The 50,184-nt window shown below is 56.3% G+C and carries 37 protein-coding genes and 4 pseudogenes (1 of these 41 cut by a window edge); 17 read left to right on the top strand and 24 right to left on the bottom strand.

The genetic code is table 11. The annotated features are described in order from the left end of the window. Nucleotides 1–217 precede the first annotated feature (217 nt). The 5 genes from HGB41_RS21430 to HGB41_RS21410 all read right to left on the bottom strand — a co-directional run bounded on the left by HGB41_RS21430 (nucleotide 218) and on the right by HGB41_RS21410 (nucleotide 6,738). On the bottom strand, nucleotides 218–1,714 hold the full coding sequence (locus HGB41_RS21430; RefSeq protein ID WP_171088312.1) for a recombinase family protein: 1,497 nt from the start codon (nucleotides 1,712–1,714) through the stop codon (nucleotides 218–220). After that, entirely contained in the window at nucleotides 1,708–3,237 is a 1,530-nt protein-coding gene (locus tag HGB41_RS21425; protein WP_171088311.1) for a recombinase family protein, read from the bottom strand. Before HGB41_RS21425 ends, HGB41_RS21430 begins: the two co-directional genes overlap by 7 nt. Before the next feature lie 691 nt (nucleotides 3,238–3,928). After that, nucleotides 3,929–4,375 (bottom strand): hypothetical protein, encoded by a 447-nt coding sequence (locus HGB41_RS21420; RefSeq protein ID WP_171088308.1) that lies wholly within the window; start codon nucleotides 4,373–4,375, stop codon nucleotides 3,929–3,931. A 12-nt stretch (nucleotides 4,376–4,387) separates the two neighbouring features. Then, nucleotides 4,388–5,041, bottom strand: coding sequence for a hypothetical protein (locus HGB41_RS21415; protein ID WP_171088305.1), 654 nt, complete (start codon nucleotides 5,039–5,041; stop codon nucleotides 4,388–4,390). Between the two features lie 11 nt (nucleotides 5,042–5,052). Further along, nucleotides 5,053–6,738, bottom strand: coding sequence for a hypothetical protein (locus tag HGB41_RS21410; RefSeq protein WP_171088303.1), 1,686 nt, complete (start codon nucleotides 6,736–6,738; stop codon nucleotides 5,053–5,055). 886 nt (nucleotides 6,739–7,624) lie between these two features. Here HGB41_RS21410 and HGB41_RS21405 point away from each other — a divergent pair. Continuing rightward, on the top strand, nucleotides 7,625–8,068 hold the full coding sequence (locus tag HGB41_RS21405) for a hypothetical protein (RefSeq protein ID WP_171088301.1): 444 nt from the start codon (nucleotides 7,625–7,627) through the stop codon (nucleotides 8,066–8,068). A gap of 182 nt (nucleotides 8,069–8,250) precedes the next feature. Here the strand turns inward: HGB41_RS21405 and HGB41_RS21400 are convergent, their stop codons facing one another. From HGB41_RS21400 to HGB41_RS21375, 6 genes are all read right to left on the bottom strand, one after another. Further along, complete coding sequence (locus HGB41_RS21400) at nucleotides 8,251–10,566, bottom strand: hypothetical protein (RefSeq protein ID WP_171088300.1); 2,316 nt, start codon at nucleotides 10,564–10,566, stop codon at nucleotides 8,251–8,253. A 1-nt stretch (nucleotide 10,567) separates the two neighbouring features. After that, nucleotides 10,568–11,830: an esterase/lipase family protein gene (locus HGB41_RS21395; RefSeq protein WP_171088298.1), complete on the bottom strand. Its 1,263-nt coding sequence runs from the start codon at nucleotides 11,828–11,830 to the stop codon at nucleotides 10,568–10,570. A gap of 349 nt (nucleotides 11,831–12,179) precedes the next feature. Then, a complete protein-coding gene (locus HGB41_RS21390; RefSeq protein WP_171088296.1) occupies nucleotides 12,180–12,575 on the bottom strand; it encodes a hypothetical protein in 396 nt (131 codons plus the stop codon). Nucleotides 12,576–12,850: 275 nt separating this feature from the next. Next, the gene (locus tag HGB41_RS21385; protein WP_171088294.1) at nucleotides 12,851–13,681 is read right to left on the bottom strand and encodes a hypothetical protein; all 831 of its coding nucleotides are present in this window, start codon (nucleotides 13,679–13,681) and stop codon (nucleotides 12,851–12,853) included. 1,037 nt (nucleotides 13,682–14,718) lie between these two features. Beyond that, on the bottom strand, nucleotides 14,719–15,060 hold the full coding sequence (locus HGB41_RS21380; protein WP_171088292.1) for a hypothetical protein: 342 nt from the start codon (nucleotides 15,058–15,060) through the stop codon (nucleotides 14,719–14,721). 184 nt (nucleotides 15,061–15,244) lie between these two features. Then, on the bottom strand, nucleotides 15,245–16,678 hold the full coding sequence (locus HGB41_RS21375) for a hypothetical protein (protein ID WP_171088290.1): 1,434 nt from the start codon (nucleotides 16,676–16,678) through the stop codon (nucleotides 15,245–15,247). 675 nt (nucleotides 16,679–17,353) lie between these two features. Here HGB41_RS21375 and HGB41_RS21370 point away from each other — a divergent pair. After that, the gene (locus HGB41_RS21370; protein ID WP_171088288.1) at nucleotides 17,354–17,647 is read left to right on the top strand and encodes a type II toxin-antitoxin system RelE/ParE family toxin; all 294 of its coding nucleotides are present in this window, start codon (nucleotides 17,354–17,356) and stop codon (nucleotides 17,645–17,647) included. 45 nt (nucleotides 17,648–17,692) lie between these two features. Beyond that, nucleotides 17,693–18,049 carry an addiction module antidote protein gene (locus tag HGB41_RS21365; RefSeq protein ID WP_171088286.1) on the top strand — a complete coding sequence of 119 codons (357 nt, stop codon included), beginning with the start codon at nucleotides 17,693–17,695 and terminating at the stop codon, nucleotides 18,047–18,049. A 481-nt stretch (nucleotides 18,050–18,530) separates the two neighbouring features. Here the strand turns inward: HGB41_RS21365 and HGB41_RS21360 are convergent, their stop codons facing one another. Both HGB41_RS21360 and HGB41_RS21355 read right to left on the bottom strand, forming a co-directional pair. After that, nucleotides 18,531–18,767 carry a hypothetical protein gene (locus HGB41_RS21360; protein WP_171088284.1) on the bottom strand — a complete coding sequence of 79 codons (237 nt, stop codon included), beginning with the start codon at nucleotides 18,765–18,767 and terminating at the stop codon, nucleotides 18,531–18,533. Between the two features lie 28 nt (nucleotides 18,768–18,795). Then, nucleotides 18,796–19,284, bottom strand: coding sequence for a hypothetical protein (locus HGB41_RS21355; RefSeq protein ID WP_171088283.1), 489 nt, complete (start codon nucleotides 19,282–19,284; stop codon nucleotides 18,796–18,798). Between the two features lie 461 nt (nucleotides 19,285–19,745). On the opposite strand from HGB41_RS21355, the gene HGB41_RS21350 reads away from it, so the two are divergent. Continuing rightward, nucleotides 19,746–21,998: a hypothetical protein gene (locus tag HGB41_RS21350; RefSeq protein ID WP_171088281.1), complete on the top strand. Its 2,253-nt coding sequence runs from the start codon at nucleotides 19,746–19,748 to the stop codon at nucleotides 21,996–21,998. 320 nt (nucleotides 21,999–22,318) lie between these two features. On the opposite strand, the gene HGB41_RS21345 is transcribed toward HGB41_RS21350, so the two are convergent. After that, nucleotides 22,319–23,020 (bottom strand): hypothetical protein, encoded by a 702-nt coding sequence (locus tag HGB41_RS21345; protein WP_171088068.1) that lies wholly within the window; start codon nucleotides 23,018–23,020, stop codon nucleotides 22,319–22,321. Nucleotides 23,021–23,269: 249 nt separating this feature from the next. Continuing rightward, the gene (locus HGB41_RS21340; RefSeq protein ID WP_171088279.1) at nucleotides 23,270–23,695 is read right to left on the bottom strand and encodes a hypothetical protein; all 426 of its coding nucleotides are present in this window, start codon (nucleotides 23,693–23,695) and stop codon (nucleotides 23,270–23,272) included. Between the two features lie 139 nt (nucleotides 23,696–23,834). Between HGB41_RS21340 and HGB41_RS21335 the strand changes: the two genes are divergently transcribed. Together HGB41_RS21335 and HGB41_RS21330 are read left to right on the top strand one after the other, a co-directional pair. Beyond that, nucleotides 23,835–24,161 carry a helix-turn-helix domain-containing protein gene (locus HGB41_RS21335; RefSeq protein ID WP_371868568.1) on the top strand — a complete coding sequence of 109 codons (327 nt, stop codon included), beginning with the start codon at nucleotides 23,835–23,837 and terminating at the stop codon, nucleotides 24,159–24,161. Between the two features lie 265 nt (nucleotides 24,162–24,426). Beyond that, nucleotides 24,427–30,855, top strand: coding sequence for a P-loop NTPase family protein (locus HGB41_RS21330; protein WP_171088275.1), 6,429 nt, complete (start codon nucleotides 24,427–24,429; stop codon nucleotides 30,853–30,855). Between the two features lie 39 nt (nucleotides 30,856–30,894). On the opposite strand, the pseudogene HGB41_RS23660 reads toward HGB41_RS21330, so the two are convergent. Further along, a pseudogene (locus tag HGB41_RS23660) lies at nucleotides 30,895–31,199 on the bottom strand (IS3 family transposase); the annotation flags it as partial. A 207-nt stretch (nucleotides 31,200–31,406) separates the two neighbouring features. Here HGB41_RS23660 and tnpA point away from each other — a divergent pair. The 5 genes and pseudogenes from tnpA (at nucleotide 31,407) to HGB41_RS21305 (ending at nucleotide 35,515) form a co-directional block, all read left to right on the top strand. After that, nucleotides 31,407–31,757: an IS66-like element accessory protein TnpA gene (gene tnpA / locus HGB41_RS21325; RefSeq protein WP_212761053.1), complete on the top strand. Its 351-nt coding sequence runs from the start codon at nucleotides 31,407–31,409 to the stop codon at nucleotides 31,755–31,757. Continuing rightward, the gene (tnpB, locus tag HGB41_RS21320) at nucleotides 31,754–32,101 is read left to right on the top strand and encodes an IS66 family insertion sequence element accessory protein TnpB (RefSeq protein ID WP_171088273.1); all 348 of its coding nucleotides are present in this window, start codon (nucleotides 31,754–31,756) and stop codon (nucleotides 32,099–32,101) included. Before tnpA ends, tnpB begins: the two co-directional genes overlap by 4 nt. Before the next feature lie 78 nt (nucleotides 32,102–32,179). Further along, nucleotides 32,180–33,711 (top strand): annotated as a pseudogene (gene tnpC / locus HGB41_RS21315) (IS66 family transposase). A 75-nt stretch (nucleotides 33,712–33,786) separates the two neighbouring features. Beyond that, a pseudogene (locus HGB41_RS21310) lies at nucleotides 33,787–34,071 on the top strand (transposase domain-containing protein); the annotation flags it as partial. A 691-nt stretch (nucleotides 34,072–34,762) separates the two neighbouring features. After that, nucleotides 34,763–35,515 carry a hypothetical protein gene (locus HGB41_RS21305; RefSeq protein ID WP_171088271.1) on the top strand — a complete coding sequence of 251 codons (753 nt, stop codon included), beginning with the start codon at nucleotides 34,763–34,765 and terminating at the stop codon, nucleotides 35,513–35,515. Nucleotides 35,516–35,898: 383 nt separating this feature from the next. Here HGB41_RS21305 and HGB41_RS21300 read toward each other — a convergent pair whose 3' ends face one another. The 6 genes and pseudogenes from HGB41_RS21300 to HGB41_RS21275 all read right to left on the bottom strand — a co-directional run bounded on the left by HGB41_RS21300 (nucleotide 35,899) and on the right by HGB41_RS21275 (nucleotide 43,319). Then, nucleotides 35,899–36,405, bottom strand: coding sequence for a hypothetical protein (locus HGB41_RS21300; protein ID WP_171088270.1), 507 nt, complete (start codon nucleotides 36,403–36,405; stop codon nucleotides 35,899–35,901). Continuing rightward, nucleotides 36,402–38,546, bottom strand: coding sequence for a site-specific integrase (locus HGB41_RS21295; RefSeq protein WP_171088268.1), 2,145 nt, complete (start codon nucleotides 38,544–38,546; stop codon nucleotides 36,402–36,404). Before HGB41_RS21295 ends, HGB41_RS21300 begins: the two co-directional genes overlap by 4 nt. Before the next feature lie 14 nt (nucleotides 38,547–38,560). Then, nucleotides 38,561–40,669 (bottom strand): hypothetical protein, encoded by a 2,109-nt coding sequence (locus tag HGB41_RS21290; protein ID WP_171088266.1) that lies wholly within the window; start codon nucleotides 40,667–40,669, stop codon nucleotides 38,561–38,563. Then, the gene (locus HGB41_RS21285; protein WP_171088265.1) at nucleotides 40,666–42,081 is read right to left on the bottom strand and encodes a site-specific integrase; all 1,416 of its coding nucleotides are present in this window, start codon (nucleotides 42,079–42,081) and stop codon (nucleotides 40,666–40,668) included. Before HGB41_RS21285 ends, HGB41_RS21290 begins: the two co-directional genes overlap by 4 nt. 129 nt (nucleotides 42,082–42,210) lie before the next feature. After that, a pseudogene (locus HGB41_RS21280) lies at nucleotides 42,211–42,825 on the bottom strand (aminotransferase class I/II-fold pyridoxal phosphate-dependent enzyme); the annotation flags it as partial. Between the two features lie 26 nt (nucleotides 42,826–42,851). Continuing rightward, a complete protein-coding gene (locus HGB41_RS21275; RefSeq protein ID WP_171088260.1) occupies nucleotides 42,852–43,319 on the bottom strand; it encodes a putative toxin-antitoxin system toxin component, PIN family in 468 nt (155 codons plus the stop codon). 47 nt (nucleotides 43,320–43,366) lie between these two features. Between HGB41_RS21275 and yaaA the strand changes: the two genes are divergently transcribed. Then, entirely contained in the window at nucleotides 43,367–44,134 is a 768-nt protein-coding gene (gene yaaA / locus HGB41_RS21270; RefSeq protein ID WP_171088258.1) for a peroxide stress protein YaaA, read from the top strand. Between the two features lie 50 nt (nucleotides 44,135–44,184). Here the strand turns inward: yaaA and HGB41_RS21265 are convergent, their stop codons facing one another. Further along, nucleotides 44,185–45,021 carry an outer membrane protein assembly factor BamD gene (locus tag HGB41_RS21265; RefSeq protein WP_171088257.1) on the bottom strand — a complete coding sequence of 279 codons (837 nt, stop codon included), beginning with the start codon at nucleotides 45,019–45,021 and terminating at the stop codon, nucleotides 44,185–44,187. Nucleotides 45,022–45,118: 97 nt separating this feature from the next. On the opposite strand from HGB41_RS21265, the gene HGB41_RS21260 reads away from it, so the two are divergent. Both HGB41_RS21260 and pgeF read left to right on the top strand, forming a co-directional pair. Further along, a complete protein-coding gene (locus tag HGB41_RS21260; protein ID WP_171088255.1) occupies nucleotides 45,119–46,147 on the top strand; it encodes an RluA family pseudouridine synthase in 1,029 nt (342 codons plus the stop codon). Beyond that, entirely contained in the window at nucleotides 46,147–46,932 is a 786-nt protein-coding gene (gene pgeF, locus HGB41_RS21255) for a peptidoglycan editing factor PgeF (RefSeq protein ID WP_171088253.1), read from the top strand. The genes HGB41_RS21260 and pgeF overlap by 1 nt, the downstream gene beginning before the upstream one ends. 17 nt (nucleotides 46,933–46,949) lie before the next feature. Here the strand turns inward: pgeF and HGB41_RS21250 are convergent, their stop codons facing one another. Further along, nucleotides 46,950–47,258: a hypothetical protein gene (locus tag HGB41_RS21250; protein WP_171088067.1), complete on the bottom strand. Its 309-nt coding sequence runs from the start codon at nucleotides 47,256–47,258 to the stop codon at nucleotides 46,950–46,952. Between the two features lie 52 nt (nucleotides 47,259–47,310). On the opposite strand from HGB41_RS21250, the gene phaC reads away from it, so the two are divergent. From phaC to rimO, 3 genes are all read left to right on the top strand, one after another. Next, the gene (phaC, locus tag HGB41_RS21245; protein WP_171088251.1) at nucleotides 47,311–49,065 is read left to right on the top strand and encodes a class I poly(R)-hydroxyalkanoic acid synthase; all 1,755 of its coding nucleotides are present in this window, start codon (nucleotides 47,311–47,313) and stop codon (nucleotides 49,063–49,065) included. A gap of 363 nt (nucleotides 49,066–49,428) precedes the next feature. Continuing rightward, nucleotides 49,429–49,995 (top strand): polyhydroxyalkanoate synthesis repressor PhaR, encoded by a 567-nt coding sequence (gene phaR / locus HGB41_RS21240; protein ID WP_171088249.1) that lies wholly within the window; start codon nucleotides 49,429–49,431, stop codon nucleotides 49,993–49,995. Between the two features lie 121 nt (nucleotides 49,996–50,116). After that, nucleotides 50,117–50,184, top strand: the start of a protein-coding gene (gene rimO / locus HGB41_RS21235) for a 30S ribosomal protein S12 methylthiotransferase RimO (protein WP_171088248.1). 1,399 nt of this gene lie beyond the right edge of the window; the window shows 68 of its 1,467 coding nt (coding positions 1–68); the start codon lies at nucleotides 50,117–50,119; its stop codon lies off the right edge, out of view.

Below are 50,184 nucleotides of genomic sequence, written 5' to 3'. Positions count from 1 at the left end.
CGCAAAATCTAAGGCGAATGGCCAGGAAGCTAGCCCCACTAGCGCATATCGGAAACCTAAAGACGAGCTAGCTCAGCTTCAGCAGGTATAGTTTGTACTTAAATTCGGAAAGCTTACTGTACACGCCCGCCGATCTCACTCTTGCCAGAGAGTTTTTCAACACAATAGGCCGGTAGCTGACGGTCTATGGATGGTAACTGGCCCACAAATTTCATTCTCACAGCCCGAAAATTGCAGCTAATGATGAATGTGCATACTGCTCATACTTGGGTAGCGTTCGTCTAGACGGCCAGATGTAGATGTGAGTCGGGAAATCGGCTATTGGGATGAGATAGATACGCTCGATGCGTTCATTGGTCTGGTCCGCACGCACCCAGATTACGAAGTCGACAGCCGGAACATGCACCAAGGTGACCTTCCAGCAAGGATGACTCCGCTCGAACCGACATCGCGTACAAAGCAGGCGCACCGTCACGCCGTTAAGGAGGAAGGTGCGCGGGCTGAGCCTCTTGACCTGGGCCCTGGCCGCGGTAGCGCATCTTTCCAGCTCGATCGTCATATCACGTGTAATGCAGCGCATGCGGTACCTGGTGATCGTGCTTCGGGACATGGATGGCCAGCTAACACCGGCGAGGCCCATTGCCGAGGTGATGCCATTGAAGCGAAACGCATAGGACTTCACGGATGGTCCGCCGCTCGAGTTGATCAAATCAAGGGTAACCTTGCCATGCTCGACGAAAATGTCCCGCAACGCATCTAGCATCTCGTCGTTGGACCACTGCTTTCGTCGACGCTGCCGTTCGGCCCGTGCTTCCGCCAGCTTCTCTCGCGAGACAATTGCGTCGAATGCGTCCTCGAGCCTTACCCACGTCGCTGGTGTGTTTGGTCGGCGCGAGCTCCTCAGTCGCCGTGTGCTGCGATTAAACACGAGCGTGCCTGCATACTTGTCGTTCGTGAGGATCTGCTTGACGTGGAAGGGCGACCATTGCCTACCGAACTGGTTCTCAATTCCTTCCTCGTTCAGGCGCCGAGCAATGCCCGTGTCAGACACGCACTCGATCAGGTACATCTCGTAGATGCGCTTGACTACTTCGATCTCGTTTTCTGGGCCGAGGGTATAGGTGACGCGATCGGTGGGCATGTTCTTGCGTTCACCCGGCCCGAGCACACTTTTGGCCTGCCCGGCTGCGGAGACGGCGATGCGTCGCAACCCATAGCCCGCCGTGCCGCCTTGCTTGAACCCAGCTTCGGTAAGGCGACACTGTGCTCGGAATACCTTTGCCGACAACTCCCGGCTGTATTCGGCGGCCATCGCACGCTTCAGGCCCTTAAGCACCGTGGCGAGCGGAGATCCATCGTTCGTAAATGGTTCCGCACAGTAGGCGACCGCAATGCCTGCGCGCCGGCAGGCGTACTCGTAGTAGGCGCTCTCGTCGACATCTTGAAACCGGCCCCAGCGGCTCACGTCGTAAACGAGGACAACGTTGAAATCAGCACGGCCAGACTGGATGTCGGTGAGGAGTTGCAGCAACCCGGTGCGGCCATCCAGGGTTAGCCCGCTTCGACCCTTGTCTCGATATATGCTTGTGATCCGAAAGCTATGCTCAGTCGCGTATTCTTGGAGTACGGCCTCTTGATGATCAGTGGAGTAGTTTTGGTGCTCAGTCGATGCCCGGACGTACAGGGCAGCGCGGTCGCAGAATGGCATCAACATGCAGCCTCCACATGGCCGGCCTCGACCTCCCCAAATATTGCGCCAACTGAGCTGAATCTCAGCGCCGAGTAATGGATGAGGTTCGGTGTTTTCAGGTAAATTGTCCCTGGTGAGAGATTCCTGGCGGGCACTAGGAGATAGTCGACGGTGTTGAGCACAGCTGAGTTCGTCCGCTCAATGATGATAAAGTCGATTTCCGGCTCTGTTGTGAGCTTCCAGTATTGCAGGCCGCGCTTGGGGTTACGACACACCTCTACGTCGACCCGCACCAGGAGGCTACCGTTCATCGACAAGACAGATGGTTTGGATGTTCTTTCGACGATCGCACCTGCAGCCTGTGCATGCTTCACTACACAGTTGAGTAGCTCCTTCCGCCTTACCGATAACTTCTTTCTCGTCTCGGCCGCTGCGAACGCTGGGCTGCGCGGCAGACCAGCTGCATCATAGGCACGGGGCAGAGTGCCGAACTCCCGACTAAACATTTTTGTATCAGGCATTGTTGGGTCTGCCGCAATGATCTGCGAGTTGATCATGCCATGCTTTCTGTAGCAAACCTGCAAAAGATTGGACAGTTCAGATCGAGAATATCTGTGTGTCCTTCGCGCTCGTTCAGCTTGAGCCTGGTCGAACATTGCCTGATCGATGATTGGATCAACTGCAGCAGTGTTCACGATCCATTCGTCCCGTGTATTGTGCTTACGCGGGGTAGAAAGCTTGCACGATCTTCTGTTGTACGCCAGGGTGCCGCAGTATTTAACGTTGGTGAGCAACGTTTTGACCATATGTTGGGTCCACGGCCTCCCAAACTCACTCGGGAGCTGTTCGCTCTTAAGCAACCTCACGATTGCCCCCTCGCTAAGCCGATCATGCAAGTAGAGAATGTAGATTCGACGTACGGTGGCGACTTCGTCCAAAGGACCCCAGACAAGTATTACTCGGTCGGTAGCAACAACCTTCGATTCGCGATACTGCAGTATTGCTCTCGGTGTTCCGCACGCTTTGAGTGCCAGGCGTCGTAGTCCGTAGCCTGCGTGTCCGCCTTGCTTAAAACCCATCTCAGTGAAACGAGACTGGGCAATAAACACCTTTTCAGAAAGATCGCGGCTGTACTCGGCAGCCATCACTCGCTTCATGCTCTTGAGTAATGAGGCATATGGGCCGCTTTCGCCCGCGAACTTTTCACCGCAATAGATCACCTCAATTCCGGCACGGCGACAGGTGTGTTCATGGTATGCGGCTTCATCGATGTCTTGGAATCGACCCCAGCGGCTGATGTCATACACAAGGATGTAACTGAAGTCTGGTTGTGCTGACTGGACGTCCTTCATGAGAGACAGCAGCCCCGCACGCCGCTTGATGTCAAGGCCGCTTTTCCCGTCGTCGACGTACTCGCGGATGATCGGTATGGCACGGACCGCGGCGTACTCCCGGATCTTGGCGCGCTGGTGATCTGTCGAGTAATCCTGGCTCTCCGTCGACATTCGGACGTACATCACAGCACGATTAGCGGAAGACTCGACCATCATCGTCTCCAGAGTTTGATAGCTCAGTACCCGACGGAACAAATCGAAGGCTATATGAGGATGAGCTACAACGCCGCACGGGTGAGCATGAGAGCGACGACTCGTAGAACTTTCAGTTCCTTCTGCTGACGTCCGCTACCGACCTATTGTGTTGAAAAAGTCGCGCGGCAACAATTTTTGCCGATTTTCGTAGACATCAAACGTTCGACCGATCGGCGTTCGTTCAACAGGCACGGTTTTGGACAGTCGAGTTATCGCTATGTCTTGTTCTGGAAGCAAGCTGACCGAGTTTTTCAACACAATAGACCCAAAGCAGACATAGCGAATATGTAGGATGAGTAAGCGGGGAAAGATTTTGAGGGGAAAGAGGAAGCTGCGCAGTCACACATTTACTTCATCGCAAACTTATGGCGCATACACAGTCTGCGAAAGCGGCATCGCTGACCTATAATGTGTTTGACAGTTGCGCTGCGCCGAAAGCCTGATTCCCGGCCATGAACGCCTCTGACGTGTATTGAGCCCTCGTTTAGACTTACGCGCTTCATCGACCTAACAGGAACGAACAGGACTCTATGCCGTTCTCAATGGAGTTTGACATGGGTTACGGCCGCGAGGACCATGGCGAGCATCGCCGGCACGACAACGGCTGATCTGCGCCAAGAAGCTTTAGAGACGGTAGCAAGCGCTGGCCTCACGGATGCGACTTACCGCTCTTGTCCGCGATCTGGGCGATCTCCGTCAAACCCTTGATAATTGCGGACAGGGCACCACCCTTCACCTGAAGCGCGGCGACGAGGGCAGTTTCTTTCTTCACCTGCGCTACCATCTCCTTGGTCGGCGGCCGGATGTTGAGGTCACTTGCCTCGAAGGCGCGCAGCTTGGCGTCGAGCAGATCGAGGCGGCCCTGTTGCTCCAGCACAAATTCAGAAAGGTCAGCGCGCATAGCCTGATCGACTCCGTTGGGGTTTGCATCGATCGCGTCGATGGCATCCTCCGCTTCGACGATCTTGTCTTCGACCAAATGGTATTCGGTGTTGAACACCGCATGAAAGCGCAGTATCTGCAATGCTGCTTCCAGCGCCTTCGCTTTGTTGACGGGGTCGTTGGCCTGAGCTTGGAGGTCACGGAAAGTCGGCATGGTCGTTCCCTCTTACTTGACGTTGGCGGGCGGCGGCTCGCTGGTCAGCAGATCGCTGGTCGATTTTTCGCTGGCGTTGTCCGCCTTGGCGCTCGTTTTCTCCCCTTCCGTATGCAGCGCTTCGGTGGCGGTTTTGGTGTCCTTGTAGAACGTCCTCCATTCGCTCAGCCGGTCGGCATCGGATTGCTGCTTGGACAGCCCCGCCAGCTTTTTGGCCGCGGCCTGCATCTTGGCCGTGGCAACGGCGGGAACAGCCGTGATTGTGGCTAACTCGGCACGCACCGCGGCCTCCATCGCCTCGAGCTGGGCCGGTGCCTCGGCCGTCGCGTCGCCGTGTTTGGTGATGGACGCGATGAAGCCGGACAAGCCGGCGGCGCGGGTGTTCGTCAAGACCAGCAGGTTGCGGTCGGCTTCCTTTTGAGCTGTCGCTGCCAACCGGTGCAGATCGACCAGCGCGTCGGTACGATTTGCAACCATGCCCAGCACCGCCTTGTGCTGGCGTTCTAGCTCGGCGGCGACAGCAGACAAATTGGTCGCGGTGGTCAAACTGAGTTGTTCCGGGGCAGGCAGGGCGTTAGACTCCGTTGCGCTGGCCAACGGCGGTAAGGCTACGACGGCATACGCCAGTACGGCCCGGGGGAGGTGTTTTACCAGGATGAAAGACATGCTCGGTCTCCTCAATTGACGCCGTTGGCGATGCCGAATATGCCGATTGCCTGCAGCAGCGGTGCCAGTTCTGCAGGTTTGAGCCCGCCCGCGTGGTAGGCCTTGAGCTGCTCCATTGGGGTGTCGAGCAGCGCTTTCCATGACCCGACCGACTCCTCAGCGAGAATAAGCGCTTCGCGGTAGCCGGTCGCGTTCAGACGCACCTGGGCCGTGCGTTGGCGGTCCCTGGCGACATACGATTCGGATAGGAGGGCCATGGCGCGGTACGCGACCCGCTCTTCCGGCACGCCGTTCACCAGACCGTTCGAGCGCAGCAGCGCTTCGAGCGAACTGCAGTGGCGAGGCGCATTCGAGGGGCAGGTGGCGTTTGGTGTCACCGGTGACTTACCATAGCCGCCGATCGTGCTGTGCGCACGGGTGAGCAGGGTGATCTCCAGCTTGATCGCATCGACGATCTCTTCGTGGTAGGTGACGCGGTCCGCAGAAAGCGCAACCTGGGCGGTGGCAGATGCCAACTGGGCATCGGCAAGCTGTTTCTCGATGATCAACGGTTCGATCGCCGGCCAGGTTTCAGCCCGGTGGTACGTGTCGAGCGCATGTCCCAGCCGCGTGGCAGCGGCGATCAGCGCCAGCGAGCTGTCGACGTCGTGGTCGGCGCCAGGTTTCGGCGTGACGCCGCTCATGGCGGACAGGATCACGCGGATCCGGTCGACTTTCTCCTGTGCGATGACTTGCTTGCCCAAGGCGCCGAGCTTTTCCAGGTTGGCCAGCGCCTGGCACAGGCGGGTCGGCGGCTCCTTGGTCGCGCCTTCCTTAGCGACCGTCGATGCTGAGACTTCAGGACAGGTGTAGTCGCGGAGCTTGCCATCTGTGGTCCGTTGTTTGCTGACGGCGGCAAGTTCATCAGCTGCAGCCTCGAGCTCCGTTTTGCGCTGGGCCTGGCTCGCCTTGTCGGCCTTGAACTTGTTGATGGCGTCGTCACGGTCCTTGATCGCAGCTGCGAGCAAGCCACCCGGCTCGGCAGGCGATGAAGCGAGCTTTGTTTGCGCGGCCGTGATATTGCTACAGGTGGTCACCAGCCGAGTCATCTCGTCGCGTAGCGAGGGTTCCCAAGCCGCTCTAACAAACTCACCGAACCCCGCTCGATCGGCAACCGCCGGCATCGCCGCGAGGTGGTCGGGACCCTTGGCGAGTGAGGTGAGCTCGTCTCCACAGGCCGGCAGGTCCTTGAATTCGGCCTTCGCACTGATCAGCCCGGCCCGCGCTCGCTGTTCCTCCTTCGTCGCCTGCACCAGCCGTCGGTCGGCCCCCCAGGCGTCGAGGTGGGCGTTGCGGCGTGTGGTGGGCGGCCCGTCGAGCGTGCTGAGGCGTGCTTCGGTTTTAGCAGCGAAGCGCGCGATAAACCCTGTCGCTGGCGTGGGCGTGCGGTCCAGTAGTTCAGAATCGGTGGCCAACCCCACAAGCGCAGTGTCGCGCAAGGCATGGATATATTTGCGCGACGCGGCGATTTCGCCTTGTTCGAGCGCCGCTAGGACCGTGCGCTGCGACTTAATCGCATCGCCATATTTGCTTGCGTCATAATCGGCCTTGGCGGCTGCAGCATCGGCCTCGCGCGCGGTGTTGTGTATATGGAAAGAACCGCAAGCCCCGAGTGCGCCGGAAGCGACCAACATCAGAACAACTTTGAGGATTCTCATCGGCATGTTCCTTGACGAAGTAGAATCTTACTCTAAGCTATTTGCGATAAAAAACACTTCCGTTGTTGGAAAATTTATTTTTATGCAATCGAATGCCATAGAAACATGATTTATGGTAGCAAATACATAACTGTTGGATGCCTGGGAAGAAGAACCAAGCCAATAGTTCTATGCCACATGCATTTGCTTTAGCCATCATGGCCAGTACACCACTTATTTGGTTATTGTTATTTTCGTTGGCTGTTTTTAGACTTCCTTTCATCCAAGCAGAAGTAGCGCGGCCCTTCGTCCACATCGGTTGCTTGATCGGCAGCCTGCCATCCTTATATTGCGGCGACGTAAACGGCGCTGGCGGGGCAACAGTCGTCTACTGTCGATGTTCTTTACACTGCTTAATCAATGTACTTCCAAAAAATCTCCTGAGCCGACTCAAATACGTGTTTTCGGCCCTGCGGGTACAAATTTTGCTCGGCTGTGTATACGGGAAGCTATGTGGTTATTTTTATTGGGGAAAACCATGGGTAGGGTCTACGCACCAGGAGAACACTACGAACCAAGCGAATTTCCATCAGCTTTAGCGATAGGCGACTCGTGGTTCTGGTATCCGAACAATAATATTCTTGGCACGTTGACCCGTCATAAACTGGTAAGCGCGGATCACTCAAGAGTGCAGAACTTGGGATACAACGGAGCATTGCTCCAAGACTATGTTGGCGCCGGTCGACATGCGAGGACCGTCGAGCATTATCTCTCCCCCAATTTTAGTCGCGGATGGTCCGAATTCTATATCAGCGGTGCGGGTAATGACGTCGTTGCTTACGGACTTGCGCTAAAACCTAATTGTGTAGGCATCACCGACCCAGAGAAATGCATTCACGAGGGTCGAATGAACGACCTCTTGCGCTCGCTTTCGACCTCGCTGGGATCGCTGATCCATAACATCCGCTGGGCCTACCGAAAGGATCCCGATGCCAAACATCCTATTTTTCTTAACGGTTACGACTATCCTGTCCCAGATGGCCGCGGCTTTGCTGGTGGCAAAGGGTGGCTTGCGCCAGCGATGAACCAGGCCGGGGTAGAACGAGACGTCGAGTTTCGCAAACACGTCGCTCGTGTCGTGATCGATCAGATAGCCGATGATGTCTTCAAAGCGTTCCACTCGCCAGCAAATATGGTGATCTACTTAGACAGTCGCGGGACGTTACCGACTACGCCACTGGAATATGAAAAATACTGGGCGAACGAGATGCATCCAACTAACCTTGGGTTTAAGACAATCATTGAGGAAAACTGGCTGCCGACTCTGAAAAAGTACGGCATTGCAAACTAGTGTAGAGCGCGGACCTTGTGGCGACTCTGGTGCAAACCTCGGGCTTGGGTAGAATGGCAGCTAACGAAATTGGAACAGAGGCGTCGCGGCCGTCACAGCGGCAGGTAACGCCATATCGTGAACGCCGTACCGAACCGCTAGCACCAACGTTTCTATACGGATGAACTGTCTCCGCACGAAACTCACGGTCCGCCTGAATTCAGCCATACCTTTTGAAATGCCGGCATCCAGGGTGGCAGTGTGTCGCCTGACAGCTCTCCGCGTATGATCATAGCCCTAGCAACGTCCTCGAATGACTGATAAACAGGCGACTGTTTGTTTAGCGCCGCGAGAATTGTCTCGGGGGAATAACCAATCGCCCTCATGGCGGCTACGTCGGCCAAGCGCGTCCGGTCGCGGATGATTGAGGCAAGCAAGGCCGGCGGCACCGTCAGCTGCTCTTGCCGCGCTAGCTTGTTCCATGCTTTGCTGCGCGCTTTAATATCCTCTTTAAGGTAGCTGGCCTGACTGCGCGGTCCAAAACTGGCACGCTCGTCCTGCAACAACACTGTACGGGCTGGCGCTAGGCGGCGCGCGCCGGGCAGGTTGCCATCAATGCGGACCTTATTAGCTTTTACCCAACGCAACACGGCGACCGTCGAGATAAGATCGTTCAACGACCGAAACTGCGGCGATGCCTGAACTAGCCCATCGATGACTACGTTGAGCTCTGGCGTGACGACGACTGTACCCTCCGTTTCCGCGGGACGTACTAATTCGAATAACACGTGCGGTGCTGTCTTGCCAGTCGCAACCACAATCAGTGCAGCGCCATCACGCTGCACTACCACTTGGCGGTCGACATACCGGTACCAGCTGCTGTACACGCCCTCCGAAATCTGCGTGAACCATTTGTCTGCGCCCACGGCGCCAGCGGCAACGCGTCTAACTTGCGGCGCCGCGTCAAGCATGAGTTTAAATACTTTGGGAAACAGGAATGCAGCACCGTCGCAACCGATCAGATCGCGCCCCACGGCAAGATCGGCAATTGCTGGGTGTACTAGAAATTCAGCGACCGCCGTGTTGTTGAGTAAAGGCTGGGCATTATTGAGCATGGAGATAAGAACATTACCTTCGGTTTCGCTGCTGGAGCTAATTGCCACCTTGCTGTCGCCGAAGACGAGCCGTTGCGCAGCCAGCGCTATATCTTGGCGCACTGGCCGTGCAAACACGACACTTCCATCCTTTAGCGTCACCCGTGGCGATCCATACTGCACGCCATCCTTGCTCATGGTTTCCCACCGCGCGGCACTAGGCCGCAGTTGCGGATCGAATGTGACACGTGCGCCTACTACTACCCCTCCGCCGCCGCGACCGCCACCAATGGAGCGCATGCTAATAAACGATCTGCTTGCAGGGCCGGGCCGGCCGTCAGCGTGAGGAATCGTATGCAGATTGTTGACACGCTCGTTATAGCTGGGAGCACCACCGCCACCTCCGCCACCGCCGCCTCCGCCACCGCCACCGCCACCGCCACCGGCCTCCGCTGGCGCGGTACTGTCGATGACGCTGCCACTGCCGGTCGCGCCGCCCCCACTGCGCCCAGCCATGGAGGTTGCGCTTCCTGCTCCCAGAGTATCAGGCCTGGGCTGAGCAGCGTCGACAAACGCGCTCACTACAATCTGATTGACGAGCCGTTCTTCCGCAATCAGCGCCTGCCTTTGCCCCGAAGACAAAGGCGCGCCATCGCGCCATCGCGCCTTAGTGATATCTGGCTCGCCGCTGCGTACTGCATCGGGAAACATTGCGAGCACTTCTTCATGACGGATCGCGCGTCCCCCGTGCTTGATTAGCGATGCCATTACTTCACGATAGCGTTCGGCGGGCGGCGGCTCCGCCTGGCGAATCGCAGCGGCTAGCAGGTCGTCAACCGAACGGCTTGAACGTTCCAGTTTCAAAGCATCGGCTGGGCGCAAGCGTAAGGTGCCGGTGAGAAGCGCCTGCACGCCCCCAGGATGGGCAATTGCGTACTTTGCCAGCGGTATCAGAAGTGTCTGCGCCTTGGCAGGTAAGCGCGCGATGGCGTTCTCAGCGCTGCCGCTGACACGATTAAAGGCGAACTTGCGCGCTGGTGGGGCAGTGATCGGGCCCGGTGGCGCGTTTTTAAAAAGGTATGCTAGTTGTGGCTCATAGCGAATCGCGGCGACATGGTTGGCTGCCATGCCTTTGGCGACCGTTTCCAGCAGTTCAACCGCCGCTCCCGGTTTAACCTCCTCTGCCTGCAGAGCGGCCCAGGCCAGCGCATTGGCCGGTGTGCTTTTCATTGCGAGCTGCGCTGTCTTTTTATCGTCAAGAAATCCGGTCAGGCGCAGTTCCTCCAGAATAGCGGAACGGGACAGTGAAATCGCCTTGGCCTGCTCTTCTATCTGATGACGCAGCTGCGGCGTGATATCGGCGTACGCAGCTCCTTGCCAGGCCAGCAGGAAGCTAGCAGCTAGTCCAATTAATAATCGCCGCATATCATGCCTCGCCGCTCAGTTTTCGTAGCAAAAGTTGAATATCCTGGCCGGCGGCATTGACTGCCTGCTGGGGTGCGCACAAAAGCAGGGCAGCGAGCATGCGTGGCCCTTTTAGTGCCGCCAGTTGAAACATTGCGTACACAATTTCTGGTGAAGGGTTGTTTTCCGGCGGCAGGTCTGCCGGTAAAACAGCGATCAGGCGCGGCTTTGACTTGTATTGAGGATCGGCGGTAACGACTAGGCGCGCCGCTGTAGCGACTAATAAATGCAGGTGCATGCCGCGCAGCGCGTCACCGTAGCTGGAAATGATATCGCCTGAAACCGCAGACAAGTTCAGACCGGGCCCGTAAGCAATTGCCTGGATGAATGCAACCTTTTCCGCCTCCGTTGCAAGCAAAATCAATTCCTGCAGGGCCTGCAGACTGGTTAGGCCGGGGTGCTGAGTCGCTGTGGCGCCAGTTGCTTGGAGGGCCGGCGGAGTGATCGTGACAGGCTCCACATGTGCGGCTTCTGCTCCCTGTGTCGATTCCACAATTTTCTGTATAAAAGAAAGCAGTACTCGATGCTGTAGCGCATTCTGACCGCTTGGCTTGGAAATTGAAAAGTGATCGGACGCTGGAATCTTGAGCGGATCGGGAAACAAACCGCCTGCCGAAAGCGGGTTGACGATTGCTTTACTAAATAAACCGGGCACCGGAAAGATTGACTTGTCCTCGACCAGTTCGCGTCCACGAATATGCCGGGCCTGGACAATGCCCGCGAAGTCGCTGTTAAGGCTGGTCAGCCAAGGATTGGTCTGGCTTACACGCAGCGCATCGACTTGCGCATGCCCGAGCAGCTTGCCGATTGGCGCCAGCCAATTGGCGAAGTCGGAGCCTTGGGTTGGTGAGGCCACCAGAAAGAAGCTGAAATCCGTATTTGGATATTCGTAGTGGCGTCGTACCAGGAAACGACGCGCCACAATGCCCCCCATGCTGTGGCAGACAAACACAATGTGTCGAAAGCGTGCAAGGCCGTCGAGGTCGAACAGTGTCTGAAGCACGTCAGCGGCATTATCTATGCTGTAGCTGCCTGAACCGAGCGAGGTATTGTACGCGTATGTGTAGATGGCAACAGGCGCATCGCCCAGCGCGTCGTTCAATAGATCCGGCCAATTGTTGCCGTGCTCGTTGCGCCACCCGGCTTCCGAGGACGACAGCACGCCATGGACGAACACCACAGCAATTTCCTTGTCTTGTGGCTCGTTGACCCAAATCCCATGCATGGAATCCTCCGTTGCAAATAGCACGGTGCGAGACGAGGTGAAACGGGCCGATCGCACCACTCGGCGAGTCAGCGTCTACCAAAATCTTACTAGGATGTCTTTACATTGATATTACCGCTGGTGGCCTCGTTGCGCTTAGTCTTTTGAGACATTTTTTGATATTGTTTAAATTCTCTACACTCGTACATGGTGTGCAGATTGGTCTGATATCAGAGGAACGAGCAACCGCTCTCTAACCAGCAGCGATAACTAGTCAGTCAACGTACAGCAAGCGACGCGCTGGCTGTACGTTGCGACCAGGCGACGGACGATGCTTCAATGCATGAGTTCTACAATGGTATAAGGACGATCAAGGATCAGTAGTGAATGCGAGCTGAAGTCTCCATTCCAATGGATCGGCCCACCGATTCGATCTGATCACGAGAATTGAAGCTGCATACGATGCTTCTAGACGTACGTCTTCGATCCATGACAGCTCTTGCTGTTCAAACTTCATGTCTTGTTTCATAACCCTAGCTTCACCGTTTACGTAACCTTCTAGTGAGACGTACGACCAGCGCTCATCGAATTCTCCAGCGTCCTGACCCATGTTATTTTTGGGACCATCGTCATTACGTGTCGCCTTTACTTTGTAGTAGCACACAACGTGCAAGATACCGCCCTTCGCCGCAGGTGCCACATACAGAGCATGCCAAATATCGCCATGTCCAACCAGCGGACGACCTTGAACTAGAATGTCTTCCATCGCTTTCTCCTTTGTGGCCCTTAGACCGCGAAGACCCCTATAAAGTGCTCTTTTCCGCTCAGATAAGCACGGTTATGTCTTGCTTGTTTTCGCCTAAAAAACAGGGAACAGACTACACAGCCTCGATATCGATTGGTCTTTGAAAATCTAAAATGCGTCTAACCGAAGTGTCCGTGACGATGGAGTAGGCCAGTTCTAATTATTTCGTAGCATTCACTTCTGTTGCATCCTATTCGACTTTGACAGCAAAAATCAGCAGATGGCGACTACCATGGCTATTGCTCGCCTGACGAAACCGCCGGTACAACCGCCTCCACATCGGTGAACTTCGGCGAAAGACTCTTAACGATCACGCTCGGCACTCCGTCCAAGTGGGACGCGTCGATTTCGGATGGAGCGGAAGGCGACACCTCTCGTTTCAGTTCTGCGTCCAACCCGCGCTTTTCCGCCCTGGTCTCCCGCATCTCAAAGGTCTTGATCGTCCAGTACGCAGCGAACGACCACACAGCAAACGTCTCCAACCAAAAGATTAGCGTCTTGAACTGTGAGCCTGGCTCAAGTACGAGCGAAAGCGCCACCGCGGCTAGCGGGGACGCGATCATTGCCAGCCCAGTGCAGCGATAGCCCCGCGCATACCGCGCTCGCTTCGCTGACGGTAGGAGGGGCAACGTATCGTGCGAGCGAAAGAGGCTGACGTACGCTATACAAAAGAAGAAGATCACCGCCGAGGTTCCGTGCAATACGGAGACAAGCCCGCGGTCGCTAGACACGGCTGCAGTCGGGATGAGAGCGACAAATAGCGCAAACACACCTGCTAGGTTCAGCGCCACATTCTCCTTATTGCTGAAGCCCTTGTAGAGGTAAAGGCACGTACCAGCGGCAAATAGTCCTCCGACGAAAAGGTCTCGGGTAGTGAAATATGAGAGCCGACCTTTCGTATGGTAGTACTGACTGATCGAGGGTTCTAGCCACACATGGTGCAAGATAACGCCAGCAAACAGCACGACAATGGGTAACATGATCCCGACCACAGCAAGCCCTACACGAAGCCCGTAATAGGTCCCTAGCATGTGTTCCTGCAACTCGACGGCGTTCTTGCGGTCCATATCATTCACCTCGTAGAATTTTGCGGTAAGCGATCAAGCAACGGTGTGAGCATATAGCCCACCTGCCCGATCAAATTTGCCACAGCGGATTGTCAGCAAACATCTCCTTCCGGAACCGTGGCGTGAACTGACGCACGATCGACGCTGAATGCTGGTCAGCGCATTGCAGCACGTAGACGAAGTCTTTGTATTGATCAATGTCATGTCGCAGCTAGGTCGCCAATACGCTTTGCACAATGCCGATATGCTTGAAGCCAAGCTCCGTCTAGCTGAACAACCGGTTCTTTTCCCCTACGGGGATAGATGCGAGGCACGCTTGAGGTGGTTCGTATCGATCACGCCTCCGGGTCATCCGGGTAGTGGGCTGCTCGGCAGGAATTCCTGCTTGTCGAATTGCGGGTTGGTCTAGGCGAAGAGGCGCTCCAGCACAGGCTTCGACTGTTCGTCTCAGTGGCAAGCTTGGTTTGTCCCGTCAGGCTACCGCCGCAGTTCCACTGCTCGACCTCGTATAGAAGGCTATTGCGTCCACCTTCTATCGGCTGAGCCGGCTCGATATCCGTGGCATCAAATATTTACGGCGAGGAGGTGTCTAGCACTGCGCATGTGCGTGTACATATGCGTGATCTTCGTATCCTTCGCTTAGTGTGCATAGTCGCTGTATCCGTTGCTCCGCAAGACACCTCCACTCAGCCGCTGCAAACACGCGCCGTTGCGAGGTGCTTTGCCACCCTGCTGGGCTAATACCGAAAGCAGATCTACGCGCACTACGCTGTTGAGCTTTTGACCGTCACTGAGCAACAGCATGAAGTTGGCCTCGACAGGACGGTCAACGATCGCTCTCGCTTGTACAAACTAGTTGACCAGTCTTGTCATAGTCGAGTTCTTTAGAAGTAACAAGCACTTCCGTTTTGGCACCGATGCACTTACCGTCTACGTCCGCTTCTGGCCGAAGACGGCCGTTCAGCTCAGCATAGCATGTGGCTAGTGGTGAAAACTCGCGAACTGTCACGAGGGACCAGAACCGACCCAAAACGGCCCTACTGACGTCGTAAGATTTTATGTTCGCCTACTCCCACACCAATCGGGTGGATGGCCACACGAGCAGAAAAATCTGACGCAACCACCTGCACGGCCATACGATCGTCGCCGTTCCTATGCTCCTGGATCAGTTGAAAAGCGGCCGCTTTTGGAACATATGAGCTTTTCTTTGCGTTCGCGTAGACGAAAACCCCGTCGGTAGCAATGTAGTCGCTGAGCAGGCTGTCCACCAGGTCGCGATCCAGAGCGTCGTTTCTCACTAGATGTCGATACCCATCAGCTTTTGAAACACCGAAGGGACAGAGCCTTCTCATCAACGAATGAATCTCGCGTGGTGTCATGTGTTGCGTCCGAAAGGTCTTGATTGTAGGTCCGCTCTTGGCCGAAAGCGGTCTCAATACCACCGAGCCTCGACCGGATACCCAGTGCATATTCGGCTCGCAGAAACCCCCGCGCGGGCTCAGCACTCTCACTGGTGTGCGTTGCTAGTCCATGCCCCTGAGGGGCGCCATATATCTCGGTTTGCTACAAATCTGAGCGTCCACGGGAACACGCCACTCCTACCCCGTACCAGCAACCCTCGGTTGCCGCAGGATTGAAGGACTCCCAGGGGCGGTTACCACAGATTTCTGGGCTTGTTGCAGCAATAGGTGCACGACAGGCCTTAAAAAAGGGGCAGGCCCGACTAACAGCCGGAGGCGTCTTGGAAAATCTTCCGGTAACGATATGGGCATCTGTGAGATGGAATAGCGCTTGCGCTGCTCCGATTTCTTGGGCCAGATCGGGCGAAACTTCAGTCTCTGAAAAGTACAGCAACTCCTGTGAATCCGTGCAGGCATCAATCTCCTGCACGACGGGGCAAGTTGGCAGCGAACGGAGCATCTCAACGATGGGCCCCAAGTTCGGAGCGGCTTCCACAGGGCCAAGTTCAAAGAACTCGTCTCCTAGCCTCCTGTTGAACAAGTCGCGTGCCCAACCGGCCATCCGTTGCAGGCCGCGCCCGGCGTGGCCACGCATCGCAAAGGGTTCAACCTCTCGCTGCAAACTATCTTCGAGAATGCGCTTGACAGCCGAGTGGAAAAAGTCCTTGCTGCTTGACAAAAAGGAACCGATGAGACTGGCTTCATCAGCCCTAGGACCCGCAATTTTGCAGGCTTCAGCGAGTTGCACGAGCGCGTCGCCGGGGTCTGTGCTTTGAAGAGCAAGAACACATATACGGCAAAAAAATCTGCTGGTCGGACTGAAGCCGGCAATACCCTCGAATACGGCTCTAGCCGTTAGGTATGGGTAGGCAGGAACCTGCTTTCGTATCTCATCCGAAGAGGCCCCGGATTGCCCGTACAGTAGACACTCTGCCTCGACCGCACACCCCTCCATCAGAACATCGCCACCAAGTTTGACCTCGATACTCGCTAGTCCTGTTCCAAGTCCGCTTGTATCGAAGACGGCGCTGACGCCATGAGCCTCAATTGTCTGAGGGCCAATTGTCAGCTGGAAGTTGCTGCGCTGAATCCGCACGAAGGGCGGGTGTGACTTTGCCCGACGAAGCGTGTTCAATGCATCCTGTCCAACACTACCGCGGAGGTGTTGCCGCCATTCCAACACACTATGTGCCTCTTTCTGCGCATCAGCTGAAAGAACGGGCTCTCCGTGAGACTTCCCCTCTCTGTCGACTGTATTGCAATAAAGGCGAACTAGGCGCAGCTGCACGAAGAAGTCGTAGAGCCCAACGACGGTCGAATAGTTGTGGGTGAAGTGCAAATACTCGTGCAGGAACACTGCAAGCCGATGCAGCGTCGGCTCGTTTTGCGGGTGCCAGAATGACGCGTCGCGGCCAAGTCGGATAAGGGAGTGGTTTCGAGCGTAACTACCCAGCGTGATTCCACGGAGGTACTCCGAGAATTCAGCCTCTTCTGTGCCCGGTCGGGGTTGCGCTACTGCGCGTACTTCAATGGTCATGAACTTCCTCCGTGGATTGCGCCTTGCGTTGCGGCGCCCGATTACACGCCAAGGATACCGGAAGGTGTTGCTCAATTCACCCGTTGCGTATGGTGAAGCTTTGTCCACCTGCTTTGGATCGTGCAAGGTTCCCGTCGTGCCGTTCCTAGGGCGCCGTACGACTTCGATGTGGATGTGGTGTAGTTGCTCGATGTCGCGAGCGCAATTGCCGTCAAGGCGAGCCCCGCCGGTCGTAACGAGGGCTGCGCCAACTCGAACGAGCCGGTAGTCGCTTACGGCGCCACGATGCGCGAGCGCGAGATCGTTGATTGGACGGCGCGCAGGAGCCAGCCTGATGCGCGGTCAAGTCTCGACCATATCTTCGGCTTCTGTGTCGATTTCACCGGGCGCGATGCTGAGCCGCAGTATGTCGCGTTGGGCTTAGGATGCTGCACGGCTTCCGCCAGGATGAGAACTCGCCAGCGCCGTGCACGCCTTGGAATGAGCGGTGCGTGCTGTTCGACGGAGACCGCAAGAACCAGGCAACGCGGCGCGAGCTCGTAATGCAGTGGCGACGGAGCGGTAGCGCTCAAATCATTTCATCGATCGATGAAGAAATCGCTTGATGTTCTTTCATCGATCGATTAAGCTAGCCCCACACGTTCGGTAAAGCGTGCTTAAGCAAAAAGGAGACAGATGGAAATTAGACAGCATCCTGAATTCCAGAAATTCTTCGCTGGCGTTAAGGATGAAGTAACAAAACGCATGTTTCTTGAAAGAATAAAGAGGCTTGCAGCAGGTAACTCCGGTGACGTTGGAACAGTAGGTGAGGGAGTAACAAAGGTCAGAATCCATTATGGACCTGGCTGGCGACTTTACTACATACAGTCCGATGCAGGAATCATAGTACTACTAACCGGTGGAACGAAGAGGCGGCAGCGACAAGACATCGAAGTTGCCAAGAAGTTGGCCCGAGAAATCAGGCAGTAAGCAGAGCCGGGGAGAAATCCCCGGCATTACCGACAGAGAAATGCTATGACAACTAAAAGTGATGACGACAAGATCGAGTTCGACCCGGACAAGATTGCGGCGCTACCTGTATTCGATATCGCAGAGCACTTAGACTCGCCGGAGATGATAGCGAGCTATCTAAGCACGTTCTTTGCGGAGGGAGATATTCGAATGATTATGTCTGCTTTGGAGGATGCCTCTCGTAGTAAAGGGATGGCCCAAGTAGCAGAGGGCGCAGGGTTGGCCACACCAGCGTTGTACAAAGCACTCAAAGGGACACAGCCTAGACTTGAGACAATCATAGGAGTACTTAGGTCATTAGGGTTATGTTTGGTAGTTCAGCCAGTCGGTACTGTGAACAACTGTGTCAGTGATGCCTAAAAAGTCTGTCTCCTTTTTGCGTAAACACACCTTACCGAACGTGTGAGTTTTACTAAGCCCCCAACCTTTGGGGGTTTTTTTTATGTTGGTAGTACTATCAGTGTAGCTAACGTTCGCAATAGCTCCATTAAGAGTGAAGTTAGCTATAGTAATAAAAGCTAAGATGGTCAAGTAACTACTTTTTGGTTGCCGTAGCTATAGAGGTAGCACGTAGGAAACTCTGTCAGTGATGCCTAAAAAGTCTGTCTCCTTTTTGCCTAAACACGCCTTACCGAACGTGTGAGTCTTACTAAGCCCCCAACCTTTGGGGGCTTTTTTATGTTGGTAGTAATATCAGCGTAGCTAACGTTAGCAATAGCTCAATTAAGATTGAAGTTAGCTATAGTAAGAAAAGCTAAGATGGTCAAGTAACTACTTTCTAGCTACCGTAGCTATAGAGGTAGCACGTAGGTTGCTAGGGCCACTAACTTTTTAGCGTTGCCTAGCGGGTGTAGGCGAAATCAACAGTCACGGTAAGGGCAATGACCAGGCCCATCGTGTCAACGACGAGGTTTCGCTTTCGACCTTTGACCTCCTTGGCTGCATCGAAACCACTCTCGCCACCCTGCGGCGAAGCACGATTGGACTGAGCGTCGATGACAGCCGCTGTTGGCTCATTCGACCGCCCGATGCGTGAACGCCATTGCTCGCGCAACCGATCCTGCATCTGCTCGAACACGCCTGCCGCGGCTCAACGCGCGAAGGCTTTATAAACGGCTTGCCAAGGTGGGAACGTCGTAGACGCAGCCTGTGCGCAACACGTACGAGCAGGCGTTGACCAGCTCTCGCCGGCTGTAATGCACAGGTGCGCCTCGCTGACCTGGGGCGCGCTCGAACAGATCAGCGATCAACTCCCTTTCGGTGTCAGTCAAATTGGTACTGTACGGAGGCACGTCTTCGCGCTGATGCGCTGCGGTATAGCCGTAGCGTTTGGCCGCTTTGGGCGCAGTTGCGTACACTGGTCGTGTTGGCTTGAGCCGTACGATGCCTTGTGCACGAAAAGCACGGCGGACAGTGGCATCACATATGCGTACGCCGCAGCGGTGGTACAGCTCAGCGGCAATCTCTTGCAAACTGGCCTGCGCGCGCTCGGCCACAACGTCGAGCGAGGCCGAGAGATGCTCAGGCTTTAATGCAGGCGGCCTGCCGCCGCGATTGGCCAGTGGCAGAGAATCCGGTGGATGTTTCCTTGCCATGGCATCCTTCTGCAATATCTCGACAGCATGCCACAGTAGCGTTATTGATCTCGTCTGCGCGCTGTAAGTGAACGGCCGGTTGATGGCTCGGAGACCAGAGTAGGCGCGATCGCAAACTGACGTAGCTACCTAATCAGGGGCAGATATCCGCGTTGCATCGACCGACAGCTTACGCATGTCGAGGCGCCATTTGAAGACTTCGGGACGGGCAGGCGGTGACGGTGGCTTGACTCACACCAACCGCGTCTCCACGAAAGCCTGGGCGGTTCAGTCGACACAGGTTTCTCGACAACGTCAGGGTAGCATTGCAACCCGTCACTACTTACTTAGCATAAATCTCGGCACAGCGAATCTATTGCACTTGTTACGGTATCATAGTGGGTAATATAGGCACATTCGGACTGTTCTCGGTGTTAATGGCACATCGCTGCAGCGATTGAGAGGAAAGGTAAGGGGATAGGGTGAGGACCGCATTCGTAACAACCAGCATTCGACCATTCAAGAAAATCTTTGTCGTAAAGCCCGACGATATAACTGCTTTTGAAACTATTTTCGATGCACTTGCTGACGAAGTTGATCAGATTTGCAACTTAATAATTCCCCTCGACGGCTATTTTTACCTCGATAGTACAAAAGAGTTTATCAGGCGCTGCGATCCAGACATACTGTTCAACCTAACTGATGAAAGTGATGCTGAACTAGAGGAGCGCTTTCAAGTCAAGACAGTTAGGCCCGACTCCAATGTCTGGAGGCTATCGAAGTTCGGTACGAATCTTATGTCTTTCTCTGCAACTCCGCTCTGGTCGAATAAGTTTGGCGCAACTACTCCGACTTCAGTTTTTGCTACCAAGCAGTTGTTAAATACGCCAGAGTCGCTTCTGTGTGGCGTCAATTTTGGTTGCGTGCCTGACGTGAAAGAACTTCACTTAGAGGCCAGTATTTTTACGGATGTCTCAATCGCTGACACTCCGGAAGTCTCGGAATTAGGTGAGAGCATCTTTGACCGTGAGAAGAAATTCTGCCATTTGACCACGCATATCGGGTTTGGAGGAGGGGGAGGCAGCAGCGTCTGGGAAACAGATTATAATCCGGCTGGCTATTTTCAACAGGGAATATCAGTCTTTGTCGGTAGCAGCACAAACCTTGCTTTCTTGTACTACTTTTGGAATACTAGAGCTTACAACCCTTTTTCTAACTTGGTATGGATTCCTACTGAACTGCTAAACGTCTTACGGGATGTGATCTCTGCTCAAGAGGATGTGAAATTTTATGTTGTAGAGAACGAGAGCAAGGTCCTCGTTGAGGAATTATTCGAAGCCCCAAGCATAGTGAATGTAGAAAGATATTACTTCTCTGGAGTGAAAACACGATGGCAGTGTTTCGACCACTCTCAAACTGTACAGGTTTCGGGTGATCTTTGCTATGTACAGCATCCGGTCGAGAAAACCTTTTCAGATATAGGGATAGGTGCTTTTGTCATTGAGGTTCAAGGAATTGCAGAATGTGCATATCCAGTTAGAGCTACTTTTTGGGATCTATATCACCCCAAAATAGATCCTAATTGGGCTATATTCCAAGAGCGATTCAAGCGAATTGGTCAGAGAGGACTGGCCGCGTATTCGCTGAATATCTCTTTTGATAACGCTCCGGTTGAGGTTGAGTTTCCGCTGCCCAGTTTTAGGCAAGTCATGCATCACCTGTTTATGAGTAAGGGCATTGAAATTCAGGAGACCCCGAAGTCTCGTTTGCTGTCACAACTAGTCAACTTGGTTGGTGGGCTAGAGAATGCAGATGAAATTTGCCAAAAACACATATTTGACTTGATATATTCGTCAAGCCCGACCGTAAAAACTGACCTGGCGTTAAGAAAGATGTTCCCTAATCCCAAGGGAAATGATCATGAGTTGAAGGTCGAGGCGGTTAGCAAAGCGGTCGAGAATGGAACCGTCGAAGTTTCTGCGGTATTCGCGACAGCGGAAGATCTATACACTAAGGCAAAAGAAAAAAGCGACTCCTTAAAAAAGTCGAGTTTCTTCTCAACTCTCCAGACGTTATATGACAATAGAGTTTTTTTGAGAGGGAAGCACTTCGATTGTCCGATGTGTGCAAGTAAAGTATGGCTCCCCCTAGAGCGGCTCTCCGCATCCAACTATTGCCCCGATTGCGGTAACCTGATAAGTATCCCAGTGCACAGCAATGGCGCGGTGGATAAGGATAAGTATCGCTTGAATCAACTGCTTGTAAGGGCGATAGATCAGGGCCAGTTGTCGACACTATTACTTCTAAATCTCTTAAACAAACAGTCTTTCAGAATCTTCGATTTTATTACCAACGTGGAAATGCTGCGTGCGAACAAGGTTTTTTCTGACGCAGATATACTATTTAGAGTGGGAAAAAAACTCGGAATAGCAGAGTGCAAATCGTCGCGAAATTTTCCGACGGAACAGATCGATTCCATGATCGAAGTTATAACAACCTTGAATCTGGACTTTGGTATATTTTCGTGCCTACTGCCTGCGGATTCTGCTGATTTGGCTGAATCTATTGAGTACATGCTTAGCAAAAACCTGAATTTTCCAATTCTAATAATTACAAAAGAGGCGCTATTTGGGCCGTCGGAAGTGAGTCTATATCGTTACCTAGAGGTTTCAATTTCTGGAAAGTTCCGCGTCGGGCCCGTCGTTGTGCAACTCAGCCAAAGACTCGGCGCCTGACTGCGCGGATATGATCCGAGCTCTTCGACGTAGGCCGTTGATTTCAGGGAGCATTCTTTTATTAATGAGCCTTTGCTGAAAAGCTTGTGGGCAATTTTTTGTTAAAAATTTCTTTCAGATCGCCGCGCCACTCAATTCTTGTCTTTTCGCTGCAGGTGGGACTTAAATTTTGGAGCGGCGCCGTCAACATAAACTAGGCCCAAACTCTCTATATTGAGAAAAACGTTTGCTGGCCGCTACCCGCCGTCGAACGTCCATTTCCGATCGGTTACAAACCCACTAAAGCCGTCTGTTCCTGGCTTCAGTGCGGCTTTTATAGATCAATCAGCTTCCTTGTCTGCAATGAGCAAATGATCTGCAAATAACCTCTCTGCAATCTTCTTGAGCTTGTCGTGGTTCCATAGCCTGGCTAGGTCAGGATTCGCCTCGATAAATTGGCCGTTACTGTTTTGCAGCTTGCGTAATTCGGCGGAGCAACTCAACAGGGCACGCGCGTTCGCAATCGCTTTTTCGCCATGCTCGCTCCAAAGTCGTTCGTTCTGCACGCGATTCGCGCTGTCGCACCCTGTTGGATACTGATAGCCGGACCAGAACATATCGTTACCATCACTGTCCAGAACTGTGCGCAGCGCGAGAGGGCAACCCCAACGTAAGATTAACTGCCGGCCGATTTCCCCAACCACAAGCTCAGCGAAATCCTCATTGCGAGCGCGGGCGCCGTCGCGATGGCCCATGAATGGGTTAGCCGATAGTTTAATTGGGACCAAGGCCGTCGTGCCGTCGAGCCCAACGAAAATACCGACATACGTGCCCACCTCTGGGCGATCTCTTTCCTGCAGATATCTGCGGTGTTCTTCCCGCGCGAAAGATCGCGACAGCTCATCGCCAATATCACGAACCCGCCGTCCTACTCCAATGTCATCGTCCTCGCCAGGCCATTCGCTTCCGCGCGAACTGTAATAGGCATCGTTATTTGGGTTCAGCTGGTTCGAGCGATTATCGCGGTCGGATTTGGCGGACATTGAGAACTTTTTGAAAGAGGGAGCAGTGGGACGAACGGCACGCCGAGTCTGTAATAAGGGGCATCGAATGCGCGACTGCCTCTGTCATCGCTACTTGGTTCCCGGCCAGTGTACGCTGCGTATTGCACTAAATCAACTAACGCGATCGCCGCTGGGACGAACCGCCCGCGGGTATCTCCTACATACTTGAGCGTAAATGTCGGTACCCTCTGTGCAATAGGGTCATGCAACTAACTCTAGGTTCGCTTGCTATCTCAATGTTTGTATTGTCGAATCTTCGAACGCGTCGAAACCAGTCGTGTCTCTCTCCGAAATGAATTCGTACACTGCTTCTGTCAAGATTTCTGGATCGTTGCCCTCAAGGTAGCGAACGTAAAGGTTTCCCAGATCTGGACGGTCTGAAAAGTACTCCAACACTTTTTTACGCACAGTTTCAAAAGGTGGTCCAGGAAGGCCTTTACCCTCAGGCGTCTTAAATCGTTGTTCATAGCTGAACAAGATAGTTGCCAGAAAGCCATCAATGCTCTTTCCTTGAACAAAATCCTTCATAGATGGCTCCTTCGACTGTACTTCACGGCAGTAGCGTCTGATGGCTTGCTCTGCTGTATCCGCCATGACATAGACAGGCGGCACTTCGAGGGCGCAGTCTTCCGATAGCACTAAATAACGTTTCATCAACTTCTCCTCGTAGGGTCTTTGGGCAAGTCGGCCTGCTCGGCCGGCGGCACTTAGTTTGCACCGTTAAAAAAACTTGATCGCCCGCTCAAATGAACACTATAGATTGTAGTCCTAAAGTGTTCGCCGTGAGTACATCGTGCCTTTGTTACGGAGGCATCTGGTGGAACTACTTGGACGATTCGGTGTTGGTTTGAGGGCGGCTCGGAAGAGCCGAGGGCTAACTCAGGAAGACTTTTCGACTGTGTCGAGTCGAACGTATCTGAGCAGTCTTGAGCGAGGTATCAAGTCGCCAACAATCTCGAAGATCGAGGATTTGGCGACAATAATTGGGGTCCATCCGGTTACCCTACTAGCGTTGGCCTACCTTCCTTCAACAGTTGACGGCAGAAGCGAGATGTGTTCACAGATTTCTGCTGAAATCCATTCGCTATTGCAAGACATGCCGGCGAATGAAGATAGCTGAAACCGTCAGGCGATTTAACTTGCGTTGCGGGCGATGAACCCAATCGCTGAGTCCCTGAGACGCAGGTAATCGACCAAGCATCAATCGGTCGATTACGTAGGCCAATCGATCAGCCAGATACCAAGATGACGGATCTTTTGCCAAAGAGTGATGCGATGGCTCGCCACTGCTATCGAAGCGGCACGCGGCTCAACTGTCCGCCACGAAATAAACTTGATAGAATACAAAGACTCCGCGGCCCCCGAGTGATGATAAAAAATCAATAATGCAGAATATTGACGAGAATGTCGACACGGTCCGTGCTTCGCGCGCGGGCCACACCTTCCATGAGAGATGGGCGGCAAGGCGTGCGTTGCAGCTGGTTTTCCCGAATGACGATTTATTTGCGATAGCCGTTGAGGGAATATCATCGACCGAAACCGCGAGCCCAGGAGTGCGCGCCGAGGAAGTCGCGGACTTGGTCCTCTACTATGGCTGCGGGGATAACTTCCGCACTTCTGAGCGCCTCGAGACGGTGCAGTTTAAGTACAAGCTTCGCGAAGAAGCTGTCACCGCCGCATACCTCAAGAAGACAATCGAGAAATTCTGCGACACGATTTTGGGGTATGAAAAGGAGTTCTCGTCCGCCGAGGTCGACAACAAGGTATCGTTTGTCTTCGTAACAAATGCAGAATTCAAGGAAAGTCTTTGGGATGCAACAGAGTCCCTGCTCAAGGGCACTACGCCTTCAGACGCTGACGCAGCCACCCAGGTTCGTAACCTAAAGAAGTGGTGTGCAGACCGCGGCTTATCTGACGCAGGCCGTCTTTTTTCCAGAATTGTATTTCGAGCTGGTGAGAAGAGCCTTGCGGGTCAAGACAAGGCACTCCGGCGTACACTTACCGACTGGTCAACGGGCGCCGACGCGGAGGCTAGGCTTCGGCTCCACGGCCTTCAAGACCTCATACTTAGGAAGGCTGGCCCAAGCGGCCAAGGAAAGAACTTGATCCGCCGTGAGGACGTCTTAGACGCGCTTGATTGCGAACCAAGCGACCTTTTTCCGGCCGATACCCGCTTCATCGACGTCGGTGCGATCGTTGAGCGAGCTGAGCTTTCGTCAGTCGGCCAGCTGGTCAAGGCGTCAGAACTGCCCATCTTCGTCCACGCGGATGGTGGGGTGGGCAAAACTGTGTTTGTCCAAAGCCTCGCATCGAGGATGGAAAACGAATTTGAGGTCGTCGTTTTTGACTGCTTCGGAGGTGGTTCCTACCGTTCGGACAATCACTCGCGACATCTCCCCAGGATTGGACTCGTACAGATCGTTAACGAGCTCGCCTCACGGACGCTTTGCGATCCGATGCTGCCAGGCGGCGATGATGGCCGCAAGATCATCAAGGCGGCGCTTAAACGTTTTGAGCAAGCGGCTCGGGCGATCAAAGCTCAATCGAAAAAGCTCGGCTTGCTTATCATCGTCGACGCTGCTGATAACGCTCAACTCGAAGCTGACCACCGCCACGAAGAGGCATTTCCAAAGCTCCTTCTCTCGGCTATTGGCGAAGATCCGATCGACAGTGTAAGGTTGCTGTTTACGGCGCGCACGCACCGCAAGGACAAAGTTATCGGGCGCACCACGGTGGAAACGGTCGAGTTGGGGCCGTTCAACGACGCCGAGGCCCGCAACTTTTTGAAAAATCGTGTTCCAAGTGCTTCTGGCGTGGAGATAGCCACCGCCTTGGTGCGGTCAGGACGAAACGCGCGTGTCCTCGCCTACCTCGTCCAGACCTGGGAGACGAATGTCCTCGGCAAAACTTCTGCAGCCCCTATGACGGTTGTCGAAATCATCGCGCAACGTTGCACGAAGATCGTTTCGGATCTTCACGTTGCCGGATGGGCAGATTCAGAAATAATTGAGTTCTTCGTTGCGTTGTCACTCCTTCCGCCACCAATTCCTCTTGCCGAACTGTCAAACGCACTAGGGTGGTCCGTGGCTCAGGTAAATACCGCAGCGTCGGATTTGGCTCCATTGCTAGAGATCGCCTCGCACGGCGCGATCTTTAGGGACGAACCCACGGAAACATATTTTCGTGAAAGATATTCAAAGCAATCCGAGGCTCAAAGAGCCATTGCCGACCGCCTTATGGCCTCACAGGCAACCTCGGCATATGCTGCAGAAGCTCTGCCACACTTTCTAGTCGTGATCCAAGACAGCAACCGAGCGTTCGTGCTCGCCGATTCCCCTAATTTCCCAACAACAGTGCAGTCCCAATTCGGCCGCCGCCGGCTAATGCTTACTCGACTTCGCGCAGCCTTTCGCTTGGCGGTCGCAGAAGATGACTTCGACCGAGTGCTTGGACTCAGCATGCGGCTGGCCCAAGTTGCAACTGCCAACATGCGAGGCGACGAGTTTATTCGGAGCTCGCCTGCTCTCGCGATTGTATTAGGTGACCCTGACTCCTATCGCCGCCTTTTTGCAGATCGAACGGGATGGCGTGGCGCGAGAAGTGCACGGATGACGGTCGCGCATCGGTTTGCTGGCGAGGCGGAGGAAGCACAGATCCAGTGCGAGAGCACCATTCGATGGATCAACTGGCATATCGAGAAGCGTCGTAACGAGCGACGTCGTGACCGCGCCGTCCCAGGAACTAAGGATTACGCGGCCATACTTTTCCAACGCGTCGTAGAGGGGGAGTTTAGTACTGTTGACGGCAACCTCGTTCGCTGGAACCATGGCTTTTCGCTGTCGGTGAGCAATGAACTCGTTCAGCTACTAGATCTGTTCGACCACGCCAATGGTACGACAGTACTGGCGAACTTCGTGTCGTTTGCCGCAGGCAATGAATGTGCGTCGCACGCGCTCAAGTTGCGTCTTCTTTCAAGGGGGCGCTATCTCAGTAGGCAGCAGGTGAAGTCGCTTGCGCAGGCAATTGGAGCCGCCACCCTTTGCGACCATGATGAGGACAGGGCCTCAACTGAACGAGAGCAGGAGAACGATGACGCAATTGTGCAGGCAGCGTTGACTGCGCTCTTCTACAGTTCGCGAGCCGCAGCCGCACGGATCATTCGCCATGCGCCGCTTACCCGGCCGTCGGCATATAACTACGGCGAGCGTTACGGCAACTCGGGTGCATGGCCCGCGATCCTCCGCGCCTGTGTTCGCGCCTGGTCTGCAGGGAGACGGGTTTCGTATCATGACCTGCTGCCGAACGAAATAGCATTAAGTCGGCGTGCAAAGGGTATTTCGACGAAGGCTGAGTTAGCGGCTTCCTTGAGCGAGCTACGTACACCTGTGCGTACTGCCCGAGACAATAAAGGCGTTAAGAGGAAGGTTGGAGCGCGATTTAGTGACCGCGAAGTTGCCGAAATCAGCAATGGAATCGAGAGAGCATTCGACTTGACCCAGCCGATTGAGGAAGCTGTCCTTTCTGGGACAGGCCTGACTAGTAAGACTCTCACTGATTTTATCCACGTGTGGGACAAGCAAATGCGCAAGGGCGCCAACTGGCGGGACGAAAACGCGACTGACTTGCTTAGTCGTACCGTCGGGCTCGGTTGCTTGCGTATCCTGCTGAACCATGCGCCCGACATGTCGGCCGACCAAGCAAAGACATCGATCGGTCTAATTTCCTCCGGACGGTTCTCTGTCCAGCAAAAAATCGACCTGTTGAGTCAGCTAGCGCAGCGGCGGACTCTCTATGAGTTAGCCGGTGAATTCGCGCTTCACATTGCGGAGCAAATTCGCCAGGATTATCACATCGAACAGCGCGGTGATTCCTACCTGAAGCTCGCTGCATCCCTTGTCCCTATGAGCATCGACGAGGCGCGTGAATACTACCGACAGGGTCTGGCACAGTTGGACCAGATGGGCGGGGAGAGTTATCAGCAGATTTACTCATTACTTCATTTCGCAAGCGTCCAGCGAGGTGGCTTCGTAGAACCCGCACTGGCCCAGCGGTTAATGAACCTCTGTCAGACCATTATGGGGGACGAGCCAAGCAAGTTTGGCTGGACGCTGTTCGGACGTGCTGCAGCTAATTCTATAGGCTTTCCCGCCTTGGCCAAGCTTGTGCGTTGGCACGACCAAGATGTTGCGGAGCTATCGTACGGATTGCCGCAACTTGCATGCTTTCTTTCCAAGAATAGGAATCTCGAACCGCGCCGCGCTGCCTTTTTTCTTACGATATGTGAAGAGCACGGCTGGTGGGATTGGCGTGTCGGAGATGGAGTCGCCGATCTATTGGAGCTATCTCAGCCTTCAGATCAAAGGCAGATCTTTCTAAGGGTCCTCGCAAAACTGCATGCGGAGTACCCGTTCGGCGCTTGGCCCTCGCTTTGGGAAAGTCTGTTGCAGGCGGCCAACAAGTACCCGAACGCTATTTTGTCCGAAGAACGGGAAGCGATCGAACGGCTCTGCACGAAGGCTAAGCGTCAGCAGGATAAGTCTAGCAGCCTCAGCGATTCGCAGCCGAGCTTCTTGACCGATCAGGTACAACGGCCGACTAAAGAGGAGATTGATGGAATCATCGAAACCTTCGTCTTTGACTGCGACGCCTCCTCTGCAGCTTCGATTGACCAAGCTCTAGGGAGCATCAAAGCACACGACAAACTTGACCACTCTTCTCGACAGAGCTTCATCGGTGATTTGCGTGATTCATGCCCATATCCTAAGCGTCTGGCTTTTTTGTTCGCAATTTGCGATTCGGTCGAGCTGAATTTTTCTCAATCCTTAGACATACTCGAGGAGTGTGTCGCTATCTGGAGCGGGTCATCCACACACATCGTTGCCAATGCGAGAAAGCTTGTCGAACGATTGTTTGAGTCTAAGGGCGCTGATCTGTTCGAAGGCCGGTACTCTAATGTCGCGCGCGATATACGCAAGCTGTCGGACTTCAGCGGTGACAAACACGTCGTATTGCAGCTCGTCCTGCGGAAGGTTGCCGCGGATGAAGTCGAGCTCGACGGTGATGAATGGCTGCAGCTGGCGACTGTGCTCTGTGAGGTGGCGTCGGACCAGGCTGGTCTTGACGCATTGGAGTTACTGCTGTCGGGGCCGGCGTCTCGCATTGCCGACGAGATCGGGGAGGGACCATTTCGCCCAGAGCAGGCAATTAGGCATGCTGAGGCGGAGTTCATTGCTGACGTTATTTGGCACCTCTTGGGTAATGAAGACGGTTATGTCCGCTGGAAAGTCGCGCGCGGGCTAAACACCCTCGCCGAGTTGGGGCTCAATGATGAGATCGCCCTGCTACTTGACCGCTTCGATCAGAGAGAAATTGAAGCCCTGGCGTCAACAGATCGTAAGCTTGCTTTCCAAAACTCCCAGCAGTGGTTGCTGATGGGGCTGGCGCGAGCCACCCTATATCACGGACAAACCATGGGTGCATTGCGACCTAAGCTGCTGGCCCTCGCTAAACGAAACGACCTGCATCTCATACACAAAGTGCACATCGTTAGGTGCCTGGAAAACATCACGGGCAAGGGCGAAAATCGCGAGGAATTAGCAGCGTTGCGCGATGAAATCAATCATCCAATGCATGGCATCGTTACCTGCGACACCTACGCGCCTGATGCAAAACCGACATCAGGCTTTAGCTTCGACTATGATTTTGCGAAGAGTGAAATCAGTGCTGTAGCCGATCTCTTCAATGTTGCACGGGGCACGGTCGAGGATGCAGTTGCTGCTGAGATTACGCGCCGATGGCCAGAGGCCACCTCGCTAAATTTCTTCTCTGGCCGCGAGCGTTACGAGTGGGACAGGGACGATAGGTACGAGCTTTATCGGGAGCACATTCAAAGGCACGCGTTGCTTAACGCCGCGACTAGCCTCTCAAAAACGTTACCCGTAGTGGTTCGCAGCTATGAAACGGGTGACGGCTCACCTTGGTTGCAATGGCGCGATCGCTACGATGTCACTTTCGACGACGGTACATGGCTGTCGGACCGAAAGGATTCAGTTCCTCAGCAGGCGAAAGAAGATTTGCTAGGCGAAAGGATCGGGCAGCAGGAAACGTTGCAGGATTTACAGATTTTGCTGCGGAAGTTGGGATTCATAGACGTCGCCGCCGATGAGTTGCTTCCACTATATGGCAGCTGGTCTTCTCCTGACGGCGTCACCGTTAGAATTACTTCAGCGCTGACGGAGCGAAAGGGTGCCATCGGTCGCTGCGCTGCATTCGCTAAAAAACCCAGTTATGACTTGTGGCTACCAGCGTTTTGGGACCACGGCTATTACGAAACTCGTCATCGGACGAAAAGCCCTTTCGCTCCATTGATATGGTCCCCTGAGAACCACAGTTTGGGGATCGACGCAGGTGAGGAGCTCGCCGCAAAGACAGCAGGTCAGAGGCCGCGTCTTGGGATCGACATCACGAAGAGCCTTGGGTTAGTAAATGAGCCATACAGTGGTGATTGGCATACGGCTGATGGGAATCTCGCTTTGAAAAGCCAAGTCTGGGGGAGTTGGAAGCCCGACGCTGATCAGCGTCGACATCGTCACCACGACGACGGCGAAATTTTATGGGCGTCACCTAGCTGGGTTGACACGACCTTGTGTCCCCTTAACCGGCTCCTTGTTTTTACGATGACGCTGTGGAAGCACCGATCATCGAGAGACTACGACCCTTCAAGCGGAGTAAAAACAGTCCTTGTTGGCCTTAGATCCGACGACGGAACGCTACGGTTTTGGGAGGCAAAGAAGGCTTCAAAGCAGGACTATTAAAGCCGGCGAGCTCAGCTGATTGTGAATCGCCGCAGCTTTCTAGGTACTCGACAGTCGCTGAAAATATTGCTTTTCGTACCCGACCGGCGACATGTCATTGCTCAAGCTGTGCCGGGGCTTCGGACTGCAGAACATCTCAATATAGTCAGTACATCCTGCCTTGGCTGGTCACGCGTGCCGTATGTCTTCCGCCGAATTCGTTCCGCCTGAGCAGCTGGAAAAAAGCTCTCGGCAACGGTGTGCTCATAACAATTCCCGCGCCGGCTCATGCTCTGCTGCAGGTCATGCTCGTCTAGGAAATCGCGGCAATCGCATCTGCTGAATTGACTGCCTTCGCCCGAATGCTAGCATTCCACCACTACAATGACGCTCAGCGGAGAAGGCCTGCGTGCACTTGCACGGCGAACCGAGAACTGGTCCTCGATTTCTAGGAGCGGTCCGAAAGTAACTCTTGGGTGGGAGATTGCACGTAAGCGTCAAACCAGCACCGTCTAGACACTGAACGGCGCGAGTCGCAAAGTAGTCCCCACTAAATTTTGGTGGGGACTATTTTGGAAAGCGAAGTTGAACACAGCAGGCGCCGGCGGAGCGCGAACTACCCGCTGGAATTCAAACGACAGCTGGCGCAGCAGGCGTGTGATTCGACGGTGAGTGTGTCGCAGCTGGCCCTGCAGCATGGCCTGAACACGAACATGCTGTTTCGCTGGCGGCGCCAGTTGAAGGCCGGGCTGCTCGATCAGGCCAAGTTGGTGCCGGTGACGCTGGCCCAGACTTCACCGATCAGCAAATGTCCGACAGGTAGCGGGCTGATCGAAATTCGCATCGGCGAGGCAGCAGTGCGTATCGAGGGCAGCCCCGATCCAGCAACGCTGACTCTGGTACTAAAGGGACTGCGCGCATGATCGGCCTTCCTGCCGGTACGCGCATCTGGCTGGCTGCCGGCGTCACCGACATGCGCTCGGGATTCAATTGCCTGGCCTCGAAAGTGCAAACGGCCCTCGAAGAAGATCCTTACAGCGGCCACGTATTCGTGTTCCGCGGACGGCGCGGAGACCTGATCAAAGTGCTATGGTGGACCGGCGACGGTCTGTGCCTGCTGTGCAAGCGCCTGGAACGCGGGCGCTTCGTCTGGCCTCAGGCAAACAGCGGCAGCGTCACGCTGACGCATGCGCAGCTGTCGATGCTGCTCGAGGGGATCGACTGGCGCTGGCCGGAGCGCACGTGGCCACCGGAGTCGGCCTTGTAAACCTACCGAGGTCCGCGTAAACTTGGGCACATGCTCAACGGCGCCGACCTGCCCGACGATATCGCTGCCCTGAAAGCCATGCTGCTTGCCAGCGAAGCGCGTGCTGCACGAATCGAGGCGCATGCGGAACAAAGCGAAGCGCAGCTTGCCTATCTGACTGCTGAGCTGTCGAGGCGCACCGCCGAGATCGAGCATTTGAAGCTGGTACTGGCCAAGCTGCGGCGCATGCAGTTCGGACGCAAATCGGAAAAGCTCGACCAGCAGATCGAGCAGCTGGAACTCCAGCTCGAAGACCTCGAGGCGGAAGAGGCTGTGGCCGAGGCGCAAGCCCCAGTGGATGTGCTCCCTCGCAAGAAGGCTGCACGCAAGCCGCTGCCGCCACATCTGCCGCGCGAGGATCGGGTGCTGGTAACAGCTAGCGAAGCCTGCCCGGACTGCGGCGGCAAATTAAAACACCTGGGAGAGGACGTGTCGGAGCAGCTCGAATACGAGCCGGCCAGCTTCCGCGTGATTCGCCATGTGCGTCCCAAGCTAGCGTGCGCCTGCTGCGATACGATCGTGTAGGCTCCGGCGGCCAGCCGCCCCATCGAACGAGGCCTGGCCGGGCCAGGCCTGCTGGCCCATGTGCTGGTGGCGAAATTTGCCGACCACCTGCCGCTGCACCGCCAAAGCGTGATCTACGCCCGCGAAGGCGTGGAGTTCGAGCGCAGTCTGCTGGCCAGCTGGGTCGGTGCCGCCGGCACGCTGCTGCGTCCCTTGGTCGATGCGCTACGCCGCCACGTCTTTGCCGCAACAAAGCTGCATACCGACGACACGCCGCTGCCGGTGCTCGCTCCGGGCAACGGCAAGACCCGCGCGGCGCGCCTGTGGACCTATGTGCGCGACGACCGCGCCAGCGGCGATGCTGCACCGCCAGCGGTGTGGTTTGCCTACTCGCCCGACCGTAAGGGCGAGCATCCGCAAGACCACCTGGCCGATTTCCACGGCGTGCTGCAGGCCGATGCCTATGCCGGCTTCAACGCCGTGTATAAAAGTGGCCGCGTACTGGAAGCCGCGTGCTGGGCGCACGCACGGCGCAAATTCTATGACCTGCACGCGGTACGGCCGACATCGCTCACCACCGAGGCGTTGCGCCGGATCGGCGAGCTGTATGCCATCGAAGAAAATGCCCGCGGCAAGCCGCCGGACGAACGACGCGACGCACGCCAGTTGCATGCGAAACCGCTGCTCGATGACCTGGAGCGCTGGCTGCACGCCACGCTCTCCACGCTGTCGCGCAAATCCGATACGGCAGCGGCAATCGTCTACGCCCTCAACTCTGGCCGGAATTAACCCGGTATGTCGACGATGGCCGCATCGAGATCGACAACTCGGCCGCCGAACGGGCGCTGCGCGGTATCGCGCTGGGCCGGCGCAACTTCCTGTTTGCCGGCGCCGACAGCGGCGGCGAACGCGCTGCTGCCATGTACGGGTTGATTGGAACGGCCAGGCTGAACGGAATCGACCCCGAAGCCTGGTTGCGCCATGTGCTGACGCATATCGCCGATCATCCTATGAACCGGGTCGACGACTTCCTGCACTGGAACTGTGCCGCCAAGCTGGCCGGCTGAACTTCGCTTCCCAGCGGTGTGGCATGCATCATCTCACCTTTGCTCCCAGCTCTCAAGACGGTGCTGGGATGACGCTTACCACGCTACTGCGATGACGGCGCCATCGAAATTGACAACTCCGCCGCCGAGCGTGCCCTGCGTGGCGTAGCGATCGGCCGCCGCAACTATCTGTTTGCGGGCGCCGATTCCGGTGGCGAACGCGTTGCCGCCATCTACTCACTGATCGGGACGGCCAAGCTGAACGGTGTAGACCCCGAAGCCTGGTTGCGCCATGTGCTAGCTCACATCGCCGATCACCCTATCAACCGTGTTGACGAGTTCCTGCCATGGCATTACGCCGGGCAGCTGGCACCTGCCTAAAAACACGCCGCTTCCCAGCGGTGCGACGCCATCATGACGCAATTCGACGGCCGCCTCAATACGGCGCTTACGGTTGCCGCGTCGAATTGAATTTTGCCGCGGCAAGCAACTACCCGTAAACATCTCAGTTAGGGTGTTCGTTGGACTTGCCCTTGTGTTGCGTACCTGCATTGAAAACCCCCTCTGCATCCGGGCTCCCGTCCAGATGTTGATTTTGCCTTTGGGCGTCTTAGTTCGAAATCACCAAAACGTTGTATTTATGCTTACGGAGCGGTTTTGAATACACCGGCCCACGCAAACTTCGGTACGATCGAATGATACGCAATTTCAAGTAAATGATAGGTTCGCTAGCTAAATCACTGACGCGACTGAAAGAGGAGGGGCTATGACGAATGAGGCGAATGAAGAAGATAGAAGTGTTTCAACCGAAGCTACCGGCTTTTATGGAGAGCGGTCTGAAATATTGCGAACTCTTTATGAATCTGGCTTTCACGCTCGACTAATTCCGAGGGATAGGTCGATCGCCCAGTGAATCGAGCCGTCTACTGTAATCTAATCTGTTGGGGCTGCATTAAGCATCCTCAATGCTGGCGAAACACACAAGTGGCAAAGTGAAGTATCCGGAAAAATAGACCTAATCGTCGCAAAACTTGACGAAATTCTTAATGAAATTGCGAGACTTGGGCAAGAATTGGCAAAGGTTCCCCGGGAAACTGTTGTTGTGCAGGTTGGATCGAAAATTGATCCCTTGCGGGTCCACGTTGAGGTGAATGCGCGTGGTTACACCCCAGAAACTATCCCAGATCAGAATCTTCAAAATATTATTAGTGTAATTAACAACCCAAATGGGCTACCAATTAGTACCACGCAGCTAGCCAACTATATGCATTTCACTTTCTCACCCATAGAATATGTCATGGCGGGCGCGCTTGCTTCATTGTACGGATATTATATGCTATCAAGCAAGCAACCCAGTCAAGCTCAAGTGTCCAAAGAATACGCTGGTAAGTGGGCAGATTACTTTTCGCAGGACACAAACTACGATCTGCCTGAATCTCTCGGGTTTGCCAGTGTGACAGCCTTTCATAATGCCGCCAACGCGGACCACCAAATTGCTAGCTATGTGGGAAGGTGGTGGACAATAGCTGTTTCGGCTCTTAACGCAACCTATTTCTACGCGGAGGGTGATGCAAGAAAAGGTGTACGAATTTCTCAATTTGAGACAAGATTGGGCCGGCCTCAATATCCATTTTTTCCACCACGGGAACACGATGGCTTTCAACCTTACGAACAAGAGAAGTGGATGCACTTTGTAGTCAAGGATTTTTCCGCTTTAGTCGCTACTTATCAAGTTGAAATCGGAAAGGTTGAAAAGCTAAACAGGCTAATTTCTGAAGCAAGTTTCGCCAAGAATGCATTATTCGACTATGCAAATCGACCGTGAGCCTAAGTTGTAGTAGTTTCGATTTGATCAGACGGTAAGGCTTGGCTAAAGGAATTTAGGCAGTTTATGGTTTAGACATAACCTGCCTTAAATCGATGCTAGCCCACATCGCCAATCATCCCGTCAACTTTGTTGACGAGTTCCTGCCCTGGCATTGCCCCGTGAAGCTGGCACCTGCAAGAGACGCGCCGCTTCCCAGCGGCGTGCGCCTATCATCATGCAACTCGACGGCCGACTCAAGACGGCTCTGAGCCTACGCTTACGATTGCACGGCAATCGATTCCTGTCGCGTCTCGCTCACGAATGCTTTTTTTTGACAACTCGGCGCTTGGGACATGGGGCGATGCGAGACAGCACCTCGGGGATGACGGATTGGCGTGGCATTATTTTTTCCTTTTCGGGAATGCCGTAACTTTGCTGCCGGCTTCGGCGCGCAACTGTTCGCACAGGATGTCGTACTTGTCGGTTATTTCGGCCAGAGACTTCAGTGTCTCTTCAAGCTGTACCTTGGCATCATGCAGATCTAGCTCCGTTGCAATATGGGTATCCTGCAAGGCAAGGAATAGATTGCGCCAATCCTCAGAGCGCTCGGCGAACGTACGCTGCACGCGTTTGCGCCCGACGACTTCTGTTTTCTTGAGCGATTCGACCCAGGCTTTCACAACCTTCCCCAGCTCCTTCTGCTTCGGGGAGAACAACGTGGTTAACGAAATTTTGGCGCGCCGAGCCACCTCGTTCATGCTGACTGCCCCCCCGTTTTCAGGATAGATGCCCTGGTTGTCCAACATCTCCTTCTCGATGGTCCTCATCGCCTCGCGGACACTGGCTTCCACCCCCGCGGTCCGTGCCTCGCCTCGCCGTCGCGCTGCCTCCTTTTGTACGGCGCTCATGTGCCAGCCTCAAGGATTGATCGCACTTCGGGTCTGTCACGCCACTGTGCGCCGATGTCGTCGTAGCGTTTCAGTTCCTGTTCCAATTGCTTCTTGTCACGCTGCAATGGCAGCCAGTTGTTGTCGGCGACATTCTGTTGCGCGTGCTGCACCAGGATCGGTATGACCCGCTCTGTATCGCGCCTGCCGGTCTTGTCCTCGATGCGGTTGCGGCACTCTGTCTGGCAGTTGCTGGCGACAATTGCCCCCTTTTTTTTACTGCACAGGCCTACCTCGCCCGCCACCTTGGTGCAGACGACATATGCACTGATGAGGCGGGCACTCTCCCCGTTGTTGGTCAGCAGAACAGACAGTTCGCGGGCAGTATCGACGCCCCAATCCTCGCCAGTGCGATGTAGTTCTACTTCATAGGCTCGCACAGCATCCGAGAGTACTGGCGCTCCGCCACCGCCGTGGCCGCCATAGGGCAGGTGGTTCACATCGAGCATGGCCGCGCGCATGTCCTCAATTAGCGCCTCGCCACGCAGGATCCGAAGTTCGCGCGTGACGTCATCAACCTCCTTGGCAAAGGCCGGATCGGCTTGCATGTAGCCCAGCGTCGTGGTTATATCCTCGTGCCCCAGCAGCAACATCAGCACCTTCTGACTGCCATCGATGGCCAGGCCTGCGAGCCGCGCCAGCGTTCCACGAAAGCGGTGCGGGTGCAGGTTTTTGCCGCCGGGCTTGTCGGTCAAGTCGATGCGCCGGGCGAGCACTTGAAGACTTTCGCCAAAGTTTTCAAGTCTTTCTGTCGCATGTGAGCTAGGACTTGCGCCAAGGGACGCCCACAGGTGAGTGCTATCCCCAATGAAATCGCCCATTTCCCCCCGAGCCTCGATGATCCGCGCCAGGCGCTCGCTGAGGTTAACGAGCTTCACTTGCTGCGCGAACACATCAACTAGGATTTCGGGTATCGGCCATTCCCGTTCACGCCCGGCGAGGGCGCGCGAAGGCTTGTACGTTTTTCCGTTGGCGTAGGGCTGGCCATCCTGCGCGAATTCGATGCAATCGCGCGGCAGCGCTGCAACCTCTCCAACACGTGCGGCCATGACAAGCAGTACTATCCAGAGGTGTGCGCTCTGCAGGGTGGCCGCCAAAGCTTGTACACGGCTCCAATGCCTCGGGGGCCACGGGAAGCGGTCGGGTTCCGTGGGGTACTTGCGATTTCGCTTTCCCAATTTATTGGCATGCCGTTGATTGAAGGGCGGCCCTATAATGACCTGACCGTTCCGGTCACGCCAGACGTTGGCGCCGAAGTAGCGAACGATGCATGCAGTGATGCTTGTACCAGACTGGGTTTTGCCTGGCTCGAGCAGTGTAGGCAGCGTATCGAGTAAATGGACCAGGTTAGGGCCTAGGTCTCTGATCAGCCACAACACCCGCGGTCCCATCGCTGCGAGGTAATCATCCGGGATTGCCGGAAATGGCACTGATTTTCGTTGAGGCTGTTTCTGAGGCCGTGCCCCGCGCACCGTCGTTGTCTTTCCCTTGAATTCCCGGGCCGCAGGCACATCCGGCCAGAGATGCAGCTCGTGCAACTGCGTAAGCCGCTTCAGCTCGGCGCCGAAAAGTTTGTCCGACCACCATTCTCGAACCTCATCCGCCGTTAAGGCAGCCGCGAAACCTGTGCTGGATTTGCCTGGACATTCCAGTCGTCGCATCACCCCACGTGCAACCAGCATGGGAAGAGGCGAGTACAGTCCTACCGCGATTGTGCTCGCGCTCAACGGCTTTAGTTTTGCCCGCGTTCCCATACCCGCCGGCCCCATGCGCATCAGCAATGCCAGGCGGGTCAACCACAGCACCCCTTCATCCAGAAGCGCGTCCAATGCAGGGGAGGACGGCAATTTATCTGGTAGAGACGCGGCAATCCGCCGACGCAGATCAATGCAACGGTAGCTCCTATTTATATGCGCAATGATTGCCTCAGGCGCCTTCCAGAAGCCATATGTCCCGCCGTGCCCTAGGACAGACTGGCAGCGTCGGGCGCTTTCAGGATCGAGGTGCTGCAGGTTTTCTAAAGGGAATAGCGCTTGAGCCTGCGCGCTGGCGTTGTCCTGGTGAAGTGATGTCGTCAATGAAGATTTTTCGGGTACGGTCATACCAACTCCCTCAGCTAGGGTGAGGAAGCCAAGGGCACACCCGGCACGTAGTGCTCGCCAGCGGCAATCGCACGCGCCCATTTCTGGCGTTTGGTTAGGCTTCGGTTCAGGTCGAATTTGCGCAGGGCCATGAGATTATTCTTGAGCTCAATGTCATACCGGTCTTCGGCCCATGTTCCGATGGGCAGGAAACCCTGTAGCGCTCGCAGTTCCTCCACGCGCATGGCGATGCCATCCAGCGATTCCGGTAGCAGCACTGCGTTTTCCGGGCACAACATGCAGCGCTGCACATCACAAGCTTCGTCGGCGGTAGCCTTGATGTGAGATGGGGGATGGAGGGCGTCCTTGCATGCTACATTCATACGGCTCTTTGGAAGGGTGCGCGACTGAACAAGAAGATCTTCTTGTTCAGGGCTCAGTTCGCCGTGCCGATACAAGTAAGCGAGGATGGCTAGGTCGATTCGGCCCGCGTCCAGCTCTCCCTCCAGAATGTTGAGGAAGCGGCGCGCGGCGTCGCTTGCCTCCTGATTAAGAATGTTGGAATCCACATAACCGATGGAAGTACGCAGTCTCGAATGGCCAAGTGCTTTTTTCACCTGAAGAATGTTGCCGTTGCTGGCCCGGTATACATAGTCAGCAAACCACACCCGAAAATCTTTCGCCCTTACACGCGGAACAGGCGCAAGAGGTGTAAGTAGCGTCTCCTTATGCTTGACCCGTTGTTCGTTGGTGGCGACCCTTTGCGCGTTGAGCAAGTGAACAACTTCGTCCACATAAGTTACCGCCGCCCCATTAACACAATATAACCGTCTTGGGGCTGAGTTGGAAATCCACGCAATGTTTCCACCGTTGACGACATGCAGCCATACGCTGCGGCAGCCCTGCTCGATAGACTTCACTTCTGCAAACTGCGCAGCGCGCTCTGAATACCCCGCACCTTCACGTTCCATTTTCTCGTATTTGAGCTTTTCCTGGATAAGTTGCTGATTGAGTAATTCGCGTAGCGGTGCGACACGCTCCAGATAGGTCTTGATTAGGTGGCCAGGGCCATCTTGGGTCTTCCATTGACCCGTAACGACTTGTTCCTTTCCGCCTGCGCGTTCTTTTTCCCCGATCAGTTCGTACGTTTGCGGGCTAAGTACGAAACGCCGATGGGAATCATTCGGATCATCTTTGAAGTGGTCAAACAGAAACTTCTTGGTGGCATCCAGGGCGATGAGCGTAGACGGATTCCAGCCGGTGTTCACGAGGCACAAATACCATACCGCATCTGCATCCCGCCCGCTTGGGAAGATGGATTCCCGCAAGGGGCCCATATATATTCCCCTGTAATTAAGGGTCGATTGAGGAACACCATCGCGCAACTCATTAGGCGTCGGTAGCACCTTGCCAGTTTTGTTCTGGATGTTGCGCATGTAATGTACGTGTCGATACAGATTTGCTTCTTCCGGGTCTTCCGGCTCCACGGCAATTTGACTGAGCCGATCAGACTTCGCCCACCTTTCCAGCACATTTCGGCAGGAACGTTTAAGTGCGATGCGAAGGGCTTTTCGCTGCTCTTCCGGTGGGATGTGCTTTTGGACGCCAACGTCTTCGGGCGATTCCCAATACATTTGGCGAGTCCCCAATGCCCTAAGGGTAGCGTTTGCAAGGGTGCAAAATTTGCTAAAGTTTGTACGGTGCATGCCGCTGCGATGGGCATATTCGCTATGAACCTGGGTCAGCAGCCGCACATCATCGACCCGTGTCATGGGCTGACCGGCAGTCGCTGCAGCCGCCTCCACCGCATCAAGGATACGCCACCAGTCTCGTAGCGTATTTAGATAGGAGTGAACAGTCGCTTTCCCTGCATACAAAACAGCTTCTTCAATGGCCGGAGCCAGTTGAAGGATGAGCCTTGGGCGAGCGCTGAATGCAATGAATCTGCTATCACCTCCTGTTTGACTTGCTCCTCTTTGTCCATTGGCGAGAGGGTGCAAGTTGACTTCAATAGGGTCCTTCTCATGTTGTGTCCAGAACAGAAGTGGATCGCCGGATTGAGGAGCGTCGACTTCGACCGGCGCCGCTGGCATGACGCCGGCGCGCTCCTTCAGGTGGTCCTTGTTGTATTCGCGGATATTCACTTGTTATCCTCTTCGGCAATGTTTTCGTTGTCAATGTCCTCTTCGCTCAGTTGCTGCATATAGTTCTCAACGAAATTCATGTTCAGACCCAGCCGGTCCGATACCCATTGCAGGTAAATCATGGTTGTCTCGCGGGACACGTGCCTGAGTTGGGGCTTGATCGTTAGCTGGATGAACCCCTCAATGTCGAGAGCCAGTATTTTTAGTACGGAGGGGTCAACCTTGTTTTTAATGGCCTGATCAACTAATGCTTGTTGCTGGGTCAGGTGTTTCCACAGCACGCGGCACGCCCAGAAGTCGCGCGCCAGATGAGGTGACCAGCCACGTGGACACCGAGCACTATTGCGGGTCCAGAAATCATAGATGTTCTGCCCGGTGTAGCGCTCGCCCGTGGCTGGATTAAGGAACAAGTGGACCGCGTTCTCTCGCAAGGCTTGTGCCTCACGAACGTTCGTTGCCTTGCGCAGTGCAACTGTCAGTGCCTTCGGCCGAACTTTCTGACGGTACTCGTGGAGCTTGAGCGCCATCGGCATCGGGAGGAGAATTTGGTCCTCCGGGCCTATCTTGTCACCATGGTCTTCGCCGTAGTCGTGTCCCTTGGTATCGTAGCGCAGCAAGACTACTACGGCCTGATTGTCGATGGGCGCTTTCTGATTGACGACATGCCACTCGCACGGGTCAAGCGGCAAGGTGTCGATGCGCCACGCCGCCGCCTCCGCGCGGCGCACTGCAGTTTCAAGAATTAGTTCCGCAATCAGGCCCTCGACCGTGCATGTTTTGCGCACTCGCATCAGCCACGCGCCGATTTCGATTTCATCTGGAAACCCAAGCCGACGTTTGCTTTCTCTGACTTTCCCCCGTCGGGCTTCCACTATTTTGGTCGTCCTGGCGCCACTGCTGTGAGGGCTATCGACGACAAGGGTCCGTCGCACCTTGGGGATGTGAAATGGTTCGCGCAGACCTTTATCAACAGCCCACTGTAAAAACATGCACGCAACATCAACACGCGCGTTGACTGTTCTGGCCTTTAGTCCGACGTTGTCCCGCGACCAACTGCCCGTGCTCATCTCCCCTTGATAGCTCTGGATTAAGTCGATTTTGTAATCAGCCTTGAGGGGATCTTTGCCACGGACGTGGCAGTACTCCAGGTAGTTCTTCAGCCAATGCGCATAGTTGTGCATGGTGCGCTCAGTCGGCGGAATAGTAGATGCATGCTCAGCACCGCGCGTCCCTACACTCCACTCACCCAAACCGATGTCAATCAGAAATTGGTTGGCGATCCGGTGATAGCCGGCTCGGTTATCCATGATGAATGGAAGAGCGGCGACCCGCCCAAAACCTTTTTTTTCCAGAAATTCCTTAGTGCCATAGGCCACCCGATAGGGGAAGGCATCTCTGCGCTTCGGAATCATATAGGCTCACTTTTCGGTTGACGTAATCACACAATGTGCGTCTTCTATTGTGTGATCCGTCGCTTCCATATAAGTTCATACTAGACGAAATTTTTTATTAATCCAGTGTTAATTAGCCTTCCCTATAACGTAGACCTCGTCCGACAGCACCAGGATGTCGGTGCCTTTGACGATGCCGGCCAGCGCTTCCAGGTCGGCGGCGCGCAGGATCGAGCCGGTGGGGTTGTGCGGCGAGTTGATGACCACCATGCGCGTACGCGGCGTGACGCTTGCCGCCACCGCGTCCCAGGGCACGCTGTAGCCGCCTTCGCCGAGGCGCATCGCCACCGGCCTTGGGACGCCGCCGGCCAGCGCGATCGCCGGCAGGTAGCAGTCATAGGCCGGTTCGATCACGATCACTTCGTCGCCCGGGTGCACGCTGCACAGGATCGCGGTCTGGATCGCCTGCGAGGCGCCGGTGGTCACGGTGATCTCGCTCGCCACGTCGTAGTGGCGGCCGTACAAGGCTTCGATCTTGGCGGCGATCGCTTCGCGCAGCGCGGGCACGCCGGCCACGAAGGGATACTGGTTGTGGCCCGCGCGCATCGCTTCGCTCACGAGGTCGACCAGCCTGGGGTCGCAGTCGAAGTCGGGGAAACCCTGTCCGAGGTTGACGGCCTTGTTCTCAAGGGCAAGCTGGGACATCTGGGTGAAAACGGTGGTGCCGACCTGGGGCAGGCGTGTGCGCAATACGGGAGTGGTCATGGCAGGTCGTAATGAAGGCAATGCGCTTATTCTAGCGCGGCACTGCTTTCTTCACTCAGCCGGGCCTTGAGCCAGGCTTCGGGCAGCATGATCCGGAACATGCCCTCGCGCGTGGTGCGCCGGTTCAGCTTGAGCAGGGCCTTGTCCTTGGTGATCAGGACCCCGGCGCCGGCGTCGCGCGCGAGTTCCAGGAATTTCTGGTCGTCGCGGTCGGTGCAGACCGGGAGCCGCACGTGCTTCGCGTCAGGCGCGACCACCTGCAGCAGGGTATCGAAACGCGCGGCCGCTTCCAGGCGGCTGGCTTCATCCAGCGGCAGGTGAGGATAGCGCAGCACCGCCAGGTATTCGTCGCGGCAGTCGACCCGCGTCACTGCCACGATGGCGCCCGATTCCAGCGCTGACAACAGCTCGGCCCAGCGCGGATCGCGGAACACGAACAGGTCGAGGCAGACATTGGTGTCGATGACGATGGGTTTGCTTGGAACGGGTATCATGGCGGAAATATTTTCTTCGAAATTACTGTGTAAAGCTGTTTGAAACAATGCTGATAGTCCTGTCGCCCGCAAAATCCCTCGACCTCGATTCCCTACCGACCACCAGGAAGCACTCCAGCCCGGAATTCATCCCCCAGGCCGCCGAGCTGATCGAGGTGCTGCGCGCCTATTCGCCCGGCCAGGTCTCGGAACTGATGGACCTGTCCGACAACCTGGCGATGCTGAACGTCTCGCGCTACGCCCATTGGGGCGAAGACCATGCGAAGGCGCGCCAGGCCATCATGTCCTTCGACGGCGACGTGTACGGCGGGCTTGATGCCCGCACGCTCGCCGCGAAGGAGATCGACTACGCCCAGCGGCACCTGCGGATCCTGTCGGGCCTGTACGGTTTGCTGCGCCCGCTGGACCGCATGCATCCCTACCGGTTGGAAATGGGCACGCGCCTGGCAAATGCGCGCGGCAGCAACCTGTATGCCTTCTGGGGCGACAGCGTGACCGAGGCGCTGAACCGCCAGATCCTGGAGACCAGGGCGAAGGCGCTGGTCAACCTGGCTTCGGAAGAATACTTCAAGTCGGTCAGGCCTAAGCTGCTGGACGTACCGGTGATCACGCCGGTGTTCGAGGACTGGAAGAACGGCAAGTACAAGATCATCTCGTTCTTCGCCAAGCGCGCGCGCGGCCTGATGGCGCGCTATGCGGCGCAGCAGGCCATCAAGGATCCGGAGAAGCTCAAGGGTTTCGATGCGGACGGCTATGCCTATGACGCCGCGGCATCGAGCGAACGCAACTGGGTATTCCGCCGCCGGGCGGAATGAACAAATGGCGCGGTCCGGTTTACTCCGGCCGCGCTCTTCGCAGACCCCTCTTACAGCGCGTCTTTTGGCGACGGCTTCGGTCCCGACTTCGACCAGAACTTCCACCATGGCGCGTCGCCGACCGCGTTCGGGTTCAGGAAGCGGCTGTTCGGGTAGTTGGCCACGAAGACGCGCTGGGCGTCGTCGCGCAGCACCGGCATGCCGAGCTTGTCGTAGGCGCGGATCATGAGGAACAGGGCTTCTTCGCGTGCCGGGGCATCGCTATAGTCCTTCACCGCAGCCTGGGCGCGGTTCAGCGAAGCCAGGTAGGCGCCGCGGCGATAGTAATAATTCGCCACGTGGACTTCGTACTGGGCCATCGCGTTGACCAGGTAGTTCATGCGCGAGATCGCGTCCGGCGCATACTTACTGTTCGGGAACTTGTCGACCAGCACCTTGAAGGCGGCGAAGGCTTCGCGCGTCGCTTTCGGGTCGCGTTCGGTCGGGTCCTGGGAATAGACGAAGCTCAGGAAGCCGAGCTGGTCATTGAAGTTGACCAGGCCGCGCAGGTAGTACATGTAGTCCACTTGCGGATGGTTCGGGTGCAGCTTGATGAAGCGCTCCACCGCGGCCAGCGCCTCGGCCTGGTCCTGTGCCTTGTAGTGGGCGTAGGCGATTTCCATCTGCGCCTGCGCGGCATAGGTGCCGAACGGGTAGTTCGATTCGAGGCGCTCGAACAGCTTGATTGCCGCTTCATAGTGGCCGCCATTCATCTCATCGCGCGCCTCAGCGTATAATTTCTCCGCTGACCAGTTTTTGGTGTCATCGGACCGTTCCGGCAGCATACTGCACGCGGAAAGGCCGACAAAGGCACAAGCGGCAACCAACACAGACAATTTTTTTTGCATAGCTCTTTGCAAGAAAGTTTTACCTAGATTCAACGAACGGCTGATTATAGCCGATGGGACTCACGTGATATTAACTCCTGCGCCGATTTCGGCGGAAATGCCTTTTGACCCTGACCTGGAGGCGCATCTCGATGACGACCTGGAGGGCGGCTTCGACCTCGCCCACCCGGGCATCGATGCGTCGCCGATCACCCTGCACCTGACGCCGGAGGTCTGCGGCCAGCGGCTCGACAAGGTGATCGCAGGCCTGGTGCCGCAATTCTCGCGCGCCCGCCTGCAGCTGTGGTTCGAGGCCGGATTCGTCAAGGTCGACGGCAAGCCAGCGCGCGGCAAGGACACCGCCTACGGCGACGAGCTGGTTGTCATCGAACCGCAGGCCGCGCCGGAAGACACGGCCTTTACGCCGGAACCCATGGAACTGGACATCGTCTACGAAGACGACGACATCCTGGTGGTCAACAAGCCGGCCGGACTGGTCGTGCACCCGGGCGCCGGCAACTGGTCGGGCACGCTGCTCAACGGCCTGCTGCACCATGCCCCGCAGCTGGTGGGCGTGCCGCGTGCCGGCATCGTGCACCGCCTCGACAAGGACACCAGTGGCCTGATGGTGGTCGGCAAGACGCTGGCCGCGCAGACCGACCTGGTGCGCCAGCTGCAGGCGCGCACCGTCAAGCGCGAATACTTTGCGCTGGTCTGGGGCACGCCGCGCCTGCGCGGCACCATCGACGCCGGCATGGGACGCCACCCTAAAGACCGCATCAAGATGGCGGTATCGTCGAGCCCGTTCTCCAAGCCGGCGATCACCCATTACAAGCTGGTGTCGACCGGCACCCTGGACCGCCGCCCGGTATCGCTGGTGCGCTGTAACCTGGAAACCGGCCGCACCCACCAGATCCGCGTGCACATGCAGCACCTCGGCTTTGCGCTGATCGGCGATTCGACCTATGGCAAGCAGCACCTGACCCCGGTCTTCCACCGCCAGGCGCTGCAGGCGCGCCGCCTCGGCCTGGTACACCCGGCCACCGGCGAGCAATGCGAATGGACCGTGCCGTTGGCCGCCGACTTCGCGGAACTGATCGCACGCGCCGGGATTCCCGAGCCGGGCGACGAGAACGCGGAAGACTGATGGCGCCTTTGGACCCTGCAGCACTGGTCTGGCCGGACTGGCCCGACCTGCCGGCTTCGGTCGGCGCGCTTGCCACCGGCCGCGACGGCGGGGTCAGCCTTGGTCCCTACGGTGACGGCAAGGGCGGAGGTGGCCTGAACCTGGGCCTGCATTGCGGGGACGATCCGGAAATGGTGCGCGTCAACCGCGAGCGCCTGCAGGCTTTCTTGCCGGGCCGTCCAGCCTGGGTCGCGCAGGTGCACGGCGCCGATGTGGTCGATGCCGCCACGGTTGGTCCCGGCCAGCCGGTACGCACGGGCGACGCCAGCATCGCCTCAAGCGCTGGAGTCGTATGCGCAGTGATGACTGCCGACTGCCTGCCCGTGCTGTTCGCCGACCTGGAAGGCAGGGTGGTGGGCGCGGCCCATGCCGGCTGGCGCGGACTGGCGGCTGGCGTGCTGGGCGAAACGGTGCGCGCGATGCGCGCGGCGGGTGCCGGCGAGATCACTGCCTGGATGGGGCCGGCGATCGGCCCGACTGCCTTCGAGGTGGGCCAGGATGTGGTTGACGCCTTCGTTGCGGCGCTGCCGGGTCCGGCCACCCTGGCGGCCTTCGCCCGAAAATTTGACCAACCGGCAAAATTTTTGGCCGACATGGGCGCCCTGGCGCGCCTGATGCTGGCGCGAGATGGCATTACACGCATCCACGGCGGCGGCCTGTGCACTGCGACGGCGCCGGAACGCTTTTATTCCTACCGGCGCGACCACGTCACCGGCCGCCAGGCCAGTTTGATCTGGATTAAATAAGGCGACGAGGCGGCGCTTCAGTCGCCGCCACCTCCACCATCGCCTCCGCCATCGGCGTCGCCATCGACTCCGGCCCCAACCCCTCCCTTGCTGGCCTTGAACGGCGGCACCGTTGTCTCGGGCGCGCCCATCGGCACCGAGCCCTCGCCTTGTCCCGCGAGCGCTTCACGGCGCGCGCGTCGCCGTTTTGAACCTGTGAGATAAAAAACAATGGATAATGGCAGTACGCAATAGCAGAGGAAGGTCATGAGCCCGTGCACGATGCTCGGCTCGGTTGCTGCCATCAGGGCGACCACGTATATCCATGCAACTGCGACGATCCACATAATTTGTTCTTTTCATTGACGTAATACGCTGATTCTACCAACGGACGCTCACATGAACATGCCTGATCCCCAAGCTTTCGCCGCCACCTGGATGTCCCAGTTCGCCGACCCGACGGTCTGGCAGGGCTGGATGACCGCGCCACAGGCGATGCCGGCCATGGTGCCGCCAGTCGGCGGCGCCAATCCGCTGGCTGGTCTCCTGAAGGATGTCGGGGCCGGCATCCCGCCGGCGAAGCTGGAAAGCCTCCGTGACGACTACCTGAAAAAAGCCGGGCAACTGTGGCAGGATTTCGTGGTCGGCAAGCAGCCCGAGCTGGGCGACAAGCGCTTCTCGGCCTCGGAATGGAAGGAGAATCCGCTGTCGGCCTTCTCGGCTGCGTCCTACCTGCTCAATTCCCAGTTCATGCTGGCCCTCGCCGATTCCGTCGAGGCAGGCGCGCGCGAACGCCAGAAGATCCGCTTCGCGGTGCAGCAGATGGTCGATGCCATGTCCCCGGCCAATTTCTTCGCCACCAATCCGGAAGCGCAGAAGAAGCTGCTCGAGACCAAGGGCGAAAGCCTGGCCAAGGGCCTGACCAATATGCTGTCCGACATGCAGAAGGGCCGCATCTCGCACACCGACGAATCGGCCTTCGAGGTGGGCCGCAATGTCGGCAATTCGGCGGGCCAGGTGGTGTTCGAGAACGAACTGTTCCAGCTGATCCAGTACACCCCGGCGACCCCGACCGTGAAAGCGGTGCCGCTCTTGATGATCCCGCCGTGCATCAACAAGTTCTACATCCTCGACCTGCAGCCGGAGAACTCGCTGGTGCGCTACGTGGTGGAGCAGGGCAATACGGTGTTCATGGTCTCGTGGCGCAACCCGGACCAGTCGCTGGGGCACACCACCTGGGACGATTTCGTCGAGACTGGCGCCATCAAGGCGATCGAGGTGGTGCGCGAGATCACCGGGCAGGAAAAGACCCATGTGTTCGGCTTCTGCGTCGGCGGCACCATTGCCGCCACCGCACTGGCCGTGCTGGCGGCGCGCGGCCAGCAGCCGGCGGCCAGCGTTTCGCTGCTGACCACGCTGCTCGATTTCAGCGACACCGGTGTGCTCGACGTGTTCGTGGACGAAACCCAGGTGGCCCAGCGAGAGCAGAAGCTGGCCAAGGGCGGCCTGATGCCGGGCCGCGACCTGGCCACCACCTTCTCGGCCCTGCGCCCGAACGACCTGGTGTGGAACTATGTGCAGCAGAACTACCTGAAAGGCAAGGAGCCGCCGGCCTTCGACCTGCTGTACTGGAATGCCGACAGCACCAATTTGCCGGGCCCGATGTTCTGCTGGTACCTGCGCAATACCTACCTGGAAAACAAGCTGCGGGAGCCGGGTGCCGTGACGGTCTGCGGCGTGCCGGTCGACCTGGGTGCGATCGATGCGCCGGTCTTCCTGTATGGCTCGAAGGAAGACCATATCGTGCCGTGGGAAGCGGCGTTTGCCTCGATGGACCTGCTGAACCCGAAGAACGCGAAGGCCAACCGCTACGTGCTGGGCGCCTCGGGACATATCGCGGGCGTGATCAATCCGGCGTCGAAGGGCAAGCGCAGTTATTGGGTGAATGAGAATGGCGGCAAGGGGCGGCCGAAGACGGCCGAGGCGTGGATGGCGGGGGCGCTTGAACACAAAGGGAGCTGGTGGCCGGAGTGGGCGAAGTTTTTGGCGCAGAATGGCGGGGCGGATGTGCCGGCGCCGAGTGCACCGGGGAATGAGCGTTACCAGCCGACCGAGCCGGCGCCTGGGCGTTACGTCAAAGCCAGAGCAGACTGAACTCGTAGCGTGGGCAGATTCTGCCCACGCGTTCAATCCGTGTTCGCTCCGTAGCCCCATATCTCCGGGCACACACTGGTTGAACGCGTGGGCAAGGAACTTGCCCACGCTACGATGTGCGGCAGATCCCGCGTAAACAATTCCCGCCACACTACCCCATCCGCATTGCCAAAACACCCACGAACGTGAGCAGTCTAATAATTGCTGCACCTGCGCGCGGGTCGTGGTATGGTTAGACCCTGATCGTCCCGCAGGGCAATACCGGGTCCGGCGGGATGACGCAGACGCCAGTTTTTTTGGTAACCAATCAAAAAAAATAGCGCGCGGTTCATGCTACCGCAGCGCACAACGACGAGACATGAGATGAGCAGTACGAAAAAGAGTGCAGAACGCCTGATCAAGAAGTATCCGAACCGCCGTCTGTACGACACCCAGACCAGTTCCTACATCACCCTGACCGACGTGAAGCAGCTGGTGCTCGACGCCGACGAGTTTACCGTCGTCGACGCCAAGAGCAACGAAGACCTCACCCGCGCGATCCTGCTCCAGATCATCCTGGAAGAGGAGGCCAACGGCGCCCCGATGTTCTCGAGCGCGGTGCTGTCGCAGATCATCCGCTACTACGGCCATGCCATGCAGGGCATGATGGGCTCCTACCTCGAGAAGAACGTGCAGGCCTTCACCGACATCCAGGACAAGTTCACCAGCAGCGCTGCCGGCGCGGTCGAGGGCAAGCCTTTCAGCCCGGAAATGTGGACCCAGTTCATGAACGTCCAGGGCCCGATGATGCAGGGCATGATGAACAGCTATATCGACCAGTCGAAAAACCTGTTCATTCAGATGCAGGAACAGATGCAAAGCCAGAGCAAGGCCATGTTCGGCGCCTTCCCGTTCCCGGGCATCGTCCCGCCGCCGACGGACAAGAAGTAATTGAGTGACATCGGCCGGCCCGCAACCCTGTTGCGGACGCCGGCAAAACCTCCAGGCTGGTTCGACTGGGCCACCCGCTTCAGGTACAATCGCGGATTGCCCAGAATGTTTGCAACCGCCCATGACTGAACTCCGCCGTAATCCGATCCTCGACTCCGCCACCGCCAACGCGGCCGCCGTGGTTGCTCC

The sequence above is a fragment of the Telluria aromaticivorans genome, from assembly GCF_013003915.1.
Lineage (GTDB): Bacteria > Pseudomonadota > Gammaproteobacteria > Burkholderiales > Burkholderiaceae_D > Telluria > Telluria aromaticivorans.
This window is presented reverse-complemented; position numbering and strand designations above follow the sequence as displayed.

Coding starts and splice junctions, on each gene's coding strand:
- HGB41_RS21430 (WP_171088312.1), bottom strand. CDS start 1,714: ATGTTGATGCCATTCTGCGACCGCGCTGCCCTGTACGTCCGGGCATCG.
- HGB41_RS21425 (WP_171088311.1), bottom strand. CDS start 3,237: ATGGTCGAGTCTTCCGCTAATCGTGCTGTGATGTACGTCCGAATGTCG.
- HGB41_RS21420 (WP_171088308.1), bottom strand. CDS start 4,375: ATGCCGACTTTCCGTGACCTCCAAGCTCAGGCCAACGACCCCGTCAAC.
- HGB41_RS21415 (WP_171088305.1), bottom strand. CDS start 5,041: ATGTCTTTCATCCTGGTAAAACACCTCCCCCGGGCCGTACTGGCGTAT.
- HGB41_RS21410 (WP_171088303.1), bottom strand. CDS start 6,738: ATGAGAATCCTCAAAGTTGTTCTGATGTTGGTCGCTTCCGGCGCACTC.
- HGB41_RS21405 (WP_171088301.1), top strand. CDS start 7,625: ATGAACGACCTCTTGCGCTCGCTTTCGACCTCGCTGGGATCGCTGATC.
- HGB41_RS21400 (WP_171088300.1), bottom strand. CDS start 10,566: ATGCGGCGATTATTAATTGGACTAGCTGCTAGCTTCCTGCTGGCCTGG.
- HGB41_RS21395 (WP_171088298.1), bottom strand. CDS start 11,830: ATGCATGGGATTTGGGTCAACGAGCCACAAGACAAGGAAATTGCTGTG.
- HGB41_RS21390 (WP_171088296.1), bottom strand. CDS start 12,575: ATGGAAGACATTCTAGTTCAAGGTCGTCCGCTGGTTGGACATGGCGAT.
- HGB41_RS21385 (WP_171088294.1), bottom strand. CDS start 13,681: ATGGACCGCAAGAACGCCGTCGAGTTGCAGGAACACATGCTAGGGACC.
- HGB41_RS21380 (WP_171088292.1), bottom strand. CDS start 15,060: ATGACACCACGCGAGATTCATTCGTTGATGAGAAGGCTCTGTCCCTTC.
- HGB41_RS21375 (WP_171088290.1), bottom strand. CDS start 16,678: ATGACCATTGAAGTACGCGCAGTAGCGCAACCCCGACCGGGCACAGAA.
- HGB41_RS21370 (WP_171088288.1), top strand. CDS start 17,354: ATGGAAATTAGACAGCATCCTGAATTCCAGAAATTCTTCGCTGGCGTT.
- HGB41_RS21365 (WP_171088286.1), top strand. CDS start 17,693: ATGACAACTAAAAGTGATGACGACAAGATCGAGTTCGACCCGGACAAG.
- HGB41_RS21355 (WP_171088283.1), bottom strand. CDS start 19,284: ATGGCAAGGAAACATCCACCGGATTCTCTGCCACTGGCCAATCGCGGC.
- HGB41_RS21345 (WP_171088068.1), bottom strand. CDS start 23,020: ATGTCCGCCAAATCCGACCGCGATAATCGCTCGAACCAGCTGAACCCA.
- HGB41_RS21340 (WP_171088279.1), bottom strand. CDS start 23,695: ATGAAACGTTATTTAGTGCTATCGGAAGACTGCGCCCTCGAAGTGCCG.
- HGB41_RS21330 (WP_171088275.1), top strand. CDS start 24,427: ATGCAGAATATTGACGAGAATGTCGACACGGTCCGTGCTTCGCGCGCG.
- tnpB (WP_171088273.1), top strand. CDS start 31,754: ATGATCGGCCTTCCTGCCGGTACGCGCATCTGGCTGGCTGCCGGCGTC.
- HGB41_RS21300 (WP_171088270.1), bottom strand. CDS start 36,405: ATGAGCGCCGTACAAAAGGAGGCAGCGCGACGGCGAGGCGAGGCACGG.
- HGB41_RS21295 (WP_171088268.1), bottom strand. CDS start 38,546: ATGACCGTACCCGAAAAATCTTCATTGACGACATCACTTCACCAGGAC.
- HGB41_RS21285 (WP_171088265.1), bottom strand. CDS start 42,081: ATGATTCCGAAGCGCAGAGATGCCTTCCCCTATCGGGTGGCCTATGGC.
- HGB41_RS21275 (WP_171088260.1), bottom strand. CDS start 43,319: ATGATACCCGTTCCAAGCAAACCCATCGTCATCGACACCAATGTCTGC.
- yaaA (WP_171088258.1), top strand. CDS start 43,367: ATGCTGATAGTCCTGTCGCCCGCAAAATCCCTCGACCTCGATTCCCTA.
- HGB41_RS21265 (WP_171088257.1), bottom strand. CDS start 45,021: ATGCAAAAAAAATTGTCTGTGTTGGTTGCCGCTTGTGCCTTTGTCGGC.
- HGB41_RS21260 (WP_171088255.1), top strand. CDS start 45,119: ATGCCTTTTGACCCTGACCTGGAGGCGCATCTCGATGACGACCTGGAG.
- pgeF (WP_171088253.1), top strand. CDS start 46,147: ATGGCGCCTTTGGACCCTGCAGCACTGGTCTGGCCGGACTGGCCCGAC.
- HGB41_RS21250 (WP_171088067.1), bottom strand. CDS start 47,258: ATGTGGATCGTCGCAGTTGCATGGATATACGTGGTCGCCCTGATGGCA.
- phaC (WP_171088251.1), top strand. CDS start 47,311: ATGAACATGCCTGATCCCCAAGCTTTCGCCGCCACCTGGATGTCCCAG.
- phaR (WP_171088249.1), top strand. CDS start 49,429: ATGAGCAGTACGAAAAAGAGTGCAGAACGCCTGATCAAGAAGTATCCG.